This window comes from uncultured Corynebacterium sp., assembly GCF_945649885.1.
GTDB lineage: Bacteria > Actinomycetota > Actinomycetes > Mycobacteriales > Mycobacteriaceae > Corynebacterium.
Map to the genome: position 1 here is coordinate 1 of NZ_CALZFS010000005.1, position 49030 is coordinate 49030.

The 49030-nt window shown below is 59.2% G+C and carries 44 protein-coding genes and 1 pseudogene; 21 read left to right on the forward strand and 24 right to left on the reverse strand.

Features of this window, described 5'->3' with window-relative positions; all coding sequences use genetic code 11:
• The 5 genes and pseudogenes from Q0M74_RS01040 to Q0M74_RS01060 all read right to left on the reverse strand — a co-directional run.
• Positions 1–348: pseudogene (locus Q0M74_RS01040) on the reverse strand (hypothetical protein); the annotation flags it as partial.
• Between the two features lie 92 nt (positions 349–440).
• Positions 441–1397, reverse strand: coding sequence for a hypothetical protein (locus Q0M74_RS01045; RefSeq protein ID WP_293950918.1), 957 nt, complete (start codon positions 1395–1397; stop codon positions 441–443).
• A complete protein-coding gene (locus Q0M74_RS01050) occupies positions 1394–1864 on the reverse strand; it encodes a hypothetical protein (protein WP_293950920.1) in 471 nt (156 codons plus the stop codon). Before Q0M74_RS01050 ends, Q0M74_RS01045 begins: the two co-directional genes overlap by 4 nt.
• A gap of 528 nt (positions 1865–2392) precedes the next feature.
• The gene (gene trpB / locus Q0M74_RS01055; protein ID WP_293950922.1) at positions 2393–3703 is read right to left on the reverse strand and encodes a tryptophan synthase subunit beta; all 1311 of its coding nucleotides are present in this window, start codon (positions 3701–3703) and stop codon (positions 2393–2395) included.
• A gap of 275 nt (positions 3704–3978) precedes the next feature.
• A complete protein-coding gene (locus Q0M74_RS01060) occupies positions 3979–4959 on the reverse strand; it encodes a bile acid:sodium symporter family protein (protein WP_293950924.1) in 981 nt (326 codons plus the stop codon).
• Positions 4960–5505: 546 nt separating this feature from the next.
• Between Q0M74_RS01060 and Q0M74_RS01065 the strand changes: the two genes are divergently transcribed.
• Complete coding sequence (locus tag Q0M74_RS01065) at positions 5506–6597, forward strand: NADH:flavin oxidoreductase/NADH oxidase (RefSeq protein ID WP_293950926.1); 1092 nt, start codon at positions 5506–5508, stop codon at positions 6595–6597.
• A gap of 52 nt (positions 6598–6649) precedes the next feature.
• Here the strand turns inward: Q0M74_RS01065 and Q0M74_RS01070 are convergent, their stop codons facing one another.
• The 10 genes from Q0M74_RS01070 to trpL all read right to left on the reverse strand — a co-directional run bounded on the left by Q0M74_RS01070 (position 6650) and on the right by trpL (position 17432).
• Entirely contained in the window at positions 6650–7039 is a 390-nt protein-coding gene (locus Q0M74_RS01070; RefSeq protein ID WP_293950928.1) for a Rieske 2Fe-2S domain-containing protein, read from the reverse strand.
• 102 nt (positions 7040–7141) lie between these two features.
• The gene (locus Q0M74_RS01075; RefSeq protein WP_293950930.1) at positions 7142–8740 is read right to left on the reverse strand and encodes an FtsX-like permease family protein; all 1599 of its coding nucleotides are present in this window, start codon (positions 8738–8740) and stop codon (positions 7142–7144) included.
• Positions 8737–9621, reverse strand: a complete 885-nt coding sequence (locus Q0M74_RS01080) for an ABC transporter ATP-binding protein (protein WP_293950932.1) — start codon at positions 9619–9621, stop codon at positions 8737–8739. The genes Q0M74_RS01075 and Q0M74_RS01080 overlap by 4 nt, the downstream gene beginning before the upstream one ends.
• A 732-nt stretch (positions 9622–10353) precedes the next feature.
• Positions 10354–11193, reverse strand: coding sequence for a tryptophan synthase subunit alpha (gene trpA, locus Q0M74_RS01085; RefSeq protein WP_293950934.1), 840 nt, complete (start codon positions 11191–11193; stop codon positions 10354–10356).
• A complete protein-coding gene (trpB, locus tag Q0M74_RS01090) occupies positions 11193–12449 on the reverse strand; it encodes a tryptophan synthase subunit beta (RefSeq protein ID WP_293950936.1) in 1257 nt (418 codons plus the stop codon). Before trpB (Q0M74_RS01090) ends, trpA begins: the two co-directional genes overlap by 1 nt.
• Before the next feature lie 16 nt (positions 12450–12465).
• Positions 12466–13890, reverse strand: coding sequence for a bifunctional indole-3-glycerol-phosphate synthase TrpC/phosphoribosylanthranilate isomerase TrpF (gene trpCF / locus Q0M74_RS01095; protein WP_293951004.1), 1425 nt, complete (start codon positions 13888–13890; stop codon positions 12466–12468).
• Complete coding sequence (gene trpD, locus Q0M74_RS01100) at positions 13877–14905, reverse strand: anthranilate phosphoribosyltransferase (RefSeq protein ID WP_293950938.1); 1029 nt, start codon at positions 14903–14905, stop codon at positions 13877–13879. Before trpD ends, trpCF begins: the two co-directional genes overlap by 14 nt.
• A gap of 35 nt (positions 14906–14940) precedes the next feature.
• On the reverse strand, positions 14941–15576 hold the full coding sequence (locus Q0M74_RS01105; RefSeq protein WP_293950940.1) for an anthranilate synthase component II: 636 nt from the start codon (positions 15574–15576) through the stop codon (positions 14941–14943).
• Complete coding sequence (locus tag Q0M74_RS01110; protein ID WP_293950942.1) at positions 15576–17156, reverse strand: anthranilate synthase component 1; 1581 nt, start codon at positions 17154–17156, stop codon at positions 15576–15578. The genes Q0M74_RS01105 and Q0M74_RS01110 overlap by 1 nt, the downstream gene beginning before the upstream one ends.
• Before the next feature lie 222 nt (positions 17157–17378).
• A complete protein-coding gene (gene trpL / locus Q0M74_RS01115; RefSeq protein ID WP_293951006.1) occupies positions 17379–17432 on the reverse strand; it encodes a trp operon leader peptide in 54 nt (17 codons plus the stop codon).
• 135 nt (positions 17433–17567) lie between these two features.
• Between trpL and Q0M74_RS01120 the strand changes: the two genes are divergently transcribed.
• Complete coding sequence (locus Q0M74_RS01120; RefSeq protein WP_293950944.1) at positions 17568–17960, forward strand: hypothetical protein; 393 nt, start codon at positions 17568–17570, stop codon at positions 17958–17960.
• Between the two features lie 85 nt (positions 17961–18045).
• On the opposite strand, the gene Q0M74_RS01125 is transcribed toward Q0M74_RS01120, so the two are convergent.
• Complete coding sequence (locus Q0M74_RS01125; RefSeq protein ID WP_293950946.1) at positions 18046–18573, reverse strand: SdpI family protein; 528 nt, start codon at positions 18571–18573, stop codon at positions 18046–18048.
• Positions 18574–18994: 421 nt separating this feature from the next.
• Here Q0M74_RS01125 and Q0M74_RS01130 point away from each other — a divergent pair, with 421 nt between their 5' ends.
• Positions 18995–20245, forward strand: coding sequence for a dicarboxylate/amino acid:cation symporter (locus Q0M74_RS01130; protein ID WP_293950948.1), 1251 nt, complete (start codon positions 18995–18997; stop codon positions 20243–20245).
• A gap of 153 nt (positions 20246–20398) precedes the next feature.
• Here Q0M74_RS01130 and Q0M74_RS01135 read toward each other — a convergent pair whose 3' ends face one another.
• On the reverse strand, positions 20399–21739 hold the full coding sequence (locus Q0M74_RS01135) for an FAD-dependent monooxygenase (RefSeq protein WP_293950950.1): 1341 nt from the start codon (positions 21737–21739) through the stop codon (positions 20399–20401).
• Positions 21740–21884: 145 nt separating this feature from the next.
• Positions 21885–23222, reverse strand: a complete 1338-nt coding sequence (locus Q0M74_RS01140; protein ID WP_293950952.1) for an aromatic acid/H+ symport family MFS transporter — start codon at positions 23220–23222, stop codon at positions 21885–21887.
• 64 nt (positions 23223–23286) lie between these two features.
• On the opposite strand from Q0M74_RS01140, the gene Q0M74_RS01145 reads away from it, so the two are divergent.
• The 6 genes from Q0M74_RS01145 to Q0M74_RS01170 all read left to right on the forward strand — a co-directional run bounded on the left by Q0M74_RS01145 (position 23287) and on the right by Q0M74_RS01170 (position 27968).
• Complete coding sequence (locus tag Q0M74_RS01145) at positions 23287–24066, forward strand: IclR family transcriptional regulator (RefSeq protein WP_293950954.1); 780 nt, start codon at positions 23287–23289, stop codon at positions 24064–24066.
• A gap of 265 nt (positions 24067–24331) precedes the next feature.
• Positions 24332–25459, forward strand: coding sequence for a cupin domain-containing protein (locus Q0M74_RS01150; protein WP_293950956.1), 1128 nt, complete (start codon positions 24332–24334; stop codon positions 25457–25459).
• Between the two features lie 6 nt (positions 25460–25465).
• Positions 25466–26305, forward strand: coding sequence for a fumarylacetoacetate hydrolase family protein (locus tag Q0M74_RS01155; RefSeq protein ID WP_293950959.1), 840 nt, complete (start codon positions 25466–25468; stop codon positions 26303–26305).
• Entirely contained in the window at positions 26305–27039 is a 735-nt protein-coding gene (locus Q0M74_RS01160) for a maleylpyruvate isomerase family mycothiol-dependent enzyme (RefSeq protein ID WP_293950962.1), read from the forward strand. The genes Q0M74_RS01155 and Q0M74_RS01160 overlap by 1 nt, the downstream gene beginning before the upstream one ends.
• A gap of 152 nt (positions 27040–27191) precedes the next feature.
• Positions 27192–27374: a Rieske 2Fe-2S domain-containing protein gene (locus Q0M74_RS01165; RefSeq protein ID WP_293950964.1), complete on the forward strand. Its 183-nt coding sequence runs from the start codon at positions 27192–27194 to the stop codon at positions 27372–27374.
• 216 nt (positions 27375–27590) lie between these two features.
• The gene (locus tag Q0M74_RS01170; protein ID WP_293950967.1) at positions 27591–27968 is read left to right on the forward strand and encodes a HigA family addiction module antitoxin; all 378 of its coding nucleotides are present in this window, start codon (positions 27591–27593) and stop codon (positions 27966–27968) included.
• 39 nt (positions 27969–28007) lie between these two features.
• Here Q0M74_RS01170 and Q0M74_RS01175 read toward each other — a convergent pair whose 3' ends face one another.
• Together Q0M74_RS01175 and Q0M74_RS01180 are read right to left on the reverse strand one after the other, a co-directional pair.
• The gene (locus Q0M74_RS01175) at positions 28008–29681 is read right to left on the reverse strand and encodes a DNA glycosylase AlkZ-like family protein (RefSeq protein ID WP_293950969.1); all 1674 of its coding nucleotides are present in this window, start codon (positions 29679–29681) and stop codon (positions 28008–28010) included.
• 116 nt (positions 29682–29797) lie between these two features.
• The gene (locus Q0M74_RS01180) at positions 29798–30223 is read right to left on the reverse strand and encodes a YbaN family protein (protein ID WP_293950971.1); all 426 of its coding nucleotides are present in this window, start codon (positions 30221–30223) and stop codon (positions 29798–29800) included.
• Between the two features lie 137 nt (positions 30224–30360).
• Between Q0M74_RS01180 and leuS the strand changes: the two genes are divergently transcribed.
• On the forward strand, positions 30361–33234 hold the full coding sequence (gene leuS / locus Q0M74_RS01185) for a leucine--tRNA ligase (protein WP_293950974.1): 2874 nt from the start codon (positions 30361–30363) through the stop codon (positions 33232–33234).
• 84 nt (positions 33235–33318) lie between these two features.
• Here the strand turns inward: leuS and Q0M74_RS01190 are convergent, their stop codons facing one another.
• Complete coding sequence (locus Q0M74_RS01190; protein ID WP_293950976.1) at positions 33319–33924, reverse strand: malonic semialdehyde reductase; 606 nt, start codon at positions 33922–33924, stop codon at positions 33319–33321.
• 391 nt (positions 33925–34315) lie between these two features.
• On the opposite strand from Q0M74_RS01190, the gene Q0M74_RS01195 reads away from it, so the two are divergent.
• The 6 genes from Q0M74_RS01195 (at position 34316) to Q0M74_RS01220 (ending at position 41034) form a co-directional block, all read left to right on the forward strand.
• Positions 34316–34651, forward strand: a complete 336-nt coding sequence (locus tag Q0M74_RS01195) for a hypothetical protein (protein ID WP_293950978.1) — start codon at positions 34316–34318, stop codon at positions 34649–34651.
• Positions 34652–34798: 147 nt separating this feature from the next.
• The gene (locus Q0M74_RS01200) at positions 34799–36619 is read left to right on the forward strand and encodes a SulP family inorganic anion transporter (protein WP_293950980.1); all 1821 of its coding nucleotides are present in this window, start codon (positions 34799–34801) and stop codon (positions 36617–36619) included.
• 48 nt (positions 36620–36667) lie between these two features.
• Positions 36668–37891, forward strand: a complete 1224-nt coding sequence (locus Q0M74_RS01205; RefSeq protein WP_293950982.1) for an FAD-binding oxidoreductase — start codon at positions 36668–36670, stop codon at positions 37889–37891.
• A 182-nt stretch (positions 37892–38073) separates the two neighbouring features.
• A complete protein-coding gene (locus Q0M74_RS01210) occupies positions 38074–38682 on the forward strand; it encodes a VanZ family protein (protein ID WP_293950984.1) in 609 nt (202 codons plus the stop codon).
• A 203-nt stretch (positions 38683–38885) separates the two neighbouring features.
• On the forward strand, positions 38886–39482 hold the full coding sequence (locus Q0M74_RS01215; protein ID WP_293951008.1) for a VanZ family protein: 597 nt from the start codon (positions 38886–38888) through the stop codon (positions 39480–39482).
• Positions 39483–39516: 34 nt separating this feature from the next.
• Entirely contained in the window at positions 39517–41034 is a 1518-nt protein-coding gene (locus Q0M74_RS01220; RefSeq protein ID WP_293950986.1) for a gluconokinase, read from the forward strand.
• Positions 41035–41041: 7 nt separating this feature from the next.
• Here the strand turns inward: Q0M74_RS01220 and Q0M74_RS01225 are convergent, their stop codons facing one another.
• Complete coding sequence (locus Q0M74_RS01225) at positions 41042–42220, reverse strand: NADP-dependent malic enzyme (protein ID WP_293950988.1); 1179 nt, start codon at positions 42218–42220, stop codon at positions 41042–41044.
• Between the two features lie 412 nt (positions 42221–42632).
• Between Q0M74_RS01225 and Q0M74_RS01230 the strand changes: the two genes are divergently transcribed.
• The 3 genes from Q0M74_RS01230 to Q0M74_RS01240 all read left to right on the forward strand — a co-directional run bounded on the left by Q0M74_RS01230 (position 42633) and on the right by Q0M74_RS01240 (position 45476).
• Positions 42633–43634 carry a zinc-binding alcohol dehydrogenase family protein gene (locus Q0M74_RS01230; RefSeq protein WP_293950990.1) on the forward strand — a complete coding sequence of 334 codons (1002 nt, stop codon included), beginning with the start codon at positions 42633–42635 and terminating at the stop codon, positions 43632–43634.
• 6 nt (positions 43635–43640) lie between these two features.
• The gene (locus Q0M74_RS01235) at positions 43641–44117 is read left to right on the forward strand and encodes a methylated-DNA--[protein]-cysteine S-methyltransferase (protein ID WP_293950992.1); all 477 of its coding nucleotides are present in this window, start codon (positions 43641–43643) and stop codon (positions 44115–44117) included.
• Positions 44118–44615: 498 nt separating this feature from the next.
• On the forward strand, positions 44616–45476 hold the full coding sequence (locus Q0M74_RS01240) for a DeoR/GlpR family DNA-binding transcription regulator (protein WP_293950994.1): 861 nt from the start codon (positions 44616–44618) through the stop codon (positions 45474–45476).
• Here Q0M74_RS01240 and Q0M74_RS01245 read toward each other — a convergent pair.
• Both Q0M74_RS01245 and Q0M74_RS01250 read right to left on the reverse strand, forming a co-directional pair.
• Positions 45473–46642: an RtcB family protein gene (locus Q0M74_RS01245; protein WP_293950996.1), complete on the reverse strand. Its 1170-nt coding sequence runs from the start codon at positions 46640–46642 to the stop codon at positions 45473–45475. The genes Q0M74_RS01240 and Q0M74_RS01245 overlap by 4 nt on opposite strands.
• 247 nt (positions 46643–46889) lie before the next feature.
• Positions 46890–47699 carry an Fpg/Nei family DNA glycosylase gene (locus Q0M74_RS01250; protein ID WP_293950998.1) on the reverse strand — a complete coding sequence of 270 codons (810 nt, stop codon included), beginning with the start codon at positions 47697–47699 and terminating at the stop codon, positions 46890–46892.
• A 146-nt stretch (positions 47700–47845) separates the two neighbouring features.
• Here Q0M74_RS01250 and dps point away from each other — a divergent pair, with 146 nt between their 5' ends.
• Together dps and Q0M74_RS01260 are read left to right on the forward strand one after the other, a co-directional pair.
• Positions 47846–48343, forward strand: a complete 498-nt coding sequence (gene dps / locus Q0M74_RS01255; protein WP_293951000.1) for a DNA starvation/stationary phase protection protein Dps — start codon at positions 47846–47848, stop codon at positions 48341–48343.
• Positions 48344–48644: 301 nt separating this feature from the next.
• The coding region (locus tag Q0M74_RS01260; RefSeq protein WP_293951002.1) for a hypothetical protein at positions 48645–49030 on the forward strand (386 nt) is incomplete at its 3' end.

Below are 49030 nucleotides of genomic sequence, written 5' to 3' on the forward strand. Positions count from 1 at the left end.
GGCATGACGGTTATAGATCCTCACTGCAAACTCCCCCTGGCGTTCAAAAGCCTGGATGCTCAAAGAACCATCAGACACCGACTCCCCCGCCGCAAGCTGGACCGTGCCAGTGACTGAATGCGTGCGTGGAATATCTAGACCGATGAGCCTGTCTGTGGTCCGGTACCAACGTCCCGGAGTGTCCGGGTACTCCAGGGCGGAAGCAGGCTTGTCTGGTTCCACCCAGTGGTTGGCGGTCAGTGCGGTCGGACCCGTGGGGGATGATGCATATTCTGTACGGCCCCGGTGCCAGGCATGCCAGTCATCTTCATCGAAGGTGAATGGCTGAGATATGAGCCTGGTGGCCATCGTTGCTCCCTGGGGTGAGTGTGTGATGCGGGGTAAGAATAAACCTCATTGATGGAATGGTGGAAAGGTTATATGCCCAACCGGACGTCTGGCTAGAGGCACGACGCTTCAGGGGCCAGAGATAACTCATCCTGAATATGGGAGATGAGCGTACTTGCCATCGCCTGGGCATCGGAGAAAGTTCCAGAACCAGGACGCACAATGATCGCCAAGGCCACCATCTGACCAGTTTCAGGATCAGTGCTTAAACCAAATTGACGGGCCATATAGGAACCATCTGGATCCGGACCCCAGCCACCTTTGAACCTGGCGTTGGGAAGCTGGCCGATCCCCCATGTCTGGCTTGCCTCTACCATGGACATGCTCTCCAGCACAGGTTCGGCACCGGGGATGCATTCCAGATTTGCTGCGAAGCGCGCCTGATCTGTCGGTGTCCACATGGTCTGCCCAAAGGTGCTGAACTCACTTCGGGATCGCACAGCATTCACCGCTGTCCCGCTGCCACCCTCCGCCAGCACGGCACCCGTGGCACCACTGGCCTGCTCCGGAGTTCCCAGCGATAACCACAAGGCCTCAGCTGCCGGATTATCAGACCACTGGATAGCCGCCGTTGCATTCGCCGCCTGCTGGGGATCCTGACGTAGTGCCGCAATGGCAATCGGAACCTTGATGGTGGACCAGGATGCAGCAGGGCCTGTATCGCCCGCCATGAATTCCGTACTGCCATCAGAAACAGCAATGCCCGCGGTGCCAGCAAACACCAGGGTTGTCTGCTCCACGGCAGCCTGCAGGGCCCCATTGAGCTCACCGGAGCCAGCACTTATTGACGCCCCCTCAGGCTCAACACCATGCCCTGCTTCAGGCTGCGCCCCTGGCCGTGGATCCCCAGATCCCGGGTTCAGATGACTGGTGATTGTCACTGTGGAGGTGGACTGGGTGGAAGAGGAAATCGGGGCAGTTTCCAGATCGCCGATCGTACAACTGGTGAGCAGCAACGGCACGGTGAGGGCCAGGCTGCACCATCCTAAAGGACGGAGTCTGACCCTCATGAGATGTAGACGACAGCATTGTTGCCACCGGTACAAGTGACATAGCTGCCATTGTCTGTGCAGTTCATTGTGTAATTGAGCCCAGTAACAGGACTATAAGCCGTGATGGTGCCGGAGGTCTGTCCCGTATTGTAGTAGAAATCCGCAAATGCTGAACGCACATAGCGGGCGAATTCCACACTGGTGACGCTGCTGCCGGTGTAGACATTGTTGAAATTACCGTCTGGCTCACCGGTCCGTGCCGAGGCATTTGCCGCATAGGCATTATTCGGCAGGGAGACCCGGGAAGGACGTGACTGATTCACCGCACGGTCATCGCCCTGCGGAACAGGTGCCGGGCGGACTACCTCCGCTCCAGCTGGTGCCTCCTGCCCATCTTCACCGGGGACTACGACAACCTCGGTGACGATGGCTGTGTCTCCCGGCTCCCCTGCTTCCACCGCTTCATTCTGGTTTCCGAAATTCACCCATCCAGCAACACTGGCGACAACAAGACATAACCCAGTGAGAAGGAGGACCGCTATGACCATGGCAACTGCCAGTAGCCATCTGTTCTTGAGTTTCGGAGGATTCTGCGGAGGGAACTGTTGGTACTGCGGTGGGTGCTGGGGATGCTGTGGTTCACCAAAGGGCGGAGTGCTTTGTTGGGGTGGGGCAACTGGGGGGAAGGAAGATGTTTCCGGGGAGGGATTGCCCTGTTCACCAGATAGCTGGTGAGGATCTTCGCTCCAGGGGTTCTGGTTGGTCATCGCACTGTCCTTTGTTACGTATGCCCGTTGCTGGAAGATCAATGCGACTGACCTGTGAGCAACTCGAATACCCATACTGTATCGAGGAATTCAGGGAAAAGTACGCAATTAGATAACTGCTTTAACCTGGCCGTGTACTGCCCTGCCCTGTGGTCGTGGTGAGCTCCTAGGGGGAGGTTCTTCAGGGCATAAAAGATAGTGATGTCTCTGCAGAGGCATCACTATTACCGGGGCAGGAGTATTTGGCTAGCGGGTGTCAGCCTGTGGAGTCAGTACATCCAAGACACCCAGAACATCAATATCCGTGAGCGGGTCAGTGGCAGGATCCAGGGTGGCATGATCGCCGAGAAGCTGACGGACATAGGACACATCCTTGTCACCCCGGCCGGAAAGATTAACCAGAATGTTGATCGGTTCGGTGGCCTCGGCAGCCATCTTCAGGGCATGCGCCAGGGCGTGACTGGATTCCAGTGCAGGGATGATGCCTTCATAACGGCATAGTAGACGGAAAGCCTGGAGGGCCTCCGCATCGGTGATGCCCACATATTCAGCCCGACCGGTGTCCTTGAGGTGGGCATGCTCCGGGCCGATGCCCGGGTAATCCAGACCTGCGGACACAGAGTGGGAATTGCGGAGGTTTCCTTCCTCATCAACCAGGACATAGGAAAGGGATCCATGCAGATGTGATGGACGACCATTGTGCAATGGTGCTCCATTGAGATCAGTATCCAGACCGTAGCCAGCCGGTTCCACACCGATCAGACGGACCTCGGCGTTGCCGGGCTGTTCCTCCAAGTACTGGGCGAAAGCACCGATGGCATTGGAACCGCCGCCGACACAGGCAACCACAGCATCAGGAAGCTGGCCGGTGCGTTCCATCATCTGTTCACGCGATTCCCGGGAGATCACGGAGTGGAACTCCTTGACCAGGGTGGGAAATGGGTGCGGGCCGGCAGCGGTGCCCAGCAGGTAATGAGTCTCCGCGAGATTCTCCACCCAGTCATTGATGGCGATGTCGATGGCACTACTGAGGCCGTTGCCGGACTGTTCATCCACGGCAACAACTTCAGCACCCATGAGCCGCATGCGATAAACATTCGGCTGCTGACGGGCAACATCCTTAGCGCCCATGTAGACGGTGCACTTCATGCCGAACAGAGCAGCCACCATCGCGGTTGCCGTGCCATGCTGTCCAGCGCCGGTTTCTGCAATGAGTCGTGTCTTGCCCAGGCGCTTGGCAAGCAGTGCCTGGGCCACCACCTGATTGCCCTTGTGGGCGCCGCCATGAACTAGATCTTCGCGCTTGAGGAAGATGCGGGCGGTTCCCCTCCCCTGGCCCTCCAATGGCAGATTGGCGCATTCGGTGATGGGGGTCGGGCGACCGAGGTAGTTGGTGTAGAGGCTGTTCAGCTCGTCGATGAAGGTGGGATCCTCGAGTGCATCAACATAAGCCTTCTCCAGTTCATCGAGTGCAGGAAGAAGGAGATCAGGGACGAACTGTCCGCCGTATTCGCCGAAGTGGGCATCGAGGAGGGTGTGACGTGAAGTTGTTGTCATGATCTAAAGGCTTTCTGGTGAAACAATCATTGAGGAGCGAACTTGGCAAAGAGATCGGCAACATGCTGACAAGGTGTTGACCAGTAAAATCCTACATCGTGAAGTTGATGGGAAGTGGGGGATCCTCAGGGGAATATCTCATACTCCGATGTTTCACGTGAAACATGGGTGGGGCGCTGCCTCCGAGGAGATGGGGGCTGGTAAATGAAAACGGTGACATCCCACGAATCTCGGGGAATGTCACCGTTGGATCTTAAAATCCAGAAGGAATGCTTCTAAGCAGAAGCCGCAGCCTTCTGCTCCCCTGCTTCCTTGCCATAACGCGCGGCCAGCCAGGCGCAGATCATAAGCTGAATCTGGTGGAAAATCATCAATGGAAGAATGAGGAGACCAACATTGGCTCCACCGAAGATCACTGCTGCCATTGGAAGGCCGGTGGCCAGGGACTTCTTGGTGCCGCAGAACTGGATGGCGATGGAGTCAGCACGGTTGAAACCGATGCGCTGGGAGATGAACATGGTGAACCAGAGCATCGCCATGATCAGCGCAATGGAGAAGACGATGAGGAAGGCGATGTCCCATACCGCGACGGTGGACCAGATGCCGCTCACCATGCCTGCAGAGAACGCAGAGTAAACCACCATGGCGATGGAACCACGGTCCACGATCTTGGTGGCCTTGTTCGCTGCGAGTTTCTTGACCCACTTCCTACAGGCCTGGCCGAGGATGAAAGGTAGCAGCAGCTGGATGGCGATGTTGAGGAAGACCTGGAGATCAATGCTCACACCACCATCAGCGGTCATGAGCATCATGACCAGCAGTGGAGTGAAGAAGACGCCAGCCAGATTCGAGAGGGAGGCCGCCACGATGGAACCGGCGATATTTCCCTTGGCGATGGAGGTGAACGCCACCGAAGACTGCACAGTGGAAGGCACCAGGGTGAGGAAGAGGATGCCCATATAGAGATCTTCAGAGATGAAGAAGGTCAAAGGCTTCAGGCCTACACCCACCAGCGGGAAGATCAGGAAGGTGACTGCCAGGATCGTGAGATGGAGGCGCCAATGCTTCAGGCCGTTGAGGGCCTCCTGCGTGGACAGTCGCGCTCCATAGAGGAAGAAGAGCAGAGCGATGGCGATCTTCACTGCATAGTCGAACCACTCGGCGAATGTCCCACTCGCCGGGAGGATGATGGCAACGATGACCGCAAGAACAATGAGGACAATTAACGGATCCAACCGTTTCAGGCGTTCAAGCATGTATGTGAGTGTACGGCCCCCGGTAGCGGTGCGGAGTGGGTTGGTAGCTGCCGGTTGCTGTTCAAGTCACTCCCCGGGTTATGCGGTGCGATCCGATCATGGTGTACTGTTCAAACCACAGCGAGGGTGCTCGGCACGGAGATGCTGAGTATCAGCTTCCTGCTGGTGGTCTAGTTACTGGGCCCTGGAAATCTTTGAAAAGCTCAGGCTTTTCAACCCCGTGGGGGCGGTGTTGACCCACTGAGGGATCTCCATGATGGAGCTTGCGAAACTTGGGGAAGTTTCGTGGTGGGATAATTAAGTTTTTAGGAAAATCCATTGCGGGGTAGGCCCACTACTTTGTGGCTATATCATCAAATTATTCAAGTAATTAATTGGCACTCCTCGCTGTCATCTGTTTTGTCACAGTGATCTTAGTAGGATGATGTCCTGGGTGGTTGAAGCTCCCCTCTTCTGGGCTAAAATTGCTTCTTAGGGATTATTGAAATACTTAGATAAATAATTTTTATCTGTCTTCCGGTGTGGGCTTCAGCTATCGTCGACTGCATGACTTCCCTCTTCTCTCCTCTTCAGCTCCGCGGTCTGACGGTCCGCAACCGGGTATGGTTGGCTCCGATGTGTCAGTATCAGGTGACTGCCCACGACGGTATCCCGGAGGATTGGCACACCGTTCACTATGGCGCCCGCGCTGTGGGCGGCTTCGGTCTCATTGTCACGGAGGCCACCGGAGTGAGCCCGGAGGCGAGGATCTCCCCCGCTTGTACAGGGCTCTGGAATGATGATCAGGTTCTGGCATGGAAGGGCATCACTGATTTCGCCCACTCCCAGGGTGCGGTGATCGGGGTGCAATTGAATCATGCCGGCCGTAAAGCGGGCACCTACCCGTGGCTGCCCGGCCAGCCATCGGGCACGATACCTCTTGGGGAAGGTGGTTGGGAGACCCACGGCCCTAGCGCTCTTCCCCAGCAGGGTCTGGGCACTCCCCGCGAGATGACGCTGGAAGATATCCGGAAGGTTATCGCTGATTTCGCCCAGGCCTCGCGCCGTGCCGTTGACGCCGGCTTCGACACCATTGAGGTCCACGGCGCCCATGGCTACCTCCTCCACCAGTTCCTCACCCCGCTGGCCAATAAGCGCAGCGATGACTATGGCGGCTCCTTTGAGAATCGCACGCGTCTCATCCGAGAGATCGTTATGGCGATCCGTGCCGAGATTCCTGAGGAGATGCCGCTTCTGGTGCGCCTCTCCGCCACTGACTGGATTGGAGATGAGCCTTCCTGGGATCTCGAGCAGACTGTCCGCCTCGTGGCGATCCTCAAGGATCTCGGTGTGGATGTTGTGGACATCTCCACCGGTGGTGCCTCGCCGGCGCGTATCCCGGTCCGCCCTGGCTACCAGGTTCCATTTGCTGCGCGGGTGAAAAAAGAGGTCGGGATCTCCACCTCCACCGTCGGCCTCATCACCGAAGCACATCAGGCGCAGCAGCTTCTCGACGAAGGGCAGGCGGACATCGTCTCCCTCGGTCGCGCTGCGCTGCGGGATCCCTCCTGGCCCCAACGTGCAGCCCATGAATTGGGCCTGCCCTCTGAGGAGACCCCCTTTCCCACTTCCTACTGGCGCGCGGCCTGGCCGAAGTGAAAGTAGAAAGGCGATGTTTCACGTGAAACATCGCCTTTCTACTTGTGTGGGTTTAGAGCACAGAGGCACTCAAGGTGTCACCCTCCCGGGTGAGGTTAGCTTCGCTGAGTCCGGTGGCTGCCGGGCCGGAGATCAGAGAGCCATCCATGATGGAGAACTTGGAATTGTGCTTGGTACAGGTGACTACATCCCCCTCCACCTTCGTGATGAAGTTGCCCTGATGTGGGCACGCCGAGGAGTAAGCGAGAAACTCCCCTTCCATGGGTTGGGCGATGATGACGGATCCGAGGATGACCGCACTGCCCACGGGAACTTCGGTGGCCGCAATCTCCTTGGGTGGATTGCTGCCACAAGCGGCGAGGAATGCTCCGGCGAAGGTGGTAGCGGCGCCGAGGAGGAAGGTGCGACGGCTGCAGGCTGGGGATGAAGGTGAGAGGCTCATAGCTCCAGTATTGCTGGTCCGGGTGGCAAGGGCTAATTATTTGAGATGAAAAAATCCCCGATGTTTCACGTGAAACATGACGGGGATCTGACCTTGGGGGAATTAGCGGATTTCTCGCTCTCGGGCACCGATCAAACCGATGATGACACTGGTCAGTCCCAGGGCTGAGAATATCGCCAAGGCTCCGATATCCCCTCCAGAAGGGGTCAGGGTGTGGGACAGTGGCGAGAGATCGACCTGTTCCGGGGTGAGGGTGAGTAGTGGCCCCAGGATGGAGACCGTGCCAGCGAGAACTACCGGGAGCCAGGACAGCTGAATCAACCGCGGCGCCCATCCAGCGAGCAGTGTGGCGATGCCGATGAAAGCCAGAGCCTGGAGAATCAGAGACAGTCCTGCCGTCAGGATGAGCTTCTTTCCCTCCGCTACTTCCCCATCCTGAATCTGCAGTGCGAGGAGACCACCGAGAATGGAGAGGATCGCACAGGCGAATCCGGTGAGGACTGCTGTTGTCACCGCACCCGCCAGGGGTCGGTGACGGGAAATTCCAGTGGCGCGGATGGTGTCGATCAACCGGCTTCTCTCCTGTCCGATATAGGACACCAAGGGTTGGGTCACCGCCACGGCGACCAACACAGCCACCATCTGAAAAACATAGATGATGAACTCGGACTGGATATCCTTCATGGGGAGCAGGTCCTGGATGATGTTGAGCGTGGCGTCGTCCTCTTCCAAGAGCGGGATCATGGAGTCGATCAGCGGCAGAATGCAGGCGATGATCACTCCACATGTCAGCGCCCAGGCGATGATCATCCCGCGGTGGGTCAAGAGATTCAGCGACACCAGACCCCGGATCTTCCGCGCTCCTCTCCCCCGCCCTTCCCGTGCCGGAATCAATGCGGAATGGACACTGCGGTAGGAATCCAGAACCACCGCCAGGATGAACAGACCGACGCAGATGAGTGCCGCCCAGCCGACCGCTCCCCAGTCATCATCGGTGAAGGGCATGATGTGCGCCCTCCACCCCAAGGGGGAAATCCAGTTGAGGATGCCCGAGAGCCCGGAGTCATAGGAATCGGCGAACACCCGGATGAGGAAGGATGCCGCGATAATGAGCAGACCCAACCGATTGAGATTGGTGGAACCACCGATCAGGGACTGCAGGATACTGGTCAGTCCGATGCACCCGATCATGGTGAGTGAGATCAGTGCCCCGAAGGTGAAGGCACCGTCGATGCTGATCTCTTCGGTGCTGAGATAGTGCAGTGCGAGGAGGATGAGCGCGAGACCCGCACCCACCAGGATCGCCACCAGAGTGGAGGCGAACAAAGCCGCGCGGAAGATAGTGGAACGTGGCAACCCCAGTGACTGGATGAGTTCACTCTCTCCACGGAGCTCCGCACCACGGTACATCGTGGTGAAGATGAGCACCGCCATGACCGAGCTGAGGATGCACGCCCATGCTCCGATCTCCCAGGCCGTGAATTGTCCGATGGTGCCGGGCGGCGGGAAGACGCCATACATTGCTTTGGTGCCCATGTTGTCGCGCATGCCAGCCACAAGCGGTTCGCGGCCCGCGAGAGTCGGATAATACTGGAGATAAGCCGGTGGCATGGCGGCGACAAACAGCCACAGTCCCAGACACCACCAGAGGATGGTCATCCGTGCGAGGCGGAGATTCAGGCGGATCAATTGGGCATTCATGATTCCTCCTCCCCGTAGTGCCGGAGGAAAATCTCCTCCAGTGAAGCCGGGGTGCTGATGATGTTCTCTCCGCCAGCATCGATGATTGCCCGCAGTATGGAGGGCACCGTGGCGGCATCGGTGGTGAGACTCAGATGGCCCTCGTGGAACTCCACATCCGGATGATGCTCCAGCGAAGCGGGAAGTTCTGGAAGCATCGCACTGATCTTGTGGGCGGAGATCTGTTGGAGATAACCGACCTCATTCGACGCCACGGAACGCCCTTCCTTGATTACCGTCACGTGATCGCAGAGCGTTTCCACCTCACTGAGAATATGACTGCTGAGAAGAACTGAGCCACCGTTCTTCTGAAATTTGCGTACTTCACGGACGAAGACATTCTCCATGAGAGGATCCAGACCGGAGGTCGGTTCATCCAGAATCAGTAGTTCCGACTCCGGGGTGAAAGCAGAAATCAATCCCACCTTCCTTCGGTTACCGGTGGAATACTCCCGGATTTTCTTATCAGGATCCAAGAGGAAAAGCTCAATCAATTCCTCTTCGCGCTTCCGGTTGACGGGAATTCCACGCAGGGACTCCAAGGCCCGGAAGACTTCCCGGCCGGTCAGATTCGGCCAGAGGGTGGCGTCTCCGGGGACATAGCCGACCTTCTTCAACACCTCTGGATGTTTGCGGGGATCCTCTCCCAGGACCCTGACTGTTCCCGATGTCGGGGTCAGAACTCCGATCAGCGCTCGGATGGTAGTGGATTTTCCGGCACCATTGGGGCCGAGGAAGCCGTGAACACTCCTCTCCCCAACCGTGAGTGAGAGGTCATCTACTGCAGTGAAACTTCCGAATTTCTTGACCAGGTTCTGGATCTGAATGACTGGAGGGCTCATGCTCCCCATTATCGGCTCTTTCACTACAGCGGGTGCGGGAGTCTGATTTCAGGGTGTCCGGAGTTCTCCAGAAGTCCTGAATTAGTCCGCCGGGAGGAGACGATAGTCTTCCCGGGAGGGCTGATATGAGGTGAAGGAGCAAGTGGGAATCTCGCTTGAGTCGGGTGCCGCGGAGTCTCTCATCGAAGGTCTCGAGGGTCCCTGGCCAACTCTCCGACAGACCTCGTGAGGGATTTGCAGAGGGGCTTGGTGGACTTCTCCTTGCTCCCCTCCCGAGAATCATCTGGTGGGGTCACCGGGAATCCCACAATCACCGTTCCCTGCGAGAGTATCCGATGGGGGGGCTCTCTGAAAGCTAAGTGAGGGCCATCTGAAGATCACACCCTAAGCTCCCCGGTGATGACCCCGGGCATCATCACGGGATTCGCGACTCCTCTGCTGGCCCCTCCTTAGAATTCTTGGAGGGCGCGCAGTCCTGGATGCCAATCGTCTTCGGGTGGCACGGATTCGGCTTCCCCTCAAGCCAGTCCAATAGGGGTCGCGCAGTAGTCAGGCGTGGGTGCCACAAAGCAGTTTCTGGATACTGCAACCACTCCCCTACCCCACCGGATGATCCGCAGGATATTTTTAAGCCTCCGCCCCTCATCCTCAGGTATGGAAAAACCGGCGATGTTTCACGTGAAACATCGCCGGTTCATTCCCCCGATCCAGACTGCCACGGAGAGTGGAAAACTACTTCTTGGTGGCAGCCTTCATGGCGGAAACGAACTCAGTGAGTTCCTTCTTCAGCCCAGCAAGATCCTTGATGGTGGATGGATTTGGGTGCTCGCCCTCGCAGTGAGAGGCGATGATCTTGGTGATCGCGGAACCCGTGATCGCCCCGGAGGCACCCGCGGCAATGGCATCAGCCACGTGCTGCGGGGAGGAGATGCCGAAGCCCAGGAGGATCGGGGCGCCACCAAAACGCTTGATGTTATTAACCACATCTTCCAGGCCCGCGGTGCTGGATTCGCGCTCCGTGCCGGTGACACCGTCGCGGGAGATGGCGTAGATATAGCCCTTGGATGCGGCACTGACACCCTCCAGGGTGGTCTCCGAAGCCTGTGCCGGAGCGATGAAGATCGGGTCCACACCGGCCTTCTCAGCGGCCTCAATGAAGGGTCCGCCTTCGCGTACCGGAACATCCGGGATCAGAACGGAGTCTGCACCGGCGGCGGCGAACTCTGCATAGAAGCTGTCCAGTCCCCGGGTGAAAGGCACGTTGCCGTAGATGAGCATGCCGATCGGGATTTCCGGGTAGGCCTCGCGGATACGGGCGATCAGCTCCAGACAGGAGTTGACGGTGGAGCCACCGTCGAGGGCACGCAGGTGGGACTCTGCCACGGTGGGGCCATCGGCTACCGGATCGGAGAAGGGCACGCCGAGTTCGAGGGCGTCAGCGCCGGCGTCGATGGCGGTGGCGATGATCTCGTAGGAGGCGTCCGGGTTGGGATCGTTGAGCATGATGAAGGGAACGAAGGCGCCCTCCCCTGCCTGATCGAGACGCTCAAAGAGGTTGGTATAACGGCTCATTATCGGTTCTCCTCCTTGAGGACTAGTTCTGGGTTCTCTTCCAGGGTGCGACGGATGTGGTCAACATCCTTGTCGCCACGGCCAGACAGGGAGACCAGGATGGTGATCTCCTTACCTTCCTCCTCGGCGAGCTTGGCGCGCTTGATGGCGTAAGCGAAGGCATGTGAAGACTCCAGGGCCGGGATGATGCCCTCGAAGCGAGCCAGGTACTGGAAAGCCTCGAGTGCCTCCGCATCAGTGATGCCCACATAGGTCGCGCGACCGGAGGCGTGGAGGTATGCGTGCTGCGGGCCAACGCCTGGGTAGTCCAGGCCGGCGGAGATGGAATAGGACTCTTCCACCTGTCCGTCGGAACTGCGCATCAGATAGGAGCGGGTGCCGTGCAGGATGCCGATCTGGCCATTGGTGATGGTGGCTCCGTGCTTGCCGGAGTCCAGTCCCTCACCGGCGGGCTCAGCGCCGATGAGCTCTACGCCCTCTTCATCGATGAAGTCGGCGAACATACCGATGGCGTTGGAGCCGCCACCAACACAGGCGACCACAACATCGGGCATCTTGCCGGTGCGCTCGAGCATCTGAGCCTTGGCCTCTTCGGAGATCACCTTGTGGAATTCACGCACGATCGTTGGGAATGGGTGCGGTCCGGCGGCGGTGCCCAGGAGGTAGTGGGAATCGTGGAAGGTGGCGGTCCAGTCACGCAGTGCTTCATTCACGGCGTCCTTGAGGGTGCCGGAACCGGACTCAACAGGGATGACCTTCGCGCCATGCAGCTGCATGCGGTAGACGTTGGGTTGCTGACGGGCGACGTCCTTGGCGCCCATGTAAACCACGCACTCCAGTCCCAGCAGGGAGCAGGCAAGTGCGGTGGCGGTGCCGTGCTGTCCGGCACCGGTCTCAGCGATGATGCGCTTCTTGCCCATCCGCTTGGCCAGCAGTGCCTGACCGATCACCTGGTTGGTCTTGTGGGCACCACCGTGGACCAGATCCTCACGCTTGAGGAAGATGCGGGCATAACCCTTGCCCTGTCCAGCCAGTGGCAGGTTGGAGCATTCAGTCAGTGGGGTGGGGCGGCCGAGATAGTCGCGGAAATAGGTGGCCAGCTCCTCACGGAACTCTGCGCTGTTGGTGGCATCGACGAATGCCTTCTCCAACTGGTCCAGTGCGGGTAGGAGAGACTCGGCGACGAACTGTCCACCGAACTCACCGAAGTAGGCGGGTAGCAGTGTGCTGCCGCCGAGGTTGTGATTGTTAGTCATGAGATTCTTTATACCTTTAGTAGTGGAAGGTTCGGATGGTGGAGAAGATCTTGAGGATGGCACCGGCGTCCTTCTTGCCTGCCCACTCCCCTGCCTCAGCGGAGTATTCCACGCCGGAGTTGATGTCCAGTCCGCCGCAGCCGACGGCGAGTGCCTCTGCTGCATTTGCCGGGGAGATGCCGCCAGCCAGGAGTGCGGAGGAACGAACCTCTGCAGGAATGGTGGACCAGTCGAAGGACTCGCCACTGCCGCCCTGGTGGGCATCCAGCACGAGACGGTCAACCTTGTCCGCCAGGGCGAGGGCGATATCGGCTCCGCCCTCAGAGGTCATGGAGACGGCACGCCACACCTCAACCTCGGGGCCAACCTCAGCGCGGACGGACTCAACCAGAGCGAGTTCCGCCGCAATGGAGTCCTGCAGTGGGGCGTGGATCTGGACGGCATAGATGCCCTCCTGAAGTAGTTCCGCGTAGCCGGAGGTACGGCGGCTGACCGCTACATAACGCAGATCCGGCTCTGCGGCGATGATGGATGCGGATGTTTCACGTGAAACATTTCGCGGGGAGGCCTCCTCGAAGATGAGTCCACCATAGAGGGCGCCTGCTGCCCGTGCGGTCTGGGCCGCCGTGGCGGAAGTCAATCCGCAGACCTTATTGGTGCCGTAGACAAGCTCGCGTGCCGCGAACTCCACATCGGGCTGACCGGTCAACTGGGAACCCACCAGGAAACCATGGGAGTGCCCACCGAGCTGGCGAACGGTCTCATTGTCACGCACACCGGACTCAGAGATCAGCACTGCATCGGCCGGGATCAGCTTGGCCAGACGGCCTGAGCGATCCAGATCAATGGACAGGTCGTGGAGGTTGCGGTGGTTCACACCGAAGATCTTCGCGCCCAGCTTGATGGCACGCTCGACCTCTTCCTCGTCGATGACTTCGGTGAGCACGTCGAGACCGAAGCGCTCTGCCTCTGCCGCAAGCTCCGCGTAGGCGGCGTCGTCAAGTACGGACAGCATCAGCAGGATGGCGTCGGCACCGAAGTAACGGGCGGCCTGCACCTGGACCTTGTCGATGACAAAATCCTTGCACAGCACCGGCAGGTGCGAGGAGGCAGCCACGGTGGCCAGGTGGTCATAGTCGCCGCCGAAGCGGTCCGGCTCGCAGAGCACGGAGATGCCGCTGGCAAAACGTGAGTAGATGCGTGCGATATCGCCCGGCTGATAATGCTCACGGATCATGCCCAAGGAGGGAGATGCGGACTTGCACTCCATGATGAAGCGGGCCCCTCCCCTGCCCTGGTTCAGGGAGTCATAGAGCGAACGGGTGGACTTGGGCAGAGCGTCCACATCGACGTGGGCGATACGTGCCCGGATCTCCTCGAGATGGCCGCGACGGCCTTCGACGATGCTTTCTAAAACAGTGGGAAGTTTAGCCACGGTAATCAATCTCCTCATGCTTGTTCAACCAGTCAGCAACGGTGCCGTCTTCCAGAAGCTGCAGGGCCAGCTCGGTGCCTTCACGGAGGGAGTCCACCCGTGAGTTCAGGTAGAACATCGCACCGGCGTTCACCGCCAAGGCATTGCGATGGGCAACCGGACCTGAGCCGTCGAAGATGGCGCGCATGTGTGCGGCGTTCTCCACCCCATCGCCACCAACGAGATCCTTCAACTCACACTGTGCAACACCGAGTTCCTCCGGGGTGATCTCATAGGAGATGATCTCGCCATCTTCCTTCAGCTCCCACACCTGGGTGGTGCCATGGGCTGCGATCTCATCGGTACCGGCGCCATGGACAACCAGCGCACGGCTGCGGCCGAGTTCGCGGAAGACCTCAGCGATCATTTGACCCTGGGCCGGGTTGGCCACGCCCATGATCTGGAACTCCGGGCGGACCGGGGACAGCAGTGGTCCCAGGACATTGAACAGGGTCGGGATCTTCAGCGCCTTGCGTACCGGCTGCGCGTGGGCGATCGCCGGGTTGTAGGCAGGGGCGAAGAGGAAGGTGAAGTTGGAAGCCTCGAACCAACGCTGGGCGCGTTCGGGGTCCAGGTCCAGAGGAATATTCAGTGCTTCCAACACGTCTGCGGAACCGGACTTGGAGGACACGGAACGGTTGCCGTGTTTGACCACCTTGAGGCCACCGGCGGCAGCGATCAGGGACGCGCCGGTGGTGATGTTGATGGTGTTGGCACCGTCGCCACCGGTACCGGCGGTATCCAGCACACCCTTGCCGGAGACCGGGAAGGGACGACCGGCGTTGAGGAAGGCCTTGGCGGCACCGGCGATGTCGGAGAAGGTCTCCCCGCGGGTGCGGATGGTGGCCAGCAGCGCTGCGATGTGGACGTCATCGTATTCACCGATGGTCATCGGGGTGAATACCTCCACCGCTTCTTCCACGGTGGGAGCCTTGTTGTCCAGATACCTGTTCAATACAGCCAGGGTTTCATCAGAAGTCATATGAGAAAAATCCTTTAATAGTTTCTAACGGTTTTCTAGTTAGCTGGAGTGGACAGCAGCTTCTCCACGCAGCGGCTTAGGATGATTGGGCCGGTGGGGCTCAGCACTGATTCCGGGTGGAACTGCAGACCGATCGCCATCTCATCGGTGGTCTCCGCGGCCATGACCACGTCACCGATCTCAGAGGAGCAGGTGCCTAAGGAGATGATCCCCTTCGGTGCCTCAACACAGCCCAGTGAGTGATAGCGGCCGATCGGGACCAGGCGGCCGGGGAGATCGGGGCGGTCTGGTTCCACGTCGGTGGCCAGCCCGGTGAAGACGTTGTGGGTGACACCGGCGTTGGTCAGCGTCATGTTGTCGGTGGTGCCGTGTACCGGGCCGCAGGGCTGCACCTCTCCCCCATGGTGTTCGATCAGTGCCTGGAAACCGAGGCAGATGCCGAGCATCGGGATGGTGCCCAGGGCGCGGTCGATCAGTGTCATCATGTTTCCGGAGGTTGCTGGATATCCGGGGCCGGGTGACAGGCAGATCAGGTCTGGTTCGGCGGCCAGGATGGTGTCCACCTCAACGGTGTTGCGGAAGACGGTGCAGCGGTAACCCGCGACGGCGAAGGCATCGACAAGGTTGTACACGAAGGAATCGTGATTATCGATGAGAACAACGTGGGTCATTATCGGACTACCTCCAGGGTGGAACCGGCTGCGAGCGCAATGGCGTTGAGCACGGCATAGGCCTTGTGCAGAGTCTCATCAGCTTCTGATTGTGGATTGGAATCGCGCACGACACCGGCGCCAGCCTGAACCGCTGCCACCCCGTCCTGCACGAAGGCGGAGCGGATGACAATGCAGTTATCCATATCGCCATTGCCGCGCAGATAACCCACGGCACCGCCATAGGAACCACGGCGACGCTTCTCGACACCACGCAGCAGCTCCATCGCGCGCAGCTTGGGAGCACCCGTCAGGGTGCCCATGTTCATGCATGCACGGTAGGCATCCAGGGCGTCCAGCTCCGGGTCCAGCGTGGCGGTCACACGGGAGACCAGGTGCATGACACGGGAATAACGGTCCACCTGCAGCAGGTCGGCCACTCGTCGTGAAGCAGGCACAGAGACACGCGCCAGGTCATTGCGGGCCAGATCCACCAGCATGGTGTGCTCCGCGATTTCCTTGGCATCGGTGCGCATATCCAGTTCATTGCGGATATCCAGCTCATCATTGATGCTGCCGTCCGGGTTCAGACCACGGGGACGGGTACCGGCAATGGGGTAGAGCTGAAGCTCACGGTTGGCTGCGGTGAACTTCAGGTTGGACTCCGGGGAAGCACCAAAGAGCTCATAGGGACGGTTATTATCCAGACCACGCACGTAGAACATATACGGGCTGGGGTTGGTGGCACGCAGTTGCAGATAGGCGGCAAAGGCATCCGGGCACGGGGCGGAGAAGGACCTCGCCGGCACCACCTGGTAGATGTCTCCGTTGCGGATATTCTCCTTCAGGTTATCCACCTGCTGGCGGAACTCCTGATCCGGGATATCAGCCACCACGGTCAGGGTGTCACCGCCGTGTGGGGTCACCTGATAGGCGTGATCGGTCTCAGGAAGGGCGGAGTCGATAAGCGCAGCCAGCCCGGCCAGCTCTTCCTCCAGAGCCGCAGCGTCACTGGAGACACCGACCAGCTGGGCGGTCTGATCCTGGTGGTTGATATCCAGGATGATCTCGGCGACCAGGAACTGATAATCGGGGTAGGTGTTCACACTCTCCCCCACCTCCGGCAGGGTTTCGAAGGTCTCCAGATAATCGAAGGAGAACCCGCCCATCAGCAGCGGCAGCGCACTGTGGTCATAGCCAGAATCGAACTGCAGCTTCCGCAGCACCTCAATTGTGCTGATCGCGGTGAGACGCTCGCGCTCATCCACCGCCTCAGAGACCGGGAATTGGAAAGTCGCAGGATTTCCATGCTCTGGGGAAAGTGCGGAAATGACATAATCTGACAGCTGCTCTGCCAGGCGGGACAGCACGTGGCGGCCGGACTTTGTCAGGGGCTGTGCCGTCACACGCTGCCCGGTGCAGGTGATCCGTGCGGACCCCTTCAGCACAGCAAGTGAGGAAATGCCGTTCTTGGTGGTGATATCGGCGCTCTCCAGGAGGGCAGCATCATCAGCTGTGGTGCCACCGAGGTGGGCGAACAGGCTGGAGGCATCCTCGTGGTAGCGGACTGCGCGGGAAATAACATGCGGTGTAGCACTCATGATCTGCTCACCTGTGTGTTGTATGCAGTGGTGTTCAAGGTGGAAGCCTTTCGCTGGGAATTCAAATAACAACTCTTTTAATAAGCTTGAGCTTCATTCGATCCCGGGGCTTGCCGGTTGCATGTTCCTTGTCTCAAGAACCACAAAAGGCCCGCTTCTTCGTCGAACGAAGTACGAGCCTTGAAAACTTCAGTGTGAAAACAACTTTGAGGTCGGGCTCGCCTATTTAGCGCGCCACCACCACTGGGTGCCCTGGGATTGACAGAAGTTGTTCACAACCGAGAACTTTATCATGTGGTGGGAACTTTGTCTCATTATATATATAGGGGTATGGCCAGCCCCTGGGGGATTCCAGGATAGCCTTGAGGCATGGGGCTATCTTCATTGGTTATGGATTAAGGGGTGTTGAGTATGAGCGTGCGTATCAAAGTCCTTCTCATCAGCGTGGTGGCCATGTTCCTCGGCTGGGTGGAGATCGCTGATGCCACCAACTTTGCCCACACCATCACTAATGCGCCCCCAGTGCGTTTCTGGCTCGGTGTGGGGGCAGCAGTAGCTTGCACCTTGGCTTTTCCTCTGTGGCGGCTGAGCCGGCGTTATGAGGGCCTCTGGCAGGAAGTGGTCTGGGGCTTCTTTGGGTTCTGGGTATTGGTCACCGTGGCACTACTTATTACCGGCGCCTCGGACGGGCTGGGGTTGATGCATTGGCTGACGCCGGTGTTCCTCACCGTGATGCTCTGGGTAATGGAGGAAGCCGATAAGCAGGAAGCTGAAAGGATGGCCAAGCGGGCAGCTGAAAAATAGCTCTGAAGAAAAGAAGAACCGGCCTCTCCATATATGGAGAGGCCGGCTTTGTTGTCGGTGCTACTTGGCGCAGAAGCTGGAAAGGCTAGTCCTGCCTGGCCTGCGCGGCACGGCGCACAGCATCCAGGTCAATGGCTGGCGCGTTCAGTGGAGTGGAGTTCTCTACAGGTGCGGAAGCAGAGCTGTCGGAAGGTGAGCAGCAGCCACCTTCTCCCCCACCATCAGCGGAGCAGCAGCCACCTTCAGCGGCCTCGCCGGCGGCCTTACGCTTGGCGTCGACCATGGCCACGGTGTGCGCACCCATGCCGGCACCCATGCCGAGGAAGGTCAGCGCGCCAACCACGCCGAGGGCCACCACGAGCCACATCCAGCCAGAGGCCGTGAAAGATACGAGTGAGGCGATCGCCCATGCGACGCCGGACAGGACCCACAGGGGGCCTGCGACGCGGTGTGCCATCTCCCACAGCTCCTGGGATTTACGTACTTCAGGGACACGGATGCCGATCACCGGGTTTCCGGGGAGCTTCGCCGTCCAGGCGAGTGCACCTGCCACAATGAGCAGGACCGCGAGAATGCCAAAAAGGCTGCCAAGAATAATGCCAATCACCGTCATGTCAACCACTCTATCGTCTGCACTATTCCTTTCCGTAATCTCAAACGGCCCCTGAACGGGGCTATCAGCAAGGCTGTGATCCGGCCGGAAGCGCAGGTAGGTGGGTGGCTGGCTTCGTCTAGGTCAATGGTCAGGGCGTGCAGTAATCTGACATCTATCGCAGTTGGGTGGTGGGTACACCACAAACCCGGATCGCATCTTCGCTACCTTGCGGTACCTCTAACCCGGTGCCCCAAATCCCCTTTTTCATCAACAGGGGTGCGCCGGTGCAGGGTGACAAACCGATCCAGCGCGTGAATGAGACATTATTTTTCGTGGCTTCTTTTCTAGATACCGCCACGGACCTGTTCCTTTACGCAAAGGGGACTGAGGTTCATGGCATCTTCTCTTCAAGTTGTCCCCTGAACACGTAGGAACGACCATGAACATCAAGAGCTTGAGCTCATCGCTGCTGTTCCGGGTGGTCATTGCGATCATCCTCGGAATCGTCTGCAGCCTCTTCTTCCCGGTGTGGCTCGCCCAGATCTTCACCACATTCAACGGCCTCTTCGGCAACTTCCTGGGCTTCTTCATCCCGGTGCTGATTTTCGCCCTCATCGCTCCTGCCATTGCAGGCCTGGGCCGTGGTGCCGGTAAGTGGCTGGGTATTGTCGCCGGCATTGCCTATGCCTCTACGATCCTGTCTGGTCTGATTGCCTATGGAGCATCCCAGGCGCTCTACCCATGGATGCTGGCTGATCATGCCAACATCAGTGAGATCGACCTGGATGCCGGTGCCCTGGTGCCCTACTTCAACATTGAGATGCCACCTCCCTTTGAGGTCATGACCGCCCTGCTGCTGGCCTTCTGCCTGGGTCTGGGCATGACCGTGGTCAAGTCCAACACCCTCTACGATGTCACCCGTCAGCTGGAGCGCGTGGTGATGAAGGTGATCACCGCTTTTGTCATTCCACTGCTGCCGGTCTTCATCTTCGGTATCTTCCTGGGCCTGGGTATGAATGGTGGTCTCATGGAGATCATGTCTGCCTTCGGCAAGGTGCTGGTGCTTGCTGTTATCGGCACCCTGGTGTTCCTGACGATCCAGTTCATCGCTGCTGGTGTCATTGCCAAGAAGAACCCATGGACCCTGTTCAAGAACATGCTCCCTGCCTACTTCACAGCACTGGGTACTTCTTCTTCTGCCGCGACCATTCCGGTCACCTACCAGCAGACTCTGAAAAATGATGTGGACGTCAACGTTGCAGGTTTCGTGGTTCCACTGTGCGCCACCATCCACCTGGCCGGTTCCATGATGAAGATCGGCCTCTTTGCCTTCGCTGTTGTCTATATCTACAACATCGAGGTCAGTTTAGGTCTGGCGCTTGGCTTCCTGCTCATGCTGGGCATCACCATGATCGCCGCTCCGGGTGTTCCGGGTGGTGCCATCATGGCCGCCACCGGCATGCTCTCCTCCATGCTCGGCTTCGACACCGAGCAGGTTGCCCTCATGATCGCCGCCTACATCGCGATTGACTCCTTCGGCACCGCAGCCAATGTCACCGGCGACGGCGCCATTGCCGTCATCGTGAACAAGATCTCCAAGGGCCACATCACGGAGACCCACCAGGAGGACCTTCCTGAAGAGGACCGCGTGGACTTCGACATCACCCCATCGGATGTGGACCACCGCTGAGGTTTCCATCCACGAGCGCACCCTTTGAGGGTGCGCTTTTTTATTGCTTTAGGACACCCCTCTCCCCTCGGCATCCCGCCCTGACCATCAAAAACCACCACCCCACACGCAAGGTCTGCGTGTGGGGTGGTGGCGTCGATAAGCGCTGTGAGCTTAAGCCTGAGGTGCCTCAAGGAGAGCGTAACGCCACTCTGCGAGCTCGGCTGGAACTTCGCCCTTCTCAGGGTTCGCGATGTACTCGCGCCTGGCAGCGTCGTAGCCCCAGAGCCAGTCAGCGTAACGGAACCAACCGGTGCGATCAGCCTGGCGGAAGAGCTCATTGCGGATCAGACGGGAAGTGCCGTCGAGGTGCCAGAGCTCCCCCCAGAAACGGCCAACGGTCTGGATACGCTTAGAACGTGGGCGACGCTCAGCCTCAACCTCAGCAAGCACCTCTTCCCAGTTCAGGTTGCCCGCCTTGGCGGCATCAGATGCGAAGATGGCGACAGCTTCTGCGTCCTCCATGGCCATGACGGCACCGGAAGCCAGGTACTGCAGTGGTGGGTGGGCAGCATCACCGAGCAGCAGCATGCGGCCGATCTGCCAGTTCTCCATTGGCTCACGGTCAGACATCTGCCACCAGTTGTTGCGCCACAGGGTGTGCAGACGATCCTGGATGAACTGATCGCAGTGGCCGTAGGCCTGGTCCAGTTCCTCCGGGTTGCCCCAGTCCTCTGGGATCTCGCCGGTTGCGCGGCCTTCGAGGTAACGCTTGGACTCGAACACTGCAACCTGGTTCAGCAGCTCGCCACCACGCAGTGGGTACTGGATGAAGTGGACAGAAGGCCCGATATAGCCGATGACAGACTTCAGATCCTTCATCTCAGGATCCTCAGCCAGCTTGGAGGTGCCACGGTAGGCGACGTAGGAGGAGGCGACAGGCTCGTCCTGGACAAGCTTCTTGCGCATCACGGAGTGGATGCCGTCGAAGGCCAGGAAAGCATCAGCGGTGACGGTCTCCTTGTTCTCGCCTGGGTTCTCTGCATCCTCAATGTCAATCTCAACGCTGTCGCCCACGGTGCGGGAGTCAGAGACGAAGATACCGTTGTTCAGCTTTGCGCCAGCCTCAATCGCATTGTCCACCAGGATGGACAGCAGGTCGGAGCGGTGGATGACTAGGTAACGGCCACCGTAGTGCTTCTCAAACTCCTCATCGAACTTCAGAGTCAGGATGGTTTCGCGGTTCATCGCGTCACGGAACTGCATGTCCTCCGGCAGGTAACCCGCCGCCACGATCTGATCCAGCAGGCCCCAGGATTCCAGCATGCGCCAGCCGTGCGGGCCGATCTGCAGGCCTGCACCTACTTCCTTGAATTCAGGTGCACGCTCATAAAGGGTGACATCAGCACCACGCAGAGCAAGCGCCAGGGCACCTGCCGCGCCACCGATACCGCCACCGGAGATGACGATCTTCTGGCCTTTAAGCTCATCGGACTTGGGGAGATTGGAGGACATGGGAGACTTCCTAACTATTGACTGGTTGAGGATATTTAAGTGAAAAATTCTGTTCTCGTGTGGGGGACCCAGGGGGTGTGAGTCCCCGGATGTGGCAGGAGGGCCGGATATGGAGTCCGACCCACAGGCCAGGGGAATGCTGAGATTAGCCCTGAACCACGATCTGGTGGCGCTGACCGAACTGCTTCTGCAGACGGAGCAGCACCGACAGGGAGACTGCGGAGAGCAGTGCTGCAGCACCGAACATGATGAAGTTCGATTCGACACCGAGGTTCCACGCCAGCAGCAGACCTGCCAGCTGAGGAGCAGCCACGGCACCGATGCGGCCGACGCCCAGTGCCCAACCCAGTGCGGTTCCACGCAGATTGGATGGGTAGAAGTTGGCCACGGCGGCAATGATCAGGATCTGTGTTCCGTGGGTACCCACACCGGCCAGGATCAGGATGATGTACACAGCCCAGACAGGTGGGTATGTCAGCAGGATCAGTAGTGCGATACCCGCGATGCCGGCGGCCACGATGCCGGAACGGATCGGGCCGAAGCGGTCGCCAGCCCAGGCGGTGGCCACGGAGCCGATGATAGCGCCGAGGTTGAGTGCCAGGGTGAACATCAGGGCGTGGCCGAAGTTGTAGCCAGCGGTTTCCATCAGACGCGGCAGCCAGGTACCCAGGCCGTACCAGGCCAGCAGGGTGACGAAGGTCGCCAGTGCGAACCAGATGGAAATCGCACGGTAACGAGAGGTGAGCAGGTCCTTGAAGCCTGCAGGCTCCTCAGCACCCTCACGGGCGATGTGGTCAGCCTTGATGTCCTTATCGGACGGGATGACCTTCATGGCGATCGGCAGACCCACGATCAGTGGGATCAGCGCGATGAGGAACATGATGCGCCAGCCCCACTCCTCCGAGGAGGGGACGACCCAGATGGCCAGGACCGCGGCGATGGAACCACCGAGTGGAACACCGGACATCATCACGGTTGCCCAGGCGGACATGGTGCGACGTGGCACAAGATCCGAGGTCATGGCGTTGACAGATGGAACAAGTCCACCCAGGCCCAGACCTGCGAGGAAGCGGAGTGTGCCGAAGACCCACGGGTTGGGGGCGAAGGCACACAGCAATGTGAACACCGACAAAACAATGACGGAGCCGATGACAGCAGCCTTGCGTCCCACCCTGTCGGAGAGACGACCGATGAAGACGGCGCCAAGGGCCATGCCGAAGAAGGCGGTGGAACCAATGGTACCCAGGGTGGCGGAGTTGAGGTCCCACTCGCGTGCGAGTGCTGACTGAACAGTTCCATAGACGATGAGGTCGTAGCCATCGAAGACCACGAAGAACCAACCGATGAGAACTGCTGCGAGCCTGCGCCCACCGATTCCGAGAATCTTGAATGAGTGCTCTTCTGCTTCGAGGGGATCAACGCCTGGAGCATTTTCCGGGGGGTGTGTTCTGACCCCTCCGTTATCTGTTGCGTGTGATGTCATAGGGATATGTTCGAGGTGAGGTAGATTACAATCAAAGATATTCCCCTATGTGGAAAGTAGGACAATGGTGAACGTCGCCCCCACCCATGGGCCACCCCCGAAAGGTTTTCTGCACTCTGTAGATACTGCTCTGCAGCTGATTCTGCTCCTACGTGATTCCGGAGCCCTGACCATTTCCGGTGCCGCAGAGGAGTTGGACGTAGGCCTGTCTACGGTCCACAGGTCCATGGCCATGCTGGTCTACCGTGGCTTCGCCGTGCGCACCGAATCGCGCATGTACCTTCCTGGTCCCGCCCTGGCCACGTCAGCGCTCCAGCCTGGCTTGGGCTCTGATCTGACCCGGCTGTGCCAACACCATATGGAGGCCATTGCGGCAGAGACCGGGGAAACCTGTCATCTGATCATCCTCCAGGGCTCAAACTGTCATTTCATCCACAGTGTTGAGGGGACTAATCCGGTGCGCGTGGGAAATCGGAGGGGTCAGGTCATGCCAGCCACTCAGAACTCCGGTGGCCTGGTCATGCTGGCGGAACTCTCTCCCCGGGAGCTGCGCTCCCTCTATGCCACCCTGAGTGATGAGGAGTTTGAGAACCTTCGCAAACGCCTCCGCAGGACCCGTGATCGCGGCCATGGGACCAACTTCGGCTTTTTTGAACAGGATGTCAGTGCCGTTGCGGAGTGCCTGCTCAATGACGTGGGTGATGTTTTGGGTGCATTGTCCCTTGCCGTGCCCTCTTCCCGCTTCCGCGAGGCCTATCCCCGGTGTGTGGACTCCCTGGAGCGACATATGAGAGATCTGAACCGGACGTTAACGAGTTACAGGGTCAGTGAATCTGTCCTTTAGGGGTGAAATTCCACCCTCCCCCACCCCCGCGTCGGCACCTTTCCATATAGCGGAAATTCGTTGAGTCACGTTTGATATCCCCATATGTTCGAACTCACAAACAGAAGATATAGCTGTTCATCACACCTGTAAGCGGTGAAGTTTTCTCCTCGAGAAGATTGACGTCACAGGGGAGCCGCCCTACATCAGGGTTCCTCTTAACGAGAGGCGCAGCTGACTGAGGCGGAAGAACATCACCGAAACCAGAAACAAGGAGGACTCCAAGATGGGTACCCCAAAGAGCACCGACTACTCAACCGAACACGTCAAGATGGAAGTCCCACCGCCAACCCCTGAGGAGCAGGCGGAGCTCGACACCATGTACGAGCGCATGGATGACCTCCACCTGAAGCCACTGTGGACCCAGATCGGTGGCCTCATGCCGAACGCCCCGGAGCCACGTGCGGTGGCCCACAAGTGGGATTGGGCAGAACTGCTGAAGCTCGCACAGCGCTCCGGTGAACTGGTTCCAGTCGGTCGTGGCGGCGAGCGTCGTGCCATCGGCCTGGCCAACCCCGGCCTGGACGGCAACACCTACATCTCCCCCACTCTCTGGGCTGCAATCCAGTACCTCGCCCCAGGCGAGAACGCACCGGAGCACCGCCACTCTCAGAATGCTTTCCGCTTCGTCATCGAGGGCGAAGGCGTCTGGACCGTGGTCAACGGTGATCCGGTACCGATGCGTCGCGGTGACTTCCTCCTGACCCCAGGCTGGGCGTACCACGGCCACCACAACATCGCGACCGAGCCGATGGCCTGGCTTGACGGCCTGGACATCCCCTTCGCGTACCAGATGGACACCGGCTTCTTCGAGTACGGCACCGAGAAACTCACCGACGAGTCCACCCCGGACCTGTCCCGCTCCGAGCGACTCTGGGCGCACCCGGGCCTGCGCCCGGTCGCTTTCCCAGGCAAGGCCTCCTCCTCCCCGATCGGCCGTTACGCCTGGGAGCACACGGACGCCGCACTGAAAGATCAGCTGGCTCTCGAAGAGGCAGGCCATCCTGGTACTGTCGCGCCAGGACATGCAGCGATCCGTTACACCAACCCAACAACCGGTGGCGATGTCATGACCACCATCCGCGCAGAGTTCCACCGTCTGCGCCCGGGTGCCAGCACCACCCCGATCCACGAGGTCGGAAATCGCTGCTTCCAGGTCTTCGAAGGATCTGCCACCATTAACGTTGGCGATAAGACCTTCGAAGCCAAGCACGGTGACATCGTCAACGTTCCGTCTTGGCAGAAGTGGAGCATCGAGGCCTCAGATGAAGGCACCGATCTGTTCTGCTTCTCCGACGCACCAATTTTCGAGGCTCTTAACCTCGCACGTACCTTTACTCCGGAAGGAATCTAAAACAATATGCGTTTAGCAACTATTCGTACCAACGGCTCCACCATCGCAGCCCGCGTTGAGTCTGAGAACACCGCAACCCCGATCGAGGGCTACGCCAATGTTGGCGAGCTGCTGCAGGAGAGCAACTGGCGCGATATCGCCGAGAACGCATCCGGCGAAGCTGTCTCCTTCGACAAGAAGGACCTGGACGCGGTTGTTCCAGCTCCGAAGAAGATCGTCTGTGTTGGCCTGAACTACGCCAACCACATCACGGAGATGGGCCGTAACCTCCCGGATTACCCAACCCTCTTCGTCAAGTACCCTGACGCCCTCGTCGGTCCTTATGACGATGTTGTTGTTCCAGAGTGGGCCAACAAGGCCATCGACTGGGAAGGCGAGCTGGCAGTTGTCATCTCCAAGCGTGCACGTCGCGTCAAGGAAGCTGATGCCAAAGATTATATCGCTGGCTACGCAGTCATGAACGACTACACCATGCGTGACTTCCAGTACCGCGTCCCGGCTGCCGCCCCACAGTGGCACCAGGGTAAGTCCTTCGAGAAGAGCGCAGGCTTCGGTCCATGGATGACCACCCCTGACTCCTTCGAGTTCGGTGGCGAGCTGGCAACCTATCTCGAGGGTGAAAAGATGCAGTCCACCCCAACCGATGACCTGGTCTTCAGCCCAGAGAAGCTCATCGAGTACATCACCCACATCTATCCACTGGATGCAGGCGATGTCATCATCACCGGCACCCCAGGTGGCGTGGGCCATGCCCGTGATCCAAAGCGTTATGTCGGTGACGGAGAAACCGTCAAGGTTGAGATTGCAGGCCTGGGCTCTGTCGAGAACAAGACGGTGTTTGAGTAATGAGCACTTTCCACGATCTTCCGCTCTCTGAGCGGCTGACCCTGGCAAGGCTGGGCACGTCCCACTACTCCCGTCAGCTGTCGCTCATCGACAACGCTGACTTTGACGAGCCAACCGACCTTGCTGGTTGGACCCGTTCACACCTGATCGCTCACGTCGCTTATAACGCCATCGCACTGTGCAACCTCATGCACTGGGCAAACACCGGCGAGAAGACCCCGATGTACTCCTCGCCAGAGGCACGTAACGAGGAAATCGCCTACGGTGCCACGCTGAACCCGGATGCCCTGCGCAACCTCCACGAGCACTCTGTGGCCCGTCTGGACGTTGATTGGAGTGGCACCTCGGATGAGGCCTGGGCCAATGAGGTCCTCACCGCGCAGGGGCGCACAGTGCCTGCCAGTGAGTCCCTCTGGATGCGCTCCCGCGAGGTCTGGATCCACGCTGTGGATCTGGGTGCAGTAGCCACCTTCGGCGACCTGCCAGAGGTCATCCTCCGTACCCTCGCTGCCGAAATCACCGCCAAGTGGGCCGGCCAGGGCGATGGCGCAGGCCTCGTGCTTGTCGACGCCACCACCGGTGAGCGCTATGCTGCAGCTCCGGCTGCTGCGGGCGAGGCGGAAGTGGAGATCATCGGCGAGCTCGCCGGTATCACCCGCTATGCCGCTGGCCGTGGTGCGGAGGGAGTCACCTCCCCTGCCGGTGAAGTTCCAGAACCTCCCCGCTGGCTCTAGTCCTTAAGTGGAATGTTGACCCTCTTCCGGTTTTCCGGCAGGGGGTCTTCTGCTGCCCTGGTGTTGCAAGGATCCCCCCTCATGGTTGATATCTGCCCCGCAACTGAGTTCTGACGGACAGGCCCGTCTTGTCACAGTGACAAAATAAGGCCATGGTCCAGAATATCGTCATTTTCCGCGAGGGGGAACGTTTCTACGCCATCGATGAGCTCGGCACCCATGTCGGTACCAGCCACATGAAGAGCAGGGTGAAAGAGGGTGTGCTGGAATGCCGGCTCCATAAGGGACACTTCTGTCTGGAAAGTGGCGATCCGGTGAAATATCCTGCCCGCTGACCTGCTCAGGTGTGTGAGGTCCGCGTGGATGACCGCGGTATGGTGAAGCCCTTCCCCACAGTGTCGCACCCCTGAGGCGTTATAGCGCTGAAGGGGGGGGAAAGGGAGGCATGATGTGCCGCGTCATGATGCAGGTAGTAGATTTATAAGGGTAGTATTCACCTATTTACTACACATGACCTGATCATCAGGATCCGCCGAGAAGGAGAGCGCAACATGACTCAGCAGCGGGATGGCGCTAAGCATAGCAACCCGGCAAGTCCAGAAGGAAAGCCGGTCCTGCCTGGCCAGATTCTCTTTGAGGAGTTCATGGAACCCCTGGAACTCTCCCAGAACGGTCTGGCGCGCGCCATCGGGGTGCCGCCCCGCAGGATCAATGAGATCGTCCACGGCAAGCGTGCCATCACCGCCGACACCGCTCTGCGTCTGGCTGCCTACCTGGGTCCTGATCCGCAGTTCTGGCTGAATCTCCAGACCCACTATGACCTCTCCGTGGCCTATCTGAATGCCCGTGAGGTCCTGGAAGCCATCGAGCCCTATGACTCCGATCTCCATGTGGTCGGCTGGCTCAACCCCATGCAGGAAGGGGAATAGGGCACTGCCTGTCAGTCCAGGTATCCGGGGATTCTTGATCTAAGGCAGCACATAATGGGTGTTTCTTGTCTGACCCCTTTTGACTATCAGCTCGCGCTCATTCAAGGCGAGGAGTATCCTATAAGCTGCCTGCCCGGTCAATCCACATGTTTCTGCTGCCTGGGCGCGAGTGATGGCCCCGTATTCCTTGATATATGCGAGTATCAGCTGCTCGGCTCGGACCTCGTTCATCATCTGGGAACGGATGAAGTCTGGACGTCTTCCCACTAGGTCATAGAAGCCGCTGCCGAGGCGGAATTCTCTTGAGCCTCCCCTGCCGATCACTTCCACCAGGGAAGTGTCTGCAAGGTGGTTCAGGGTCCGACGTATCTGGGTCGGGGTGTTGTTCAGAAGTTCGGAGATTTCATCCAGGCTGATACGTCCTTCGTCATGGATTATGTGGAGTAGTCGAAGTTCAAGTACCTCGAGTTCCCCCTTGGTGTCCTGCCAGGTATTGACGAAGCGCGCAAACTCCAGATCAAAGCCTGTGACGGGAATTTCCACTGATACCGATTCATCTGTTGTCGCCGAATAATCAGGGGCATCGCGACCTGCGGAAAGTAGGATCCTGTACATGACCTGGATTCCGCGTCCAGCACGGTCAACCAGGCCCGCACGTTTGAAAGCATCGGCAAGTGCGGGGCTGCGGGGTGCGGAAGCGTTGAGCAGGGTGTCCAGAGTGACTCCTCGGGGGAGTCCTCCCGGGTTGGTGACGGTGAGGGCGTGGCTGTCCAAGAGGATTCTCGTAGTTCCCAGTGCAGTGTAATCACGGTGAACGAGTGCATTAGCCACTGCTTCTCGTGTCACCCTTTCTGGGAGGTTGGGTAATGCGATCCGGAGCAGGCCGGAATTGATCTCCTCTTCTTTTCGGTAGATATCAAGGCGCTCCGCGATTTCCATCATTGACCGAAGCAGGGGCGATGTGAATCTTTTATTGAGCTTGATATCGGATCCATCCATCACCTGCAGGATGATCTCATGGTTGGGGATCCACCGGAGAATTGTCTCTGGGGTGCCGAAGAGGAGAATTGCACCATTTTTCACGGGGTCTGCGTGATCATTGAAGAAGCCAAGCGCACGCAAAATCTCTTCATTGTTGAGATCGGCTAGGACATGATCGCCACCTTGTTGTCGCACCATCTTCCGGAAGAGGTCAAACTCATCTGGATCCAGGTCTTTGAGTGAGGCACCTGGAGCTTCCAACTTTGCCCAGTCCCGAGCATTTACCGAGTTGTACTGGCTGAACAGGTAGCTCGGATCCATGGCCACGCATTCCGGTGTGCCATCAATCCTGAGGGCTCTGCGCTGGTAGACACCTTTCGAGGTGGCTAGCGGGGATTCAACCTTGGGGACAGACACACAGAGGATATCCTTCCCATCAACTGTGTGGACCTCTGCGGTAGTGACAAGTGCAGGTCTGGTGTGATGGGCGATCAGGGCTTCAATTCTGCGAGGATCAGTTTCCTCAGGCTTCTTGTGGAAGGGGGCGCAGCCGGTGATGGTGCCATTGTCTTCGACGCCGACGAGCAGCACTCCCCCTTCGCCATTGGCCAGGCAGGCGACATTTCGGACGAGGTCTGTGTCATTCAGATCCTGGGAGCTCCGGCGTCGTTTGAATTCGACATCTATCTTTTCTCCTCTGGAGATGATCTCAAGGAGCTCATTGGTGTTCATGAACTGTAGCTTAGTGATCTTGATCTAATGATTCAATCATGGGAAATGACTATGCACTTTGATTGAATCAATTCAATCATTGATTGAATGCAGGGGACTGTTTCCGCCGCGGGAGATCAGTTGTCTGCGGTCGCGCAGAGGTGGTATCCAGCGAAGTTCTCCCCCGCTACCGTTTCCGGCGCCTGTTCTGGGCGCGGCTGGAGACGGATGATGTGGATGCTCACCAAGGTGGCGATGGCCGGCAGGATGATCCAGGGGATGCTCGCACCGATGAGGATGCAGGAGAAGATGATGCCAAACCACATCACACCCAGGGTGCGGGCCTTGTGTCGCGGTGTCATCGCCTGGTTGTAGTAGTTGGAGATGTACTCCCCGAAGATCCTGTGAGTGACCAGATAGCGGTGCAGGCGTTCGGAACTGCGGGCGAAGCAGAAAGCCGCCAGCAGCAGGAAGGGGGTGGTGGGCAGGATCGGGAGGATGATGCCCGCCGCCCCCAGGGCGAGGCTGATGAGACCGACGGCCATGAGCAGAGGTTTCAGCATAATGAACTATTCTACGGCTCCACCCGTCTTAATTGCCAGTGTCCATGACCGCGGCCACTCTCTGATCACTCCTGGGGGGCGAGGCGAAAACTCCCCAGAATATCCAGTGTCCGGTCCCTCTACTACACTGTTTAACCATGACTAATCCGAGCGAAGGCACCTCTTCTTCCGCGCAGTCCCTGGAGTACCGTTACACCCCGGAGCTGGCCAACAAGATCGAGGGCGAGTGGCAGAATTACTGGACCGATAAGGGCACCTTCAATGCCCCGAATCCGGTGGGTGACCTAGCACCTGCCGATGGCCGTGAGCTGCCCGAAGACAAGCTCTTCGTGCAGGATATGTTCCCTTACCCTTCCGGTGCCGGCCTGCACGTCGGTCACCCACTGGGCTATATCGCCACCGATGTCTTCGCCCGCTATAACCGCATGCTGGGCAAGAACGTCCTGCACACCCTGGGCTATGACTCCTTCGGCCTGCCGGCTGAGCAGTACGCCATCCAGACCGGTACCCACCCGCGCACCACCACCATGGCCAATATTGAGAACATGCGTCGCCAGCTGGGTGCTCTCGGTCTGGGCCATGACCCCCGCCGTTCCGTGGCCTCCACTGATCCTGAGTTCTACAAGTGGACCCAGTGGATCTTCCTCCAGATCTTCAACTCCTGGTTCGATGCGGAGCAGCAGAAGGCCCGTCCGATCGCTGAACTGATTCCTCTGTTGGAGTCTGGCGCGGTTGCCACCAAGGACGGCTCGGATTACAACGCGCTGGATAAGGCCGCAAAGCAAGAAGCTGTGGATGAATTCCGCCTGGTGTACCGTTCCAAGTCCACCGTGAACTGGTGCCCGGGCCTGGGTACCGTGCTGGCCAATGAGGAGGTCACCGCCGATGGGCGTTCCGAGCGCGGCAACTTCCCGGTGTTCCGCAAGAACCTCTCCCAGTGGATGATGCGCATCACCGCGTATTCTGATCGCCTCATCGATGATCTGGAACTGCTGGACTGGCCGGAGAAGGTCAAATCCATGCAGCGCAACTGGATCGGCCGTTCCCGCGGCGCTGAGGTCGACTTCAGCGCTGAGGGTGAGGCCATCACCGTCTTCACCACCCGCCCGGACACCCTCTTCGGTGCCACCTACATGGTGCTCGCCCCGGAACATGAGCTTGTCGATGCCCTCGTCGCCAAGGGCTCAGGTTCCTATGAAGGCGTGGACGCCCGCTGGACCAACGGCCAGGCCACCCCGGCTGAAGCTGTGGCCGCCTACCGCGCCTCCATCGCTGCCAAGTCTGACCTGGAGCGTCAAGAAAACAAGGAGAAGACCGGCGTCTTCCTTGGTGTGTACGCCACCAACCCGGTCAACGGCGAGCAGGTGCCTGTCTTCATCGCGGACTACGTGCTCACCGGCTATGGTACCGGTGCCATCATGGCTGTTCCTGCCCACGATGACCGTGACTATGAGTTCGCCACCGTCTTCGGCCTGCCCATCGTTGAGGTTGTCGCCGGCGGCAACATCGTCGAGGAAGCCTTCACCGCTTCCGGTGAGTCCATAAACTCCGCCAATGACCAGGGTCTGGACATCAATGGCCTGGCCATGGTTGAGGCCGTTGCCAAGACCATCGAATGGCTGGAAGCTAAGGAACTGGGTCGCGGCACCATCCAGTACAAGCTGCGCGACTGGCTCTTTGCCCGCCAGCGTTACTGGGGCGAGCCTTTCCCAGTGGTCTACGACGAGGACGGTCTGGCCCACGCACTGCCGGAATCCATGCTGCCCGTGGAGCTTCCTGAGGTCGAGGATTATAAGCCTGTCTCCTTCGATCCTGAAGATGCCGATTCCGAGCCTTCCCCACCGCTGGCCAAGGCCCGCGAATGGGTTGAGGTGGAACTGGATCTGGGTGATGGCAAGAAGAAGTACACCCGCGACACCAACGTCATGCCCCAGTGGGCAGGTTCCTCCTGGTACCAGCTGCGTTATATCGACCCATCCAACGATGAGCAGCTCTGCAATATCGAAAACGAGGCCTACTGGACCGGCCCCCGCCCGGATGTCCACGGCCCGAACGATCCCGGTGGCGTAGACCTCTACGTCGGTGGTGTCGAGCACGCGGTATTGCACCTGCTGTACTCCCGCTTCTGGCACAAGGTTCTTTTTGACCTTGGCCATGTCACCTCCAAGGAGCCTTACCGACGCCTCTACAACCAGGGCTACATCCAGGCCTTCGCCTACACCGATTCCCGTGGTGTTTACGTCCCGGCCGAAGAGGTTGAGGAGAAGGACGGCAAGTTCTTCTACCAGGGTGAAGAGGTCAACCAGGAATACGGCAAGATGGGCAAGTCCCTCAAGAACGCCGTGGCACCGGATGATATCTGCAACAACTATGGTGCGGACACCCTGCGTGTCTACGAGATGTCCATGGGTCCCCTGGACACCTCCCGCCCCTGGGCAACCAAGGACGTGGTGGGTGCACAGCGCTTCCTGCAGCGTCTCTGGCGCTTGATCGTCGATGAGCACACCGGTGAGGTGCTCACTGACGATGCTGCCCTGACCGATGAGGACAACAAGCACCTGCACCGCACCATCGCCGGTGTCCGCGATGATTACGCCAACCTGCGGGTGAACACCGTGGTGGCCAAGCTCATCGAGTACGTCAACTACCTGACCAAGACCTACCCAGGTGCAGTTCCAGCCGGAGCTGTCCTCCCCCTGGTGGTCATGGCTTCTCCTGTTGCCCCGCACATCGCGGAGGAACTCTGGAAGAAGCTCGGCCACGATGACACCGTCACCTATGAGCCCTTCCCCACCTTCGAGGAGAAGTGGCTCAAGGACGATGAGGTGGAGCTGCCGGTTCAGATCAACGGCAAGGTCCGCAGCCGCATCACCGTGGCTGCTGATGCCTCACAGGAGGCGATCATTGAGATCGCGCTGGCTGATGAGAAGATCGCAGCCCAGGTTGAGGGTAAGAACCTGATTAAGCAGATCGTCATCCCAGGCCGCATGGTCAACCTCGTGGTGAAATAACCTGGCTCACCATTGGACAACGCAACACCCCTGTCCCCTCATTGAGGGGACAGGGGTGTTGCGTTGTCCAATGGGGAACTGAGACTAGAGGGTCTCCACAACCTCTTCGAAGGCCAGACGTGGGAGACGGTCGTACCAGGCGTTCTCGGCAGGCTTACCCATGTTGATGGCAACCATGACGCGGTGCTTGCCGTCGGGGAAGAATTCCTTGGAGATGGCATCGGCATCGAAACCGGTCATCGGGCCTGCGGCCAGGCCGGCTGCACGGATGCCGATGATGGCGTACCCGATCTGCAGACCGGTGTTGAGCTCGGCAGCGGATGCACGCATGGCGTCATCAGCGGCGAACATGTCGCGGGCACCCTCGAAGTGTGGGAAGAGCTGTGGCATCTCTTCGTGGAAGTCGATGTCAGCAGCAAGCAGTGCCACCGCAGGTGCCTGGGCGGTCTTGTCACGGTTGCCTTCAGCCATGTGGGGCAGCAGACGTGCCTTGGCCTCCTCGGAACGGATGACGATCACGCGCAGTGGCTGGTTGTTCATGGAGGTCGGTGCCCATTTGACCAGGTCAAAGATGGCGTTGATCTGCTCATCGGTCACTGGCTCGTCGGTGAAGGCGTTGGCGGTGCGTGCTTCACGGAAGAGAATGTTCTGTGCTTCTTCATTGATGACGAGGTTTGTGTTCTCAGACATGTTAAATGCAACTTTCAAGTAATGGGGAAGTTCCGAGGCCTCGTGGTTGGTGAGGGGGAGCTTCTGGTCGTTCTTTATTTCCACTGCCTTCGGAGGGAAGGCACCGCCTCCGCACTTTACTTGTCATGTCAACAACATGCAACCGGTCATGGTGTGTGAGGCGGTGTCGTGAGGGCGCGTGGATGCGCATGGCGGAGGGCCTGACTTTGCGGTGGGTATTGTGCGCAAGCCGAACGCTGGCGGGTTTGTGGTGTGGTCAGCGGAAATCCAGGAGGTGGTCAGGGGTGTTGCTCGGGGGTCATCGGCAGTGGTGATAAGTCCGTAATTCCCCTGCCCAGTTGGTATCCTCTATCTGCAAGACAAAACACATTGAGACTTTAAGGAATGTATAATGCGTAAGATTCGTAACTCTGCTATCGCTCTGCTCGCTGCTGGTTCACTCGCACTGACCGCTACCCCGGCAATGGCACAGTCCACCTCCGGCTCCACCGGCTCCTCCGCTTCCTCACAGGTGGGCGACGCACTGGGCGCCACCGAGGACGAGCGCGCAATCTGGGGCTCCGCCAAGGACCTCGATAGCGTCAGCCCATTCGGCCAGACCTGGTACCTCTACACCCTCGCAGCTACCGGTGTTGCTGTTGCAGGCATCCTGCACGCTAACATCCCAGCCATCGAAGCTGCTGCTGCACAGTGGGGCATCGAGCTGAACATCCCAGCTGGCCACTAATTACAGGCCTCTTTGATTCACGCGTGAATCAATAGTTAAACCCCCTGCGGGCAGTGTCACCTCCTGGTGAGACGCATCCCCACAGGGGGTTTTCTCAACCCTTACATGGATATCTAAATATCTCCCGGGCGGGTAGACCTGGAAGTCATGAGGATGAACATCTGGCCACCACCTGCCCTGCGTGGCACTGCTGGGAAAACACTAACCGGTGACATCAGAGCTGGACTGACCCTGGCTGCTATCGCCCTGCCCGGCGCGATGGCAGCAGCCCAGTTAGCCGGGGTGTCCCCTGCGCTGGGACTGTTGGGCTTTGTCATCGGCGCGGTGGTGTTTGCACTGGTTGGTGCCCACCGCACGCTGTCAGTGGGGCCAGATTCCACCATCGCCCCGATGTTGGCGGCCGGGGTTGCAGGTGCGGCAGCCGGTGGCACGAGCCGGGGCGGGGATGAAGGTACAGCGATCATCCTCATCTCGCTGATGGTGGGGGCCCTGTTGATCATCGTCGGTGTGCTCCGAGGGGGGTGGATCACGCAGTTTCTCTCCCGGCCGGTGACCGTCGGACTGCTTGCCGGCATCGGTATCTCCATCATCGTGTCGCAGGCAGGTGTCATCTCCGGGGTGGAGGATAAAACATCCGGGGTCGTTCATGAACAGTGGTGGCAGATATGGCAGCAGCGGATGGATATCAACCCCTGGTCAGTTGGCCTGGGGCTCCTGGTCGTCGTGGTGGTGCTGGTGGCGGGAAAGATCAGTGCGAAGATCCCCGGAGCATTGTTGGGCCTGGCCGTGGCCGCCGTCGCTGCGGCCTGGCTGGAGGGAGCCCAGCTAGGTGGGGAACGTGGCGTCGACAAGCTCCAGTCACCGGAGTCAGTGTGGGTGCTGCCGGACCTGGCAGGCATCCCCTGGGGTGCTGTCTGGGACCTGGTGCCCTCAGCCCTGGTCATCACCATGCTGATCACCGTGCAGACCGGCGCCACCGAGGTCTCCACCGAACAGGGCAACCGCACCCTCGACCGCGACCTGACCGCCATCGGGGTGGCCTCACTGGCATCTGCTGGTGCCGGATCCTTCGCTCTCAACGCCTCCCCACCACGCACCCGGCTGATCCAGGACGTGGGCGGAAAAACCCAGATCGCCGCCCTCAGCGCCGGTCTAGTGGTGCTCCTCCTGCTGCTGTTTGGCACTCAGCTGCTGCCCCTGCTGCCGGAAGCCGGACTAGCCGCAGTGCTGGTGACCATCGCGGCCTCACTGATCCGGGTGCGGGAACTACGTAATATCGCCCGCTACAGCCGCGTGGAACTACTCATCGCCCTGGGCACCATCATCGCGGTCTGCGAACTCGGCGTAGTCCAGGGCGTGGGCATCGCCGCCCTGGTCACCCTGCTCGACCGCACCCGGCGCGAAGCCCGCCCACCCATCCACCGCAAAGGACTCATCCCCGGCTCCAACCACTGGGTCCCCATCAACACCGGGGTGGATACCGTCCAGGTGCCCGGCATCCTCGTCTGGTCCGTGGAAGCCCCCATCTGGTACGCCGACGCCGACTATGTCCTGCGTGAACTCCGACATGAGCTCAACAATGGCGACTACAAGGTCCTCATTCTCGACGGCACCGCCATCTCCGACCTGGACTACACCGGGGTGCTGGCCATCAGCACACTCATCGACCGGCTGGCCAGCGATAACATCCCCGTCCTCATGTCACGCCCCACCCGCCCCATGCAGACCGCACTCCGACGCGCCGGGTTGGCCGATGAGATCCGCCTCCACCCCACTGTCTCCGACGCGGTGAAGGCCGGAGCTGAACTCGCCGGCCTGGAACTGGAATTCCGTGCAGCGCGGGCCAAGAAGAAGGATCTGGCCGCCCTGGAGCAGGAAGGGGCAAAGAGAACAGAGCTTATCGACGACCTGCCGCCTTCGCCCGGTGCTGTGTCTGCCCCTGAGGCCGATCACCGGGAGCTGGACTAGTCCCCTTTTTCGCTATGGTTGAGGTCACATTCCAAGGAGGTTTCTCATATGGGCAAGGTGATTGTGATCGGTGCGGGAATGGTGGGTCTGTCCACCGCCTGGCACCTCCAGGAACGCGGTTACGAGGTCAGTGTGCTCGACAGGAGAGGTATCGCGGCAGGCTCCTCCTGGGGTAATGCCGGATGGTTGACCCCAGCCAAGACACTCCCCCTGGCTGACCCCAGCCTGTGGACCTATGGTGCGAGAACATTTTTTGATGCGGACTCACCCCTGCACATGCCTTTCCGCATCGACCGCAACCTCTGGTTCTTCCTGGCACGCTTCATGCGCAATGCCACCCAACCCCGGTGGGACTCCACCCTGCGCGACCTCACCCCCATCAGCAGGGTGGCCCTGGCAGCCTTTGATGAATTACATGATGGGGGCATCGACCAGATCACCCACGACGGCCCCTTCATCATCGGTTTTGAAAACGAGGAACAATCCAAAGGTTTTCTCCGCGAGGTAGACGGGGTGCGTGCCCACGGTCAGGATGTGGAGATGTCACAGGTGGACAACCCCCAGGCCCTGGCGCCGATGCTCAGCGAGGAAGTCCCCCTCGTCTACCGCATGGAAGGCCAGAGATTCATCGAACCCGGCCCCTATGTGGAAGCCCTGGCCCGCTCGGTGATACACCGCGGTGGCGAAATCCGCACCGGTGTGGACATCACCCATGTGACTTCTGTGGACGGCCCCGCGGTGCTCTTCCCCGATGGCTCCCGTGAAGAGGCGGACAAGGTGGTCATCGCCACCGGAGCCTGGCTGCCGAAACTCGCCGCTGACCATGGTGTGAAGATGATGGTCCAAGCAGGGCGCGGTTACTCCTTCTCCGTGGACACCGATATTCCTGCTCAACACTCGCTTTATCTCCCCCACCACCGCATGGCCTGCACCCCTTATCAGGGACGTTTCCGCATCGCCGGCACCATGGAATTCCGTGGCCCCGATGAACCCCTGGACCCCCACCGCATCCAGGCCATCGTCAACCAGGCCCGCCGACTCATGCGCGGCATCGACTTCGATGACCGCCATGATGAATGGGTGGGCTCCCGACCCGTCACCACCGATGGCAAACCTCTGGTCGGACAGACAAACACCAAGAACATCTTCGTGGCCGGTGGACACGGCATGTGGGGCATCGTCTTAGGGCCTGCCACCGGAAAATACCTGGCGGAACTGATGGACACCGGTGTCACCGATCCAGCCATCGCCCCCTTTGACCCACTGCGCTGACTACTGCGCGGCCCTGTTGTGTTGACCACTTCTCTGCGGTACTCCCAGGGGGGGAAGAGGGTTAGAATTCCCGGGATAGCTCACCTACGCCCGGTGGATGTCAGCAATATCACCGGGCAGATCACCCAATTGCAGGCAGTCTGACAGTCACCGTACAGGGCAGGCCCTTAAGGTGACGTGCCATGTCATTAACCAAGATCCGTGGGAACAGCCCCCAACCACCCGCTGGAACTGAACCCACACAGCAGGACAACAACACCATGAAGAAACCGTCGAGCAGACAGCCCCTGGCACGGGTCATCCCCTTTGCCTTCGTTGTCTACGGCGTCGTGCTGATCGCCCTGACCATGTTCAAGAGCAGACTGTCCCTGGGCGGGATGTGGAACACTGAAGCCCACCAACAACGCTCCCTGGACCTGGTGTTATTCAACGGCTTCATAGACGCACCCGTCTGGTGGGGCCCCTGGGTCAACACCTTCGGCAACATCGTGCTGTTCATGCCCTTCGGATTCTTCCTCTACTTCCTACTCCGCTCCCACAGCAGCAGATTCCCCCTCCTCGAGGTGACCTTATTCTCCGCCCTGGCAAGCCTGGGCATCGAGGTCCTCCAATGGGGTCTCTCCGTCGGCTACAGCGATGTGGATGACCTGCTGTTCAACACCATCGGCGGCATCATTGGAGGAACGATCGCCTCCCGGCTCCCGAGAGCAGCAGTGACCAGGTTGTCACTGATCATCACCGGCTCCTGCCTGGCGGTCCTGCTGCTGATCGCCTCATCAAGCTTCCGCTGACACCGGAACACAGGCAGGATCCTGGCAGCGTATTGACACCCCGGATCCCCCGGTGACCACGGAGAACTTCCGCTAACATTCCGGGAATGAGCCAATCACGGAAAGTCAGACGCGCCGGGACAGCTGCCACCACCGGGTCGGCTGGGGGTACACCACCTGAGAAAAACCGGGGAGGCCGTGGCAGGAGAAAACCCCCGCAGTGGTTGGTCCTGATCGCACTACTGGCCTATTCCGCGGTGATGATCTCCCTGACCATGTTGAAGGCCTTCTTCGTCATCGGCCTGTTGTGGCAGAAGGAGGCCCACCGCAACCGGTCCCTGGAACTGACGCCCTTCAATGAATATGCGGAGACCGGCACCTGGTTTGCCCCACTGTTTGGTTATGGCGGAAACTTCGCCTTCTTCGTCCCCTTCGGCGTGCTGCTCTATGTCCTGCTGCGCAACTCAAAGAAGAGCGCCACCAGAAAAATGGCCGTGCTGAAGGTCATGGCCTTCGGCGCACTGTTCAGCTTCCTCATTGAGGTGTGCCAGTATATTTTCTCCCTGGGCTACAGCGATATTGATGATCTCTTCTTCAACACCCTGGGTGCTGTGACCGGCGCGGTGGTGGCAAAGATCTTCGGCCCCCGTTTCCACTGGCTGTGGGTGTGGCTGGCTGTGCTCCTGGGCGTGGTGTTCGCGGTGTTGGTGGCACTGGGCCCACGCCTGGGTGACCCCGATAGGGTGGTGGATGTTTACGCGATATCCTGGGGAGATAACCAGGCAGACGACCGGGCAGACGCTCCGGTGCCGCAGGCCTGAGAGCCAGACTGAAAAACCACAAAGAAGGTGCGCCATGGGAGCCATCCCAACAATGTCGATCCCACTGTCGGAATCCACCGGCCCCTACCTGGTGGCCATCGACATCGGATCCACAGCCTCGCGCGGCGGCATCTATGACAGCACAGGCTGCCCCATCAAGGGCTCCAAGCAGCGCATGCCCCATGCCTTCAGCACCGGCGATACAGGGGAATCAGGGGTCTCCACCATTGATCCAGACCAGGTGGTGGCAGAGATCAGTCAGGTGATTGATCACATCCTCACCTTTGCAGAGAAGAAGAACATCCAGGACCAGCTGGCCGGCGTGGTCCTGGATTCCTTTGCCTCCTCACTGATCCTGGTGGATGAGGACGGTGCTGCCCTGACCCCGTGCCTCACCTATGCCGATGCCCGTTCGGCACAGTATGTAGAGCAACTGCGCGGGGAGATTGATGAGTCGGCCTATCATGCACGCACCGGTGTCCGCCTGCACACCTCCTATCACCCATCCCGCCTGATGTGGCTGCGTGAGGAATATCCAGAGCTGTACGCACGGACGCAGTCGGTGATGACGATCGGTGAGTACATCTACTTTAAACTTGCCGGTATCCGGGGGATGTCCACCTCGGTGGCGGCCTGGAGTGGCATCCTCAATGCCCACACCGGTGATTTGGATCTGCCGATCTTTGACCACATCGGTGTCTCCCCTGAGCTGTTCGCAGCGATCTTTGACCCTGATGAGCCAGCGACCCCGGTCAGGCTGAGCTCTGAAACACATGCCGCGCTGGCCCGGGTGCCCTGGTTCCATGCAATCCCCGACGGGTGGCCCTCCAACGTCGGCCCCGGCGCATTGGATCAACGCACAGTGGCGGTGGCTGCAGCGACTTCTGGTGCCATGCGTGTGATCCTGCCCAAGGTTCCAGAACATATCCCACCTGGACTGTGGTGCTACCGGCTCTCACGGCACCAGTGCATCGTCGGCGGTGCGCTCAATGACGTCGGCCGGGCGGTCAGCTGGTTGGAAAGCACCGTGGCACCTGTGGAGAAACTCCCTGAGATCCTTGCCGGACCACCGATGCCCGCCACCCCAGCGGTGCTGCCGTTCTTCTCCGGGGAACGTTCCACCGGGTGGGCCAGTGACGCCACGGCAGCCTTCACCAACATCACGGCACAAACCGGACCGGCAGAAATGTGGCGCGGCGTCTTCGAATCACTTGCACTGTCCTACCAGCGGGTATGGGCAGAGATGACCGGCGCCGGAGCAGCCCCTGAACGGGTCATCGCCTCCGGCAGAGTGTCCACCGACCACCCCACCTGGCTGCACCTGTTGTGCGACTCCCTGGCCACTCCTGTCATCCCCCTGGAGATGAAACGTGCGACCCTACGGGGCACAGCACTCATCGCCTTGGACATCATCGACCCAGGTGGCGAGCGCGCCACTCCCCCATTGGGCAGGGCTCTCCAGCCCCGCCACGCGGAGTACTACATCAGGGCGCGTGAGAAGTTCGAAGAACTCTACGACACCCTGGTCAGGGAGAACATCAAGGAGAACTAAGCCTCCTTTATGCTCCCTGCTGCTCCGCAACAGCCTTGACTGCTGCACTCACGGCAGGGGCGACGCGGGGATCCAACGCAGAAGGCACGATGCTGTCGACGCTGAGCTCATCCTCGACGATGGCGGCGATCGCCTCGGCAGCAGCCAGCTTCATCTCCGGGGTGATCTTCTTGGCATGGGCAGCCAGTGCGCCATGGAAGATGCCGGGGAAGGCCAGGACATTGTTGATCTGGTTGGGAAGATCAGAACGCCCGGTGGCCACGATTGCGCCATAACGGTTGGACAACTCCGGATCAATCTCTGGAGTCGGGTTGGCCAGGGTGAACAGGATCGGCTCTGGAGCCATCAGTTTCAGCGCCTCCTCCCCGATGTTGCCGCCGGAGACACCGATGAAGAGATCCGCACCGGTGAAGGCGTCATTGACACCACCGGTGACACCGCGTGGGTTGGTCTTGGCAGCGAGATCAGCCTTGACTGGGGTCAGGTCACCACGGCTGGCGTGGAGGACACCACGGGAATCCAACACGATGATGTCAGTGGCACCGGCGTTGGTGAGGATATCCACCGCCGCGACACCAGCCGCACCGGCACCAGAGATGACGATCTTCAGATCAGCGATATCGCGATCCAGCAGCTTGAGGGAGTTACGCAGCGCGGCGAGGATAACCACGGCGGTACCGTGCTGATCATCGTGCATGACCGGGATGTCCAGACGTTCGATCAGCCTGCGCTCCACCTCGAAGCAACGTGGAGCGGAGATGTCTTCCAAGTTGATGGCACCAAAGGATGGTGCAATCGCCGCGATGGTCTCCACCAGTGCGTCGACCTCACGGACGTCAAGAACAATAGGAACAGCCTTGAGGCCGGCGAAGGAGTTGAACAGCTGGGCCTTGCCCTCCATGACAGGGATCGACGCCTGCGGTCCGATATCGCCAAGACCAAGCACAGCACTGCCATCAGAGATCACCGCGACGGTGTTGCCGATACCCGTGTGGGTGCGAGCAACCTCTGGATCCTCAGCGATCGCTTCACACACGGTGGCCACACCCGGGGTGTAAGCCAGGGAGAGATCACGCATATCGCGCAATGGGCGTGTGGAACTGATGGTGAGTTTGCCACCCTCGTGGGCATCAAAGATCTCATCGCGGGTGAGGTTCTGCGTGGTGCGCTGCAGGCTGATGGTCATAAAAGTCACCTTTAACTTTGTTGGTTTTGCTGTGAAACAATCTTTTAGGGCTAAAAGACTATGCGATATCTGTCGATCTATAAAAGCTCCGCGATGCGAACATCAGTAAAAGCTACCTGACCTTTATTGCTATGATTGCTAATGTCATTTTGTTTATGAATAAAATTATTTCATGTTGAGGGAAGTGCTGGATTTCTTAGCGGTCTGACCACTTAACCGCTGGTAAAAGACATGATTGTTATTTCTGGCAGATCATCTACCACAAATCGAGGGGCCAGCAAGCGCCCACGATGGAGGAACACCCGATAAGAAGATATGACTTTGCCGGTGCCGGGCACCACTGCCTGCGGCGCCTGAGAAGTAGTTTCAATCGGACTCCATGAGGGGGCGTTGAGGGCTAATATCGGGGGCCATGACCACCCCCAAACTGACCATGTCAGCTGTAGCCATGCTTGATTCCATCCCTTCTGAGCAACCGGACTTCCTGGTTGATGTAGAACTTGACCGCCCCTCCCCCGGACCCCGGGACCTTCTCGTGGAGATCGACGCCGTCTCCATCAACCCTGTTGACACCAAGGTGCGGATGCGTGCCGGCAAGCAGGACCACCCCAAAGTGCTGGGCTATGACGCCACAGGCACCGTCGTGGAGGTAGGGGCTGACACCTCCCTCTTCGCCGTCGGAGACAAGGTATTCTACGCAGGATCAAATATCCGACAGGGCACCAACGCACAGTTCCACCTGGTTGATGAACGCATCGTCGGCCACGCCCCGGCGACCCTGGACCCAGCCGATGCTGCAGCCCTGCCCCTGGTCGCCTTGACCGCCTGGGAAGCACTGTTTGACCGCCTACCCGTCACCCAGTCCACCACCGGCACCCTGCTGGTCCTCGGCGGCTCAGGAGGCGTGCCCTCCGCACTCATCCAGATCGCCCGCGCACTGACCGGACTGAAAGTGGTAGCCACCGCCTCCCGACCGGAATCAGCGGACTGGGTGACAAAGCTCGGCGCCCATGAGGTCATCGACCACTCCAGGGACCTCACCGACCAGATCAGTGATGTTGATTTTGTCTTCAGCTCCTGGACCACCGGCCGGGAAGTGGAACTGGCCACCGTGATGAAACCACAATCTCACCTCGTGCTCATCGATGACCCGGTGAACCCGAACCTGGGCGCTTTCAAGCAAAAAGCCATCGCCCTGCACTGGGAATTCATGTTCACCCGCGCCATGTTCACCACCCCGGACATGGCGGTGCAAGGAGAGATCCTCAACAAGATCGCCGACATGGTTGACCGGGGACAGTTCCAGACGGTCACCGACCGGGTTCTCGAAGGCTTGAATGCTGCCACCCTCATGGAAGGTCACCGCATTGTGGAGCAGGGTAGAGCAACAGGAAAAATCGTGGTGAGGGCTTAAACCACCATGGATCACCACATTCGCGTTGACACCCCCATCGGCGAACTCCTCCTGATCGCCAATGAGGAAGGCCTCAGTTATGTCGCCTTCGCCGATGAAAATCATGCCGCCCACACCGCAGAATCCACCCCAGGGGAAACTCCCATACTCATCCAGGCACGCACACAGCTGGATGAGTACTTCACCGGACAGCGTCGAGAATTCAGTGTTCCCCTGTCTCTACGGTCCGGGGAGGATCTGGGATTCCGGGAACGGGCACAACGATTACTCCAAACTATCCCTTATGGAGAGATTCGAACATACGGGCAATTAGCCACTGAACTGGGAAGCTCTGGAGCGGTCCGCGCAGTGGGCAGTGCCTGCGCCACCAATCCCCTGCCCCTCTTCGTGCCCTGTCACCGAATAACGCGTAGTGACGGAAGTCTTGGAGGCTACCGCGGTGGCCTGGAAGCAAAGCAGTGGCTGTTAAATCTCGAAGCATAGGCTTTCGATCCTGAACAATAACGAAAGCGGGAATTCTGAAACGCCTTCGTTATTCATTGGGGCAAAACGAAAGCGTAAAAGGAAATCGAAAGCTTTAGCATGATGTGATCGAAACTGAACACTGCGGTCAGTGATCCATATCTTACTGCTGTAATTTCGTTATTGTAATTCATGATCGAAAGCAGTTTGACCAGCCCATATTGGGTACTTCTCCTGTTTCGAAAGCGGTATTTTTCGGCGCTTGAAGCGACTTTCCCTAGAGTGGCTTTCGTTTATGTCGAAAGTATAGGGTGAAACTTTTCCAAAATCGAAAGCATGGGTTTCGTTTGTCTTGGAATGAAACCGAAAGTCAGTGTGTCAGTATCGAAAGTGGATGATCGTCTTTAACTTTCGTTTTAGAATGACTTTTTGTTTCGTTTTCTTGTGGATCTTTTGAAAAGTGCCACGACATGGCCTGATGGTCTTCCACTGCGCGACAGGTTAGGTATCGTTTGACGTGTGAGTACCAACATCCAGCGCCCCGACTCTGCTGAGGAGCGCCGCGCCCGCATTGCAGACATGGTGCAGCAGCGTGGCAGCATCAAGTTGACTGACCTGGTGGGACCGCTGGGTGTCTCGGAGCCGACGCTTCGAAAAGACCTCACCGCCCTGGAGAATCAGGGGCGGCTCAAACGCACCCACGGCGGTGCCGTCGCACTCGAAGGGGCGACACCCGCAGAGCCTTCAGCAGCACCTCTGGAGAATGCAGGGTCTTCTGCAACCTTCACGGCTGCTGCAGCCCCCGGCCTGCTCGGTGACATCCCCTTCCCTGCTCCTGTGCCAGAGGTCCGCGCAGAATCGAAAGAGCGGATCGCACGTGTCTGCTTGGAGATGATTGCCGATGATTCCTCGGCCTTCTTCGATTCCGGTTCCACCATCGCCATGATGGCCACCTTGATGGAACGGCCTGCGAATGTGCTCACTAATTCTGTGCCCATTGCGCCGATCCTGGCGGACAAGCCTCGGATCGGTCACACCCTGCTCGGTGGCCAGTACCGGGTGTTGGGGGAATGCGTGACCGGCCCCATCGCGATGATGGGGCTGTCCCAGTTCACCGTCGATACCGCTTTCATCAGTGTCGTGGGACTGGCAGAGGGTGGTGTCACCGTGGCCGATGTCTCCGAGGCCGACATCAAACGCGCGGCCATTGATTCCGCCCGGCGCGTTGTTGTGCCCCTGGAGGTGACGCAGGTGGGCAGCACTGGGTTCTGCCACCTGGCCTCGCTGGAGCGTATTGACGATATCGTCACTGACGCTCCGCATGAGGACCTCAAGCGCTGGTGTGCGGCGGCCGGGGTGCGCCTGCACGTGGCACTTTAGGTGCCCTTGACGTTGACGACCTGACGTAGTTTGTGTCGGATGCTCACCAGGTCTGTGGCATCGGCCATGACCTGATCAATATCTTTATAAGCGTCCGGGATCTCATCAACCCATTCCTTGCCCGGGCGGTAGACGATGCCGGCCATGCGGGCGTCGAGGTCCTTGGCGGTGAACGCCTTCTTCGCCTGGGTGCGTGACATGCGTCGGCCGGCGCCATGTGGTGCCGAACGCAGGGCCTCCGGGTTGCCTTTGCCCTCCACGACGTAGGAGGCGGTGCCCATGGAACCGGGGATGAGTGCCATGGTGCCGGCGTCGGCAAGCACTGCTCCCTTGCGGGTCAGCCAGACGGTTTCGCCGTAGTGTTCCTCTTCCACGGTGTAGTTGTGGTGGCAGTTGATGCGCTCGACTTCATCCACCGGTGCCTCCATGAAGCGCCCCAACTGTTCGGAGAAGCGGTCCATCATCTCCTCGCGGTTGAGGAAGGCGAAGCGCTGTGCCCACTGCAGCTCACTGAGGTAGTCACTGAATTCCCGTGTGCCCTCGGTGAGGTAGGCCAGATCACGGTCGGGTAGGTCCTCACCTTTGCAGGCCTCGCGGGCAATCCGGATGTGTTTCTGGGCGATCTTGTTGCCCACTCCCCTGGATCCGGAGTGCAGAAACATCCAGACGCGGTCTTCCTCATCAAGGCAGAGTTCGATGAAATGGTTACCGCCACCCAGGGAGCCGAGCTGCTGCTTCCACTTCGGGGAGTGGGAGAGATCAACATTGTTCTTGGCCGCCAGTTCTTCGAGTTCTGCGACCTTGGGCAGGGCGGTGTCCTGCAGGGCCGCCTTGTTGTAATTACCCGGGGACAGCGGGATGGCACGTTCCAGGGAGTCGCGCAGGCGGGTCAGATCACGGCCCTCAAGCTCTGTGGCGGTGAAGCCGGTGCGCACACCGATCATGCCGCAGCCGATGTCCACGCCCACGGCAGCGGGGATGACAGCACCCCGGGTGCCGAAGACGGTGCCCACCGAGGAACCCAGCCCGAAGTGGGCATCAGGCATCAGTGCCACGTGTGGGTAGATGAAGGGCATGGTGGCTGTCGCCTTGGCCTGATCAAGGGCGGCGTCTTCCAGGAGGGAGGCGAAGGAGATGACATCAGTGCTGGCTGGATTCTCAGCCATGGCAGAGTCCTTTCAAAAGATTTGGGGATAAAAAATGGCCCTCGCGGGATGCACGCTGAAATGACTGCGTACCGCGGGGGCCTGTGGGGAGAGCTTCTGAGGCTATAACAGCTCCAGATATGGGGGAAGGCATGACGGAACGCGTGTGCGTAGATGCTGTTGAAGCAACTGATAAGCAGGCATTTTTGTCATTTCCTTTCCGTTGGGACCATCTTGGCATGAAAATGGGTCGGGGACAATGGGGGTGTCACGCCTGGCAGCCGGGGCACCAGAAGAGGTTGCGCCCTTCCATCACCTGATCTCGGATTGGGGTGCCACACAGGTAGCAGGGCTGGCTGGTGCGTCGATAGGTGTAGACCTCACCCCCGTGATCATCCTTGCGGGGTGTGCGCCCCATGGCTTCCGGGGTGTGTTCATGGCGCACGGTGTCAATCCGTCCGGCGGTCACGCCCTCTTTCATCAGGCCCACCAGATCAGCCCAGATGGAGTGGAATTCTGCAGTGGTGATCTCACGGCCCGGTTTGAAGGGTGAGATGCCTAAACGGAAGAGGGTTTCCGCCCGGTAGATATTGCCTACCCCGGCAAAGAGCTTCTGGTCCATGAGCAGGGAGCCGATGCTGCGGCCGGAACGTTGCACTTTGATGCGGATGGGTTCCGGGTCGGCATCATCACGGATCGGATCAGCGCCCAGTTTGCCGATGGCAATGTCACGCTCCTCATCGGTGATCAGGCGGCACCACTGCGGGCCACGGAGATTCGCTGCGATTTCACCATCGGTGATGTGGAGTCGGATCTGGCCGCGGGTTTCCTCCGCCGGTTCAAACTGCAGGGTGCCGATGAGTCCTAGGTGGATATAGATGATGTGCTCGGGGTGAGCGGCATCAAAATCGATGAACAGGTGCTTACCAAAGGCATCAGCACGGGCAATGCGGGTCTGATCCACGATTGCAGCTTCCGTGGCGAAGCGGCCCTGTGGAGAGGTAATGCCGAGAACAGCATCACCGAATTTCTGGGTGAGTTCTCCAGCGAGACGATGAATGACGTGTCCTTCAGGCATGAATTCCACCTTAACCAGTGCGTATGAAAACAGGGAAACAGATGATGCGAACGGGCTGGGAAAGTCCGAGTTGAGCCCAGCCTGCCACTTATTAGTTTAGGCTAAGATTCAGTGACAAGTTATAAAAAATCAGTATAATAACTGACATGAGCAACTACACAGTCCCTGGAATCAATGAAAATGACGCCAAGCAGCTTATTGATGGACTGCAGGAGCGTCTCACCGACTACAACGATCTCCACCTCATCCTCAAGCACGTCCACTGGAACGTGGTGGGCCCCAACTTCATCGCCGTCCACGAAATGCTCGACCCACAGGTTGACCTGGTCCGTGGATATGCCGATGAGGTGGCAGAGCGCATCTCCACCCTGGGCGGAGCCCCGATCGGCACCCCGGCCGGCCATGTGGATAACCGCACCCCACTGGACTACGAGATGAACCGTGGCAGCACCCAGGACCACCTCAGCGCCCTGAACCGCGTGTACACCACCGTCCTGGAACGCCTGCGTGAATCCATGGCTCAGGCAGGCGCCACCGACTCCGTCACCGAGGACATCTACATCGCCCAGGCCGCCGAACTGGAGAAGTTCCAGTGGTTCATGCGCGCCCACATCGATGATGGTTCCGGAAACATCAACGAATAACAGCAGCTTTCTGCTTCTGTCAGCGCCGATCCCCACACCACCTGAAGTGGTGTGGGGATCGGCGCTGTCTGCTGTGTGGAAGCGCTGCGTCCTGAGGGGCATAATCTCGACACACAGGATGACTTGTGGTGCTCAGTGTCGATTCATGAATGGTTTTTAAGCAGGGAGCAAATTTATATTTATCTGGATCGCCCCCTCTATCCGCACTTTTCTGTTTAGCTTCAACTGGTACATATTTTCCTCTAAGGCTTCGGCCCCTCCCCTCCCCCTCCCGTTGAAATGGATGAAACTGTTGAGACAAATGCAGCGCACCAAACAGCTCACAGTCCTTCTCATCTGTGGCTTAGCCCTGTCTGGTTGTGGAAATTATCTTGGTGATGTCACGGTGGAAGGCCGGTCTGGTCTCGCCCGTTCAGAAGCAGGTGATGTGATCATCCGGGTACAACCCTGTGGCCTCCCCATCGATTCTGTTCGCGTCTCAGGCCCCTACCAACATGAGGATCCACCTGAGGCCAATCCGGCATACCTGCGATTACGTGATGAGGCAGGGCGTTCCGAACCCTTTGTCATAGATCCCGCCGCTATCGAATCATCATGGACCGTGGATGTGAATGAACCCATCCCCTCCCACCGTGATGCCATGCTCATCGTCAATTCCCATATCGAGGGAAAGAACTCTCAGACATC

Bases quoted from the DNA above. Each gene is read 5' to 3' on its own strand.
- Q0M74_RS01110 (WP_293950942.1), bottom strand. From the start codon at position 17,156: ATGAGTGCTACACCGCATGTTATTTCCCGCGCAGTCCGCTACCACGAG.
- dps (WP_293951000.1), top strand. From the start codon at position 47,846: ATGAGCAACTACACAGTCCCTGGAATCAATGAAAATGACGCCAAGCAG.
- Q0M74_RS01150 (WP_293950956.1), top strand. From the start codon at position 24,332: ATGGGTACCCCAAAGAGCACCGACTACTCAACCGAACACGTCAAGATG.
- Q0M74_RS01190 (WP_293950976.1), bottom strand. From the start codon at position 33,924: ATGTCTGAGAACACAAACCTCGTCATCAATGAAGAAGCACAGAACATT.
- Q0M74_RS01060 (WP_293950924.1), bottom strand. From the start codon at position 4,959: ATGCTTGAACGCCTGAAACGGTTGGATCCGTTAATTGTCCTCATTGTT.
- Q0M74_RS01070 (WP_293950928.1), bottom strand. From the start codon at position 7,039: ATGAGCCTCTCACCTTCATCCCCAGCCTGCAGCCGTCGCACCTTCCTC.
- Q0M74_RS01135 (WP_293950950.1), bottom strand. From the start codon at position 21,739: ATGTCCTCCAATCTCCCCAAGTCCGATGAGCTTAAAGGCCAGAAGATC.
- Q0M74_RS01065 (WP_293950926.1), top strand. From the start codon at position 5,506: ATGACTTCCCTCTTCTCTCCTCTTCAGCTCCGCGGTCTGACGGTCCGC.
- leuS (WP_293950974.1), top strand. From the start codon at position 30,361: ATGACTAATCCGAGCGAAGGCACCTCTTCTTCCGCGCAGTCCCTGGAG.
- Q0M74_RS01250 (WP_293950998.1), bottom strand. From the start codon at position 47,699: ATGCCTGAAGGACACGTCATTCATCGTCTCGCTGGAGAACTCACCCAG.
- trpD (WP_293950938.1), bottom strand. From the start codon at position 14,905: ATGACTTCTGATGAAACCCTGGCTGTATTGAACAGGTATCTGGACAAC.
- Q0M74_RS01145 (WP_293950954.1), top strand. From the start codon at position 23,287: ATGGTGAACGTCGCCCCCACCCATGGGCCACCCCCGAAAGGTTTTCTG.
- Q0M74_RS01140 (WP_293950952.1), bottom strand. From the start codon at position 23,222: ATGACATCACACGCAACAGATAACGGAGGGGTCAGAACACACCCCCCG.
- Q0M74_RS01130 (WP_293950948.1), top strand. From the start codon at position 18,995: ATGAACATCAAGAGCTTGAGCTCATCGCTGCTGTTCCGGGTGGTCATT.
- Q0M74_RS01245 (WP_293950996.1), bottom strand. From the start codon at position 46,642: ATGGCTGAGAATCCAGCCAGCACTGATGTCATCTCCTTCGCCTCCCTC.
- Q0M74_RS01205 (WP_293950982.1), top strand. From the start codon at position 36,668: ATGGGCAAGGTGATTGTGATCGGTGCGGGAATGGTGGGTCTGTCCACC.
- Q0M74_RS01160 (WP_293950962.1), top strand. From the start codon at position 26,305: ATGAGCACTTTCCACGATCTTCCGCTCTCTGAGCGGCTGACCCTGGCA.
- Q0M74_RS01080 (WP_293950932.1), bottom strand. From the start codon at position 9,621: ATGAGCCCTCCAGTCATTCAGATCCAGAACCTGGTCAAGAAATTCGGA.
- Q0M74_RS01105 (WP_293950940.1), bottom strand. From the start codon at position 15,576: ATGACCCACGTTGTTCTCATCGATAATCACGATTCCTTCGTGTACAAC.
- Q0M74_RS01235 (WP_293950992.1), top strand. From the start codon at position 43,641: ATGGATCACCACATTCGCGTTGACACCCCCATCGGCGAACTCCTCCTG.
- Q0M74_RS01220 (WP_293950986.1), top strand. From the start codon at position 39,517: ATGGGAGCCATCCCAACAATGTCGATCCCACTGTCGGAATCCACCGGC.
- Q0M74_RS01120 (WP_293950944.1), top strand. From the start codon at position 17,568: ATGAGCGTGCGTATCAAAGTCCTTCTCATCAGCGTGGTGGCCATGTTC.
- Q0M74_RS01200 (WP_293950980.1), top strand. From the start codon at position 34,799: ATGAGGATGAACATCTGGCCACCACCTGCCCTGCGTGGCACTGCTGGG.
- Q0M74_RS01180 (WP_293950971.1), bottom strand. From the start codon at position 30,223: ATGCTGAAACCTCTGCTCATGGCCGTCGGTCTCATCAGCCTCGCCCTG.
- Q0M74_RS01195 (WP_293950978.1), top strand. From the start codon at position 34,316: ATGCGTAAGATTCGTAACTCTGCTATCGCTCTGCTCGCTGCTGGTTCA.
- Q0M74_RS01225 (WP_293950988.1), bottom strand. From the start codon at position 42,220: ATGACCATCAGCCTGCAGCGCACCACGCAGAACCTCACCCGCGATGAG.
- Q0M74_RS01125 (WP_293950946.1), bottom strand. From the start codon at position 18,573: ATGACGGTGATTGGCATTATTCTTGGCAGCCTTTTTGGCATTCTCGCG.
- Q0M74_RS01230 (WP_293950990.1), top strand. From the start codon at position 42,633: ATGACCACCCCCAAACTGACCATGTCAGCTGTAGCCATGCTTGATTCC.
- Q0M74_RS01170 (WP_293950967.1), top strand. From the start codon at position 27,591: ATGACTCAGCAGCGGGATGGCGCTAAGCATAGCAACCCGGCAAGTCCA.
- Q0M74_RS01155 (WP_293950959.1), top strand. From the start codon at position 25,466: ATGCGTTTAGCAACTATTCGTACCAACGGCTCCACCATCGCAGCCCGC.
- Q0M74_RS01075 (WP_293950930.1), bottom strand. From the start codon at position 8,740: ATGAATGCCCAATTGATCCGCCTGAATCTCCGCCTCGCACGGATGACC.
- trpA (WP_293950934.1), bottom strand. From the start codon at position 11,193: ATGAGCCGTTATACCAACCTCTTTGAGCGTCTCGATCAGGCAGGGGAG.
- trpB (WP_293950922.1), bottom strand. From the start codon at position 3,703: ATGACAACAACTTCACGTCACACCCTCCTCGATGCCCACTTCGGCGAA.
- Q0M74_RS01045 (WP_293950918.1), bottom strand. From the start codon at position 1,397: ATGAGGGTCAGACTCCGTCCTTTAGGATGGTGCAGCCTGGCCCTCACC.
- trpB (WP_293950936.1), bottom strand. From the start codon at position 12,449: ATGACTAACAATCACAACCTCGGCGGCAGCACACTGCTACCCGCCTAC.
- Q0M74_RS01165 (WP_293950964.1), top strand. From the start codon at position 27,192: ATGGTCCAGAATATCGTCATTTTCCGCGAGGGGGAACGTTTCTACGCC.
- Q0M74_RS01175 (WP_293950969.1), bottom strand. From the start codon at position 29,681: ATGAACACCAATGAGCTCCTTGAGATCATCTCCAGAGGAGAAAAGATA.
- Q0M74_RS01210 (WP_293950984.1), top strand. From the start codon at position 38,074: ATGTCATTAACCAAGATCCGTGGGAACAGCCCCCAACCACCCGCTGGA.